The 55505-nt window shown below is 65.2% G+C and carries 56 protein-coding genes and 1 CRISPR repeat array (1 of these 57 running past the window's edge); of the genes, 47 read left to right on the top strand and 9 right to left on the bottom strand.

What is annotated here, in order from left to right:
* From H1S04_RS13140 to H1S04_RS13125, 4 genes are all read left to right on the top strand, one after another.
* Window positions 1-348, top strand: the end of a protein-coding gene (locus H1S04_RS13140) for a hypothetical protein (protein WP_255435612.1). 813 nt of this gene lie to the left of the window's left edge; only the last 348 of its 1161 coding nucleotides appear in the window; the start codon falls outside the window, past its left edge; it ends in the stop codon at window positions 346-348.
* A 247-nt stretch (window positions 349-595) separates the two neighbouring features.
* Window positions 596-811: a hypothetical protein gene (locus H1S04_RS13135; protein WP_181746003.1), complete on the top strand. Its 216-nt coding sequence runs from the start codon at window positions 596-598 to the stop codon at window positions 809-811.
* A gap of 453 nt (window positions 812-1264) precedes the next feature.
* The gene (locus H1S04_RS13130; RefSeq protein ID WP_181746002.1) at window positions 1265-1447 is read left to right on the top strand and encodes a hypothetical protein; all 183 of its coding nucleotides are present in this window, start codon (window positions 1265-1267) and stop codon (window positions 1445-1447) included.
* 100 nt (window positions 1448-1547) lie between these two features.
* Complete coding sequence (locus tag H1S04_RS13125) at window positions 1548-2021, top strand: sigma-70 family RNA polymerase sigma factor (protein WP_181746001.1); 474 nt, start codon at window positions 1548-1550, stop codon at window positions 2019-2021.
* 100 nt (window positions 2022-2121) lie between these two features.
* Here H1S04_RS13125 and H1S04_RS13120 read toward each other — a convergent pair whose 3' ends face one another.
* Window positions 2122-2625, bottom strand: a complete 504-nt coding sequence (locus H1S04_RS13120; RefSeq protein ID WP_181746000.1) for a ferritin-like domain-containing protein — start codon at window positions 2623-2625, stop codon at window positions 2122-2124.
* Here H1S04_RS13120 and H1S04_RS13115 point away from each other — a divergent pair.
* The 3 genes from H1S04_RS13115 to H1S04_RS13105 are packed head-to-tail and all read left to right on the top strand — an operon-like array spanning window position 2593 to window position 4592.
* The gene (locus tag H1S04_RS13115) at window positions 2593-3510 is read left to right on the top strand and encodes a hypothetical protein (protein ID WP_181745999.1); all 918 of its coding nucleotides are present in this window, start codon (window positions 2593-2595) and stop codon (window positions 3508-3510) included. The two genes, H1S04_RS13120 and H1S04_RS13115, sit on opposite strands and share 33 nt — an antisense overlap.
* Window positions 3507-4364, top strand: a complete 858-nt coding sequence (locus H1S04_RS13110; protein WP_181745998.1) for a glucose 1-dehydrogenase — start codon at window positions 3507-3509, stop codon at window positions 4362-4364. Before H1S04_RS13115 ends, H1S04_RS13110 begins: the two co-directional genes overlap by 4 nt.
* Before the next feature lie 12 nt (window positions 4365-4376).
* Window positions 4377-4592 (top strand): hypothetical protein, encoded by a 216-nt coding sequence (locus H1S04_RS13105; protein ID WP_181745997.1) that lies wholly within the window; start codon window positions 4377-4379, stop codon window positions 4590-4592.
* 60 nt (window positions 4593-4652) lie between these two features.
* Here H1S04_RS13105 and H1S04_RS13100 read toward each other — a convergent pair whose 3' ends face one another.
* Both H1S04_RS13100 and H1S04_RS13095 read right to left on the bottom strand, forming a co-directional pair.
* A complete protein-coding gene (locus H1S04_RS13100; protein WP_181745996.1) occupies window positions 4653-4835 on the bottom strand; it encodes a DUF3008 family protein in 183 nt (60 codons plus the stop codon).
* A 59-nt stretch (window positions 4836-4894) separates the two neighbouring features.
* On the bottom strand, window positions 4895-5191 hold the full coding sequence (locus tag H1S04_RS13095) for a PRC-barrel domain-containing protein (RefSeq protein ID WP_181745995.1): 297 nt from the start codon (window positions 5189-5191) through the stop codon (window positions 4895-4897).
* Window positions 5192-5338: 147 nt separating this feature from the next.
* Here H1S04_RS13095 and H1S04_RS13090 point away from each other — a divergent pair, with 147 nt between their 5' ends.
* The 6 genes from H1S04_RS13090 to H1S04_RS13065 all read left to right on the top strand — a co-directional run bounded on the left by H1S04_RS13090 (window position 5339) and on the right by H1S04_RS13065 (window position 11791).
* Entirely contained in the window at window positions 5339-5992 is a 654-nt protein-coding gene (locus H1S04_RS13090) for a hypothetical protein (RefSeq protein ID WP_181745994.1), read from the top strand.
* Between the two features lie 116 nt (window positions 5993-6108).
* Window positions 6109-7338 (top strand): FAD-binding oxidoreductase, encoded by a 1230-nt coding sequence (locus tag H1S04_RS13085; RefSeq protein ID WP_181745993.1) that lies wholly within the window; start codon window positions 6109-6111, stop codon window positions 7336-7338.
* Between the two features lie 181 nt (window positions 7339-7519).
* Window positions 7520-8032 (top strand): hypothetical protein, encoded by a 513-nt coding sequence (locus tag H1S04_RS13080; protein ID WP_181745992.1) that lies wholly within the window; start codon window positions 7520-7522, stop codon window positions 8030-8032.
* Window positions 7960-8673 carry a Crp/Fnr family transcriptional regulator gene (locus H1S04_RS13075; RefSeq protein ID WP_181745991.1) on the top strand — a complete coding sequence of 238 codons (714 nt, stop codon included), beginning with the start codon at window positions 7960-7962 and terminating at the stop codon, window positions 8671-8673. Before H1S04_RS13080 ends, H1S04_RS13075 begins: the two co-directional genes overlap by 73 nt.
* A gap of 336 nt (window positions 8674-9009) precedes the next feature.
* Complete coding sequence (locus tag H1S04_RS13070; protein WP_181745990.1) at window positions 9010-10281, top strand: NADH:flavin oxidoreductase/NADH oxidase family protein; 1272 nt, start codon at window positions 9010-9012, stop codon at window positions 10279-10281.
* A gap of 592 nt (window positions 10282-10873) precedes the next feature.
* A complete protein-coding gene (locus H1S04_RS13065) occupies window positions 10874-11791 on the top strand; it encodes an acetoacetate decarboxylase family protein (RefSeq protein ID WP_181745989.1) in 918 nt (305 codons plus the stop codon).
* A 134-nt stretch (window positions 11792-11925) separates the two neighbouring features.
* Here the strand turns inward: H1S04_RS13065 and H1S04_RS13060 are convergent, their stop codons facing one another.
* Entirely contained in the window at window positions 11926-13425 is a 1500-nt protein-coding gene (locus H1S04_RS13060) for a PLP-dependent aminotransferase family protein (RefSeq protein WP_181745988.1), read from the bottom strand.
* Between the two features lie 117 nt (window positions 13426-13542).
* Between H1S04_RS13060 and H1S04_RS13055 the strand changes: the two genes are divergently transcribed.
* The 8 genes from H1S04_RS13055 (at window position 13543) to pta (ending at window position 22419) form a co-directional block, all read left to right on the top strand.
* Window positions 13543-14544, top strand: a complete 1002-nt coding sequence (locus tag H1S04_RS13055) for a TRAP transporter substrate-binding protein (RefSeq protein ID WP_181745987.1) — start codon at window positions 13543-13545, stop codon at window positions 14542-14544.
* A 92-nt stretch (window positions 14545-14636) separates the two neighbouring features.
* A complete protein-coding gene (locus tag H1S04_RS13050; protein WP_181745986.1) occupies window positions 14637-15194 on the top strand; it encodes a TRAP transporter small permease in 558 nt (185 codons plus the stop codon).
* Window positions 15194-16534: a TRAP transporter large permease gene (locus H1S04_RS13045; protein WP_181745985.1), complete on the top strand. Its 1341-nt coding sequence runs from the start codon at window positions 15194-15196 to the stop codon at window positions 16532-16534. The genes H1S04_RS13050 and H1S04_RS13045 overlap by 1 nt, the downstream gene beginning before the upstream one ends.
* 16 nt (window positions 16535-16550) lie before the next feature.
* Window positions 16551-16946 carry a nuclear transport factor 2 family protein gene (locus H1S04_RS13040; protein WP_181745984.1) on the top strand — a complete coding sequence of 132 codons (396 nt, stop codon included), beginning with the start codon at window positions 16551-16553 and terminating at the stop codon, window positions 16944-16946.
* A gap of 8 nt (window positions 16947-16954) precedes the next feature.
* Entirely contained in the window at window positions 16955-18346 is a 1392-nt protein-coding gene (locus H1S04_RS13035) for an FAD-binding oxidoreductase (RefSeq protein WP_181745983.1), read from the top strand.
* A 12-nt stretch (window positions 18347-18358) separates the two neighbouring features.
* On the top strand, window positions 18359-20140 hold the full coding sequence (gene xsc, locus H1S04_RS13030) for a sulfoacetaldehyde acetyltransferase (protein WP_181745982.1): 1782 nt from the start codon (window positions 18359-18361) through the stop codon (window positions 20138-20140).
* A gap of 167 nt (window positions 20141-20307) precedes the next feature.
* Window positions 20308-21324, top strand: a complete 1017-nt coding sequence (locus H1S04_RS13025; RefSeq protein ID WP_181745981.1) for a YeiH family protein — start codon at window positions 20308-20310, stop codon at window positions 21322-21324.
* A 138-nt stretch (window positions 21325-21462) separates the two neighbouring features.
* Window positions 21463-22419 carry a phosphate acetyltransferase gene (gene pta / locus H1S04_RS13020; RefSeq protein ID WP_181745980.1) on the top strand — a complete coding sequence of 319 codons (957 nt, stop codon included), beginning with the start codon at window positions 21463-21465 and terminating at the stop codon, window positions 22417-22419.
* Window positions 22420-22511: 92 nt separating this feature from the next.
* Here pta and H1S04_RS13015 read toward each other — a convergent pair whose 3' ends face one another.
* Together H1S04_RS13015 and H1S04_RS13010 are read right to left on the bottom strand one after the other, a co-directional pair.
* On the bottom strand, window positions 22512-23438 hold the full coding sequence (locus H1S04_RS13015) for a GTP-binding protein (RefSeq protein WP_181745979.1): 927 nt from the start codon (window positions 23436-23438) through the stop codon (window positions 22512-22514).
* Entirely contained in the window at window positions 23439-25073 is a 1635-nt protein-coding gene (locus H1S04_RS13010) for an amidohydrolase (protein WP_181745978.1), read from the bottom strand. It abuts the gene before it with no gap.
* Window positions 25074-25176: 103 nt separating this feature from the next.
* Between H1S04_RS13010 and H1S04_RS13005 the strand changes: the two genes are divergently transcribed.
* From H1S04_RS13005 to H1S04_RS12980, 6 genes are all read left to right on the top strand, one after another.
* Window positions 25177-26121 carry a LysR family transcriptional regulator gene (locus tag H1S04_RS13005; RefSeq protein ID WP_181745977.1) on the top strand — a complete coding sequence of 315 codons (945 nt, stop codon included), beginning with the start codon at window positions 25177-25179 and terminating at the stop codon, window positions 26119-26121.
* Window positions 26122-26229: 108 nt separating this feature from the next.
* The gene (locus H1S04_RS13000; RefSeq protein ID WP_181745976.1) at window positions 26230-27825 is read left to right on the top strand and encodes an ABC transporter substrate-binding protein; all 1596 of its coding nucleotides are present in this window, start codon (window positions 26230-26232) and stop codon (window positions 27823-27825) included.
* A 13-nt stretch (window positions 27826-27838) separates the two neighbouring features.
* Entirely contained in the window at window positions 27839-28810 is a 972-nt protein-coding gene (locus tag H1S04_RS12995; protein WP_181745975.1) for an ABC transporter permease, read from the top strand.
* A 49-nt stretch (window positions 28811-28859) separates the two neighbouring features.
* Entirely contained in the window at window positions 28860-29693 is an 834-nt protein-coding gene (locus H1S04_RS12990; RefSeq protein WP_181746024.1) for an ABC transporter permease, read from the top strand.
* Window positions 29694-29696: 3 nt separating this feature from the next.
* The gene (locus H1S04_RS12985) at window positions 29697-30686 is read left to right on the top strand and encodes an ABC transporter ATP-binding protein (protein WP_181745974.1); all 990 of its coding nucleotides are present in this window, start codon (window positions 29697-29699) and stop codon (window positions 30684-30686) included.
* Window positions 30683-31633 (top strand): ABC transporter ATP-binding protein, encoded by a 951-nt coding sequence (locus tag H1S04_RS12980; protein ID WP_181745973.1) that lies wholly within the window; start codon window positions 30683-30685, stop codon window positions 31631-31633. Before H1S04_RS12985 ends, H1S04_RS12980 begins: the two co-directional genes overlap by 4 nt.
* An 18-nt stretch (window positions 31634-31651) precedes the next feature.
* Here H1S04_RS12980 and H1S04_RS12975 read toward each other — a convergent pair whose 3' ends face one another.
* The gene (locus tag H1S04_RS12975; protein WP_367275800.1) at window positions 31652-32419 is read right to left on the bottom strand and encodes an IclR family transcriptional regulator; all 768 of its coding nucleotides are present in this window, start codon (window positions 32417-32419) and stop codon (window positions 31652-31654) included.
* Window positions 32420-32635: 216 nt separating this feature from the next.
* On the opposite strand from H1S04_RS12975, the gene H1S04_RS12970 reads away from it, so the two are divergent.
* A complete protein-coding gene (locus tag H1S04_RS12970) occupies window positions 32636-33943 on the top strand; it encodes an MFS transporter (RefSeq protein ID WP_181745972.1) in 1308 nt (435 codons plus the stop codon).
* Window positions 33944-34025: 82 nt separating this feature from the next.
* Entirely contained in the window at window positions 34026-35657 is a 1632-nt protein-coding gene (locus tag H1S04_RS12965; protein ID WP_181745971.1) for a GMC family oxidoreductase, read from the top strand.
* Between the two features lie 51 nt (window positions 35658-35708).
* Here the strand turns inward: H1S04_RS12965 and H1S04_RS12960 are convergent, their stop codons facing one another.
* Window positions 35709-36407 (bottom strand): GntR family transcriptional regulator, encoded by a 699-nt coding sequence (locus H1S04_RS12960; protein WP_181745970.1) that lies wholly within the window; start codon window positions 36405-36407, stop codon window positions 35709-35711.
* 114 nt (window positions 36408-36521) lie between these two features.
* On the opposite strand from H1S04_RS12960, the gene H1S04_RS12955 reads away from it, so the two are divergent.
* From H1S04_RS12955 to H1S04_RS12915, 9 genes are read left to right on the top strand one after another with little or no spacing between them, the layout of a single operon-like run.
* The gene (locus H1S04_RS12955; protein WP_181745969.1) at window positions 36522-37136 is read left to right on the top strand and encodes a TRAP transporter small permease; all 615 of its coding nucleotides are present in this window, start codon (window positions 36522-36524) and stop codon (window positions 37134-37136) included.
* Window positions 37133-38401 (top strand): TRAP transporter large permease, encoded by a 1269-nt coding sequence (locus tag H1S04_RS12950; RefSeq protein ID WP_181745968.1) that lies wholly within the window; start codon window positions 37133-37135, stop codon window positions 38399-38401. Before H1S04_RS12955 ends, H1S04_RS12950 begins: the two co-directional genes overlap by 4 nt.
* Before the next feature lie 34 nt (window positions 38402-38435).
* Window positions 38436-39407 (top strand): TRAP transporter substrate-binding protein, encoded by a 972-nt coding sequence (locus H1S04_RS12945; RefSeq protein WP_220185233.1) that lies wholly within the window; start codon window positions 38436-38438, stop codon window positions 39405-39407.
* Between the two features lie 46 nt (window positions 39408-39453).
* Window positions 39454-40311: a VOC family protein gene (locus tag H1S04_RS12940; protein WP_181745966.1), complete on the top strand. Its 858-nt coding sequence runs from the start codon at window positions 39454-39456 to the stop codon at window positions 40309-40311.
* Window positions 40308-41168, top strand: coding sequence for a VOC family protein (locus tag H1S04_RS12935; RefSeq protein ID WP_181745965.1), 861 nt, complete (start codon window positions 40308-40310; stop codon window positions 41166-41168). The genes H1S04_RS12940 and H1S04_RS12935 overlap by 4 nt, the downstream gene beginning before the upstream one ends.
* A complete protein-coding gene (locus H1S04_RS12930) occupies window positions 41168-41842 on the top strand; it encodes a class II aldolase/adducin family protein (RefSeq protein ID WP_220185232.1) in 675 nt (224 codons plus the stop codon). The genes H1S04_RS12935 and H1S04_RS12930 overlap by 1 nt, the downstream gene beginning before the upstream one ends.
* Window positions 41843-41854: 12 nt before the next feature.
* The gene (locus H1S04_RS12925; protein WP_181745963.1) at window positions 41855-43309 is read left to right on the top strand and encodes a 2-hydroxymuconic semialdehyde dehydrogenase; all 1455 of its coding nucleotides are present in this window, start codon (window positions 41855-41857) and stop codon (window positions 43307-43309) included.
* Between the two features lie 11 nt (window positions 43310-43320).
* The gene (hpaH, locus tag H1S04_RS12920) at window positions 43321-44103 is read left to right on the top strand and encodes a 2-oxo-hept-4-ene-1,7-dioate hydratase (RefSeq protein WP_181745962.1); all 783 of its coding nucleotides are present in this window, start codon (window positions 43321-43323) and stop codon (window positions 44101-44103) included.
* Window positions 44104-44112: 9 nt separating this feature from the next.
* Complete coding sequence (locus H1S04_RS12915) at window positions 44113-44880, top strand: HpcH/HpaI aldolase/citrate lyase family protein (protein ID WP_181745961.1); 768 nt, start codon at window positions 44113-44115, stop codon at window positions 44878-44880.
* Between the two features lie 361 nt (window positions 44881-45241).
* Here H1S04_RS12915 and H1S04_RS12910 read toward each other — a convergent pair whose 3' ends face one another.
* Window positions 45242-46270: a LacI family DNA-binding transcriptional regulator gene (locus H1S04_RS12910; RefSeq protein WP_181745960.1), complete on the bottom strand. Its 1029-nt coding sequence runs from the start codon at window positions 46268-46270 to the stop codon at window positions 45242-45244.
* A gap of 246 nt (window positions 46271-46516) precedes the next feature.
* Here H1S04_RS12910 and H1S04_RS12905 point away from each other — a divergent pair, with 246 nt between their 5' ends.
* The 9 genes from H1S04_RS12905 (at window position 46517) to H1S04_RS12865 (ending at window position 55467) form a co-directional block, all read left to right on the top strand.
* Window positions 46517-47566: a sugar ABC transporter substrate-binding protein gene (locus tag H1S04_RS12905; RefSeq protein ID WP_181745959.1), complete on the top strand. Its 1050-nt coding sequence runs from the start codon at window positions 46517-46519 to the stop codon at window positions 47564-47566.
* 54 nt (window positions 47567-47620) lie between these two features.
* On the top strand, window positions 47621-48430 hold the full coding sequence (locus H1S04_RS12900; RefSeq protein ID WP_181745958.1) for an ATP-binding cassette domain-containing protein: 810 nt from the start codon (window positions 47621-47623) through the stop codon (window positions 48428-48430).
* Window positions 48427-49671: a sugar ABC transporter permease gene (locus H1S04_RS12895; protein ID WP_181745957.1), complete on the top strand. Its 1245-nt coding sequence runs from the start codon at window positions 48427-48429 to the stop codon at window positions 49669-49671. The genes H1S04_RS12900 and H1S04_RS12895 overlap by 4 nt, the downstream gene beginning before the upstream one ends.
* A gap of 18 nt (window positions 49672-49689) precedes the next feature.
* Window positions 49690-50421, top strand: coding sequence for an SDR family oxidoreductase (locus H1S04_RS12890; protein ID WP_181745956.1), 732 nt, complete (start codon window positions 49690-49692; stop codon window positions 50419-50421).
* A gap of 24 nt (window positions 50422-50445) precedes the next feature.
* Window positions 50446-52038 (top strand): FGGY-family carbohydrate kinase, encoded by a 1593-nt coding sequence (locus tag H1S04_RS12885; protein WP_181745955.1) that lies wholly within the window; start codon window positions 50446-50448, stop codon window positions 52036-52038.
* A 75-nt stretch (window positions 52039-52113) separates the two neighbouring features.
* Window positions 52114-52349: a CRISPR direct-repeat array (repeat unit 36 nt; unit sequence GTTGCCGCTGGACCGCGATTTCTGAATGGCTACACT).
* Between the two features lie 50 nt (window positions 52350-52399).
* Window positions 52400-52810: a transposase gene (locus H1S04_RS12880; protein WP_181745531.1), complete on the top strand. Its 411-nt coding sequence runs from the start codon at window positions 52400-52402 to the stop codon at window positions 52808-52810.
* The gene (tnpB, locus tag H1S04_RS12875; RefSeq protein ID WP_112312267.1) at window positions 52807-53157 is read left to right on the top strand and encodes an IS66 family insertion sequence element accessory protein TnpB; all 351 of its coding nucleotides are present in this window, start codon (window positions 52807-52809) and stop codon (window positions 53155-53157) included. Before H1S04_RS12880 ends, tnpB begins: the two co-directional genes overlap by 4 nt.
* 58 nt (window positions 53158-53215) lie before the next feature.
* Complete coding sequence (locus H1S04_RS12870) at window positions 53216-54868, top strand: IS66 family transposase (protein WP_181745530.1); 1653 nt, start codon at window positions 53216-53218, stop codon at window positions 54866-54868.
* Window positions 54865-55467, top strand: coding sequence for a plasmid pRiA4b ORF-3 family protein (locus H1S04_RS12865; RefSeq protein WP_181745529.1), 603 nt, complete (start codon window positions 54865-54867; stop codon window positions 55465-55467). The genes H1S04_RS12870 and H1S04_RS12865 overlap by 4 nt, the downstream gene beginning before the upstream one ends.
* Window positions 55468-55505: the final 38 nt, after the last annotated feature.

Here is a 55505-nt window from a genome sequence, read left to right as displayed (position 1 = left end):
GAACTGCCCGAGCAGGAGATCAATCAGCGCATCGATCAGGCGGTCGAAACCGTCACCACGCTCCGCAACGAGGCGCAGCAGCGGCTGGACGAGGCCCGCGCACAGGCCGAGGAACTGGCCACGCAGGCCAGAGCGGAAGCCGAGCGCCTGCAGACCGAGGCGCAGACGAGGCTGGAAGAGGCCAAGCAGGCCGCCATCGACGCCGCCGAGGCCGCCCGCAAGACGGCCGTCTGGACGGCGTTTCTGCTGGCCGCATCCTCGATTGTCGCAGCAGCCGTGGCCTTCGTCGCCGCGATCAAGGGCGGACAGGATCGCGACAGCGGCCGGTTCTGGCTGCATCGGCGGTAATCGGTAAAGGGGCACCGCAAAGGCGCAGCTTGCGCAGCCTTTGCGGTGCCGCGCGGGACGGCGGCCGGTCGGGTATCGACCGGCCGCCGTTTCGGTTGCCGTTCTTTGGAAGGGCGCCCACACGCGGGGGGCATGGCGCGCCATAATCGGATCTTCGGCGCGGTTCAAAAGATGCCGGGAACATCTTTCCGCTCAAACGGTTGCCTCTCCTCACCGACCGCATCGCGATCCCAAAGGAGGAAAGAGCATGTCCGCCCCTCAGACCGACCCGGAAAAGCAGGCCCGAAACCATATCGTTCCCATTCTGGGCATGATCATCGTTGTGGTGCTCGTGGTGCTGGGGTTCCTGTGGTGGGTCGGCGACGAAACCGACGATCCCGAGATGCCCGGCGAGGTGACCGGGCCGATCGAGGAAATCACGCCGTCGCAGCCCGAAACCACAACCGCACAGCCGCCCGATTGACCCAGTCGCGCCGCGCGTTCCGAGTCCATCTGTTCAGCACCCGGACCAAAGGGGGCAAAAGCCCCTTTGGGTCCATCAGCGTCAGGCGGAAACTTCCGCGCGAGGCGGCCTGCGGCCATCGCCGCAGGTGCTTGTATGTGGCGCCCCCGCGCGGCAGGAGCGGCGACCATTCGTTCGGGGAGCCGACGCCACGCCGGCGAATGATGCACTTCCTCCACTCCGCCCGTGACAACATCGTCTTCGTTGCCCGCCGTGTCGGTGGTGGGATTGCCGCGCCGGGTCTTTCTTCCCTGTCTCGTGCCCGTCGAAGGCCGACGGAACGCGCGTCACGCAACTGTGACGAAATTTCGAACCTCTCATGCAAGAAAGGGGCTGAAAAACGGCAAGAGGATACTCGTCGCGTGAGAAAATTCGGTTAATATAAGTGAACAGCATTGCGGCATGGAGGCGCATATGCCCAGTGACGAAAGTGACCCCGCTGCCGCATCAGAGCTGGACGCAGCATTGTCAGAATTGATGGCCCAGACCAGAAAAGAACCTGTTTCCAAAGAGTTGCGGGAATTGGCCGCGCGTTTGGAGGCGGCGCTGAACAAGGCCCGAATCGCCCATGACGGTTTGAGCGAAGAGTCCTGCTGATCCGCGACGCGTCCGGCCTGCTGCATGAAGGGACTGGATGCGGAACTCCTGACTGCCCACATGGTTTGCCAAGAGAACACTGGTCGGGAGGACTGAACCTATGTCGGATGACGTATTGGCCCATATCCCCGCACTTCGGGCTTATTCGCGTGCGTTATGTCGAACGGTCGCAGAGGCCGAGGATCTGGTTCAGGAAACCCTGCTGCGCGCCATCGAGAATGCGCACCGCTATGAACCCGGCACGAATATGCGCGCATGGCTGTTCACCATCATGCGCAACCGCTTCCTGACCAATTGCCGTAAAAGCGCTCGCGAGCGCACCGGAGCGGCGGATTGCGCCTCGACCGTGCCATGGGTGAAGGCCGATCAGGAATGGCATTTGCAGGCCCGCAACATGTGGGCCGCGTTGGAGCGGATTCCCCTGCATTACCGCGAGGCGATCATTCTGGTCGGCGTGTTGGGTGAAAGCTATCTGGACGCGGCGCGCATTCTGGATTGCGATATCGGCACGATCAAAAGCCGCGTGAACCGTGCGCGCGCGATGCTGCGCGTGGCGGTGGAGCCGATGCTGTGACGGTCATCGGCCCCGAACCCGCCCTCGACAGATGTCCATTCCGGCGGCCGGACCATGCACCCACGCCGTATAGCAGGCGCGCCCATGGTCCGGCCGGAAATTACCCATCCTTCGCGTTCATCGCTTCCTGATTGCCTTCGCTTTCGGCGATCTCGGTCAGGACCTCGTCCGCTGCCGCTTCTTCGTTCAAGGTCTCCTCCAGCAGCGCGGCGGCGTCGTCCAGACCAAGCTGCGTGGCCCATTGACGCAGGGTGCCGTAGCGCGCGATCTCGTAATGCTCGGCGGCCTGGGCGGCGGCGATCAGCCCGGCGTCCAATGCGGGCGTGCCCTTGAACTCCGACGCGACTTCGTCGCCTTCCTCGATGATCCCGTCGATCGCCTGGCAGGTCTTGCCGCGCGCCGGTTTGCCGATGATCTCGAACACCTTCTGCAGCCGTTCGACATGGGTTTCGGTTTCGGCCCGGTGATCTTCGAACGCCTGCTTCAGCCGATCCGACTGGGCGGCCCGCGCCATCTTCTTCAAGGCCTTCAGAAGCTGACGCTCGGCATAATAGATGTCCTTCAGGGTCTCGTGAAACAGATCGTCGAGCAGTTTGTCTGCCATTGGATATCTCCTTCCCGGTTGTCGAAGCGATGGTTTCGCAAGGCCCATGAACCGCCGACCGCGCCGAATGTTCCCGGGAACAAAGCCGGCATCCACAGGTTAGGGGCGCCAACGGATAACCCCGAGGATGCCATGTCTCCCCCGATTGCAATGGCCCGATATGATCGCGCCTGGCCCTTGGCCGGCGCAATGGCTGCCGGTCTTACCCTTCTGGCACTTGGCCTTCTGTCCTGGCTTCAGGGGACGGCCTTCTGGGCGCCGGTCAATGCCTCGACCCAGATCATCCATGGTCCGGATGCAGCGCGATTCGACGGCGTGGACTGGGCGCATACCGGCCTTGGCGTCATCATCAATGTCGCGGCGTGTTTCTTCTGGGCGGCGGTTGCCGTTTTCATGATGCGCAGCGCACGAAAGGGGCGCATCGCGATTGCATGGATCACCGGGCTGGGAACCGCAGCGGCGGCAGGAGCGGTGGATTACGCGCTGCTGCCGCGGATGCTGCGGCCGGGATGGGAACTGGTGCTGTCTCCGCTCGCCGTGATTGCGGCGCTCGCGGTGCTCGGGGTCGGTCTGTCGCTGGGTTTGATAGCCGCACATTCGATTGACGCAGACAGAAGGGTTGCACCGCGGACCATCCCCGCGGTGGCCGGGGCGTCGGACACTGCGCCAGAGCAGGCACCGCCCCGCAGCGTCCCCGCCACCGGCACCTTCGCCGCCGTTTCGGATCAGCCGCCTCTTTCGGAAGTGGAACGTCTTCGGCATCCCGCCCCTCATGTGATCGATCAGCGCCAGCAGCGCATCGATCCGGCCGGCAAGGTGACCGGAGGCGCGGCGCCCCCTGACGAAACCACCGCGATCAGCGAACTGGAAAGGCATGGGCGATGACCGACTATCCGAAACCTCCCTTCCCGGAACAGCAGCAGGATCTGCCCGGCAGTTTCCAGAAGATGGACCCGCGCCCCGATCACGGCGAGGAAAGCTGGCGCGGCGCCGATCGGCTGAAGGGCAAGGTGGCGCTCATCACCGGCGGAGACAGCGGCATCGGCCGCGCGGTGGCCATCGCCTATGCGCGCGAGGGGGCGGATATCGCCCTGTCCTGGCTGAGCGAGACCGAGGATGCCGCCAGCACTGCCGATCTGGTGCGCGCGGCCGGACGGGAGTGCCTGTCGATCGCGGGCGACATCGCCGATCCCGACCATTGCCGCAAGATCGTGGCCGATGTGGTGGACCGTTTCGGCCGTATCGACATCCTGGTCAACAATGCAGCCCATCAGGAAGTCTTCGACGATATCGAGGATATTTCGGACGCGGAATGGCGCCGGACCTTCGCGGTCAATCTCGACGCGATCTTCTATCTGACCAAGGCGGCGGTGCCGCATATGCCGCAGGGCGGCGCCATCATCAACACCGCCTCGATCAATGCCGACAAGCCCAATCCGCAGCTTCTGCCCTATGCCACGACCAAGGGTGCGATCCAGAATTTCAGCACCGGGCTGGCGCAGATGCTGGCGGAACGGGGGATCCGCGTGAATACGGTGGCGCCCGGTCCGGTCTGGACGCCGCTGATCCCGGCCAGCATGCCTGCGGACAAGGTGGCCGCGTTCGGCGCCGACTATCCGATGGGCCGGCCCGCCCAGCCGGTCGAACTGGCATCCGCCTATGTGATGCTGGCCGAGCCGATCTCCAGCTACGTCTCGGGCGCGACGATTGCCGTCACAGGCGGAAAACCGATGATCTGAAAGGAAGACGATATGAGCACCCGGCTACTCATTCTTTTCTGTGGCATGGCCGCAGGCTTTGTCCTGAAGGGGCTGCGCGATGCGGCGGCGCGTCGCGAGGCGTCGGCCGACCAGCATATCCGCGCCGCCGGACGGCGCGAGATGGCCGCACCTCCGCCGACATGGGACATTGTCGATGAGCAGGTCGATGAATCCTTCCCGGCCAGTGATCCACCCGCAACCTACTGACAAAAAAACGGACGAAGACCTCGCGTCTCCGTCCGGTTCAGTCGGCCCTCATCGGGCCCCTCAGCCCTTGTGCTCGGGCATGCCCTTCAACGGTGTGCTCGCCAGCTCCTCCAGTTCGTCCTCGGTCATCGAATCGTACATTTCCTTCGACGCACCGCGCAGTTCGTCTACGCTCGTCTCGCCGCGCTTCGCGGACAGGGCAGCGCCCGCTGCACGTTGCTGGGCCTTCGACTTGGCTGGCATCGGAGCCTCCTTCAACGATGATGGCAAAGACCGGCCCCGAAGGGCCGGTCAAATGGATTCTAACTGCGGTATTCCGGCATGTCCTTGAGCTGATCCTTGGTCCAACTCGTGACGGCATGGACTTCGCCGTCATCGTCGCGCATGAACTGCAGGTCGCGCGCCGAAACCATGACCGGTTTCGAGCCGATGCCCAGAAAACCGCCGACATCGATCACCACTTGGGCGCCTGCGCCCATGCCGCTGACCTGCGAGACGTTCCCGATTTTTTCGTCGTTGGGTCCATAGACGGCGGCACCGTTCAGTTCCGCATCGGTCATCTCGGTCTCGCTCAGTCGAACATGATTTGTGTGGTCCATTCCGATCACTCCTCTCTGGCTGATTGGGCCGCGTTAACCGGCATGGGGGGTGTCTGTTCCCTCACAGTCGCGTGAGCGGACGGTCGGGAACATTCACACGCCCGGCCGGTTCACCAACCCGTCAATACGGCATCAGAGGAGGAAGACATGCGAGACCAATTTACCGCTCGGATCACGTTTCCCGCCACGATCACGGCGGTCCTGCTTGGCCTCTCGGCCGCGCAGGCGCAAACCGCACCATCCCCGAATCAGGGCGGCGGCGCCGAAACCACGGCCAAGCCTGCGATCACTGTTCCGCCAGGCTTTACCGAAATTCCCGCCGCGCCGACGCCGGCGGATCTTCAGGGCGCGGCGGTCTTTGATGCCGGGGGAACCCAGATCGGTCGCGTGCAGGGCGCGGTCCTTGCCGATGGAACCAGCACGGTCCAAGACGAGGGTGCTGTTTCCGGTCTCGCGGCGAATGATGACGTCGCCGCCGACGAGCTCGGAAACTCGCGTGGCAGCGCCGACGAAAAGGCGCAGGACGAGGCGGACGAGACGATGCCTGGTGCGACAGATACGAAGATGGCGGACACAGCGCAAACCGCCGATCAGACCGCGCCAGCGGCACAGGACACCAGCGCGCAGGACATCCGCGAGGTCGTCATTTCTCTGGATCAGCGTCTCATCGCATTGCCGCTTGCCGAACTGACGGTTTACCGCAACGGACCGGATACGCGCGTCTATGTCGCCCAAAGCCGGGCGCAACTGGAAGCCCGGCCGGACTACGCGCCGGAGGGTGCCGCCCCCGCCGGGAACTGAGCGGCTGCGGATCTTTCGGCAGGCGGTGGTCTGGCGGGGCAGGGACGACATTGCCCGTCATTGGAACCCTTCTCATCCGACACCGTTCAAGCCACGGGCGATCGAGGAGGAGACGCATGGCTGATCTGGACGCGCGGACGCGCAAGGACGATCTGCGGATCGGTACGCCGTTCTGGCTGAAAACCCCGCATATCACCGTGAACGCCGACACGCAGCTGCCCGGCGGCCATGTGGATGTGGTCGTGGTGGGGGCGGGCATCAGCGGCGCACTGACGGCCGAGGCGCTGACACGGGCGAGAAAATCGGTGCTGATCCTCGACCGTCGCCCGCCGGTGCGCGGCTCGACCCCGGCCTCGACCGCGATGATCCAGCACGAGATCGACGTTCCGCTGACCAAGCTGCAACGCCAGATCGGCCCGAAAGCCGCCAATGCGGCATGGCGGCGCTCGGTCCGGGCGGTGAACGATCTGATCGGGCTGGTCGCGGAACTGGGAATCGACTGCGACATGCAGCCGAAACCAGCGCTTTATATTGCCGGCAACACCATGGGTTCGCGGGCGCTGAAAGCAGAGGCCGAGGCGCGAAACCGCATCGGCATCGGCGCGGAATATATCGCCGCCGCCGATCTGCGCGCGCGGTTCGGGATCGACCGGACGGCGGCGATCCTGTCGGCGGCTTCCGCTTCGGCCAATCCGGCGCAGTTGACGGCAGGGCTGCTGGCGGCGTCCATCGCGCGCGGCGCGCGGATCGTCACCGGGGTCGAGATCACTGATATGGCCGAAATGTCCTGCGGCGTCGCGCTTGCCACCCGCAAGGGCGAGGTCGTCACCGCCGATCATGCGGTCTTCTGCACCGGCTATGAATATCTGCCGCAGATGAAGACCCGCGCCCATCACGTCACCTCGACCTGGGCGCTGGCGTCGCGCCCGTTGACCGGGCTGCCGGAATGGATGCTGGGCACCATCGGCTGGGAGGCGGCGGACCCCTATCTTTATTTCCGCGCCACGCCGACGGGGCGCATCATCGCCGGCGGCGAGGACGAGGATGCCGCGACCACCAACAGCGACCCCGCGAAACTGGCGCGCAAGGCGAAGATCATCGCCGAGAAGCTGAAAACGTTGACGGGCGTCGATATCGGCAAACCGGCCTACAGCTGGGCCGCCCCCTTCAGCGTGACCACGGACGGGCTGCCGATCATCGACAATGTGCCGGGTTTCCAACGTATTCAGGCGGTGATGGGCTTCGGCGGCAACGGCATCACCTTTTCGATCATCGGCGCGCAGATCGTGGCCGCGCGGATCGCCGGCAAGACCGATCCCGACGCCTTCGCCTTTCGGTTTCGCTGAGGGCTGCGGCCGCGCAGGGTCAGCGGAACTCCGCCGTCGGCAGCGGCGGCCATCAAGATTTTGGTCAATACCTACAAAGGTTGTGTCGTTATGGCACAAGACGGACGAGAATTTCAGTATCGGAAGATTTAAACACAGGGAATAATCTTATGAAATTCGCCCTCATCACAGCTTCCGCGGGATGATCGTCACCCGCCATCTTCACAGTTTGCGCACCTATGCTCACCTCATCTGCATGGATCGCACGCGCGGCGATGCGTTACTGGAACATTGCCTAAGCGAGGCCATCCGCCTGTCCTGGCAGAAGCCGCCGGATGCCGATGTGCTGGTCTGGATGCTGGCCCTTATGCATCGCGCCTATCTGACGGAACCGGCTTTTCGGCGCCGGCGCGCACGCCGCACCGTCGTTCTGGCCGACGACGACCCGATCCATTTCGGGCTTTTCTGCCTTGGCGCCCGCGAGCGCGAGGCCATCGTGCTGATCGATATTCTCGGGCAATCCTACCGAAACTCGGCTATCATTCAGCGTTCCAGCCAGAGCGGCGTCTGGCACGCCCGGTCGCGCGGACGCGATACCCTGCGGCGGATCATCTGGAACATGCCAAGTGCGGAGCGCATGCGATGGAAACAAACCTGCTGGTGCGGAAACTCGCGAGTGGTGGCCCCCTCGGTCCCGAAGATATCAAGCGTCTGAACCAGATCGTCCGCGACCCGATTGCCCTTGGCGCGCGGCAGGATATCATCCGGCAGGGGGAAGATCCCGAAAACGTCCACCTGATCCTCGACGGGATCGCCTGTCGCTATAAGGTGCTGCCCGATGGCGGCCGTTCGATCATGGCGCTGCTGATCCCCGGCGATTTCTGCGACCTCGACATCGCCATCCTGCCCGTTATGGATCACAGTATCGGCACCCTGACCCCCTGCACCATGGTCGACATCCCGCGCAAGCAGATCATGGAGCTTCTGAACCACCACCCCCGGATCGCGCGCGCCCTGCGATGGGCGACGCTGGTGGATGAGGCCGTGCTGCGGGAATGGCTGGTCAACATGGGCCAGCGGCGCGCCGACCGGCAGATGGCGCATCTGTTCTGCGAGCTGTTCATGCGCTTCCGCGCGGTCGGACTGGCGGACCCGTTCCTGCTGCCGCTGACGCAGGAACAGCTTGCCGACACACTTGGCATCACGCCGGTGCACGCGCAACGCGTCTTGGCGTCGCTTCGCAGCCGGAACATGATTGCGCTGGAAAGCCGCGCTGTCACGATCATCGACTTCGACCGGCTGATGGCATTTGCCGAATTCAATCCCGACTATCTGCATCTCGTATCGCCGAAGTGACGGTTCTGAACATGTTTGCTCAACGGGCCGCGCGCCGGGATCGAAACAAGCGCCACCCGCCATGATCCGTGCAAGGATGCCTGCTCAGCCGCGCCATTTCTGGCGGCTGTCGACCGTCCGCGACCTTTCCTGCGTTTGCGCCGCGCCGATCATCACGGTTGCACGTGCGCACGACGGATCGTCCCGATGTCCAAGAGCGATGGTCGCCTGTGCAACGACTTGAACCCCACGGCAGGTCGCATTGCCGTTTTTTCGATTTTCTCGAATCCGGCTCTTGACCTTAAACCTAGGTTAAAAGTCTATATCTGCCGCGAACCGAAACCAAGGATCGCGAGAATGTTCGATCAGACACATGAAGCGCGGCTGTTTCAGCCGCTGACCCTGCCGAACGGGCAGATCATTCCCAACCGCATCGCCAAGGCCGCGATGGAGGAAAACATGGCGGACCGCGGGCAGTTGCCGGGGGCGGCGCTGCTGGGGCTTTACCGGCAATGGGGCGCAGGCGGGGCAGGGATGATCCTGACCGGAAATGTCATGGTCGCGGCCGATGCCGTCACCGGGCCGGGGGGAGTGGTTCTGGATGCGCGCCAACCACAGGATCCGTTCCGTGACTGGGCCGCGGCCGGAAATGCGCACGGCGCGCGGATGTGGATGCAGATCAACCATCCGGGCCGGCAGGTCTTTGCAGGAACCAACCCCGAGGCGATAGCGCCCTCGGCCGTACCGGTTGAGATGGGGAGGTTTTCCAAGCTGTTCACCCAGCCCCGCGCGATGACGGAGGACGACATCGACCGCGTCATCGGCCAATTCGCGACGACCGCCGAACTGGCGGAAAAAGCCGGCTTCGACGGGGTCGAGATCCACGCCGCGCATGGATATCTTCTCAGTCAGTTCCTGTCGCCGCTGACCAACCGGCGCACCGATCAATGGGGTGGCACGCTGGAGAACCGCGCCCGGATCGTGATCGAGATCGTGCGGGCGGTGCGGGCGCGGGTCAGCCAGGACTTCGGGGTGGGTGTCAAGCTGAACTCGGCAGATTTCCAGAAGGGTGGATTCGACGTCGCGGACGCGGCGGCGGTCGTGCGCCTGCTGAACCGTCAGGCGGTCGATCTGGTCGAGATTTCCGGCGGCAGCTATGAAAGCCCCGCCATGCACGGACGGCCGCAGCAGCAGGCAAAGCGGGCCAGCACCGCCAGACGCGAAGCCTATTTCCTCGATTTCGCCCGCGAGATTGTCGCCGTCGCCGAAATGCCCATCATGGTGACCGGCGGCATCCGCAGCCGCGCCACCGCCGAGCACGCGCTTGCCCCTGAAGACTGCCGGCCGGGCGTCGCCATGGTCGGGATCGCGCAGGCTTTGGCCTATGCGCCCGACCTGCCGAACCGCTGGAAACTGGCCGAGGATGCGGTCCAACTGCCCAGCATCCGCTGGAAAAGCAGCCTCGCCAGTCTGGCCACGATGGCGCTGACCAAGTTGCAATTGCGGCGGATGGGCCGTGGCAAGCCGCCGACCTTCCGGGCCTGGGCGCCTGGGGTTCTGGTCCGCGATCAGTTGCGGACGCGGCGGCTGAACCGGAACTATCGCCGCTGGCTGGCCCATCGCGGTTGAAGGGGGCCGCCATGACTATGCGCATCGTGATCTGGTCCACATCGTCGCGCATTTCGGCGATCCCGCGCGTCCGGCTGGCCGCTGGCGGTCGCGCGACCCGTGACGGGGATCAGTCGTGAAAGACAGGGAGTGGCGGTCGGCCAGTCGCAGGGGCGGCCGGGCGGACGGCAAGCCGCGCGCTGAAAAGCCGTTCCCCGATGCCGGTCAGCGCGCTTCCGGCCATTGTGACGCGTTCTGTTTCGCCGGAAGCCATGCGGGGGGTGGGATCTCTCGGACAGCGCAGGTGCCCCACCGGTCGCGAGCGACGGCGGGCAGGGCGGCCAGAAAATCGGTGGGGTTCGTCACCATCATTGCGGGCTGTTGAAGATGCAGCCACCCCATGGCGGGTTGCGGGCGGGGAAGCGCCGCCCGGCCGGCTGTTCCTCGCCCGACGATCTGCTGCTTGTGACGCGAGCGTCAGGGGAAGGCGGCGCGGGTTAGCGTGATGCGCGGCGTCCGCCGCAGGCCGCTTCGGCAGGCCGGTTTTGCCGAGGCCGGGGCGGAGGCGTTCACGAAGCTGATGGAAAGCTGAATTTTACGGAGAACAGGTGATATGGAAAACGACAGCAGGTTTACCGAAATCCAGTTCGGCGCGCAGAAGGTCAATGTCATCACGGGCGGGTTTTACGATCGCTTCCGCTCGAACCCCGATCTGGCCGAGGTCGCGAAGAATCCTTTGGCCGGAAATATCGACTTCTTCCGCCGATTTCCCAAGATCGAGATGGACAGCCGCATCGGGCCGACCTGGACGCCGAATTTCTATTATCGGGCCAGCACCGTCCAGCTGCTGTATCTGGCGCCGCTGGCGAGGATCCGGCGCATGTTGCCCCAACCTCTGCAACCGCTCAGCCCGCTGCCGGGGCATGGTCTGGTGGCGCTGACCTTCTTTCACTACGCGCTCTGCGACAATAACCCCTATGGCGAGGTTTCCGTTGCCGTCGTGATCCGCCGTCCCGGTGAGCGCGGCTCGCATTGGCGGGAACTGGCTGAAGCCATGCGCAGCGAGAGCTTTCATGCCCATGTGCTGGCGCTGCCGGTCGATACCGAAATCGCGCGGGTGCGCGGCGTCTATGGCTATCACCTGCCGAAATGGCTGGCGCCGATCGATCTGCAGATCGGCAAGGATGTGCGGGCATCGATTTCCGCTGGCGGCGGTTCCGCGGATCTGACGCTGCAGGCGCCCTTGCCGCGCATGGAACAGGTGCCCTCGCAATCTCGCATCGGGACATCGACGCTGATCAACCGCGTGGATGGGGTCTGGCGGCAAACCACGGCATTGTCGAACAAGTTGAATTTGGGCCATGAAACCATGCCGAAGTACGTCAGGCTCGAACGCCATGGCGGCCCGCTGACCCAGCTCCTCAACGGACTCGGTGCCAACTGGCTGCTGCGTTTTGATGTCATCAAGGACACCCAGATCGTGCTGCACATGCCGGTGCCTCTGGCCGCAACGCCCGCCGCAGAATGGTGACGACCGACAGCGCCGGCCAAGCCCCACTGGCGATGTGCGAGCACCATTCCGTACTTTCCGGGGGGCAGCCCCGGTGTCAGGCGGTCCAAAAACGACAGGCGGGGGGCGCCGCCACGCTACGCAGCAGGGGCGCGCTAATTGCGCCCGACATTCGCGGTGTTGATCCGGTTGGCGATCAGCTGGATGCCCGCCGGAATGTCCGCCTCGCTGATCGAGCCATAGCCCAGACGGAAGAACGGACAGGGCGCGGGTGGCGTTTCAAAAAAAACCGCGCCGGGTTCGATCAGCACGCTGTCTTCGCGCAGCGCCTCGGCCAGGGTCGACGCCTCGATGCCCGCGCCGCCGTCGATCCAGACGCTGGAGCCGCCCGAGACCGGCGCCCCCGCAATGCGCAGGCCGGTGTCGCGCAAGGCCGCCTCCAGCGCCTCGCGCCGGCCCCGCAACGCCTCGCGCAGCCGGGCGATGTGGGCATCGTAATGGCCAAGCGCCAGAAAATAGGCGGTGATGCGCTGCAGATGGCTGGGCGGGTGGCGCAGCATGATCGAGCGCAGCGCGCGCGCCTGCGCGATCAGCGGCGCGGGCGCGACCATATAGCCGATGCGCAGCCCCGGAAACAGCGACTTGGAGAAGCTACCCAGATAGATCACGCGGTCATCCTCATCCAGCGATTTCAGGGCTGGGGCGGGGGGTGCGAGATAGGACATCTCAAAGTCGTAGTCGTCCTCGATGATTAGAAAATCCTGTGCCGAGGCGCGCGCCATCAGGTCACGCCGGCGCTCCAGCGGCATGGTCACGCCGGTCGGGATGTGATGGCTTGGGGTGATGATGACCAGCCGGGTATTTTCCGGCAGATCGGCCGGGTTCAGCCCCTTCTCATCAACCGGCAGAAAGGTCGTGGGGCTTTGCGCCCGGCGCAGGGTCTCGGCGAAATCGGGATAGCCCGGCTCCTCCGACACCGCCAGCCGGTCCACGCGCGACAGCAACTCGACCGCCAGAAACAGCGCATTCTGCGCGCCGAGCGTCACCAGCACTTCATCGGGGCGGGCATGGATGCCGCGCCGGGGCAGCGTGTTGGAACAGATGTAGTCGACCAGCAGCGGGTCGTCCGCACCATAGCGGTCGGCGGCCAGATCGGCGAAGTCGCGGGTGCCGAGCGCGCGCCGCGCGCAGTCGCGCCAGGCGTTGTGATCGAACAGCGCCGGATCGGCCTGCCCATAGATGAAGGGATAGCGATAGCTGCTCCAGTCAACCGGCTTGCGGATCACCCGGCGCGGCATGTGGTGGCTGGACAGCCAGTCCTGCCAGTCGGGCTGCTGGGCGTGATTGCGCGCCTGAGACCCGTCGCGACGTGCGGGGCGCAGACGCGCATGCGGCACCGTCTCGGCCACGGCGACCCCGGAACGTGGCGCCGTGGTCAGATAGCCCTGACTGACCAGCTCCTGATAGACCAGCGTCACCGTCATCCGCGAAATGCCCAAAGCCTCGGCCAATCGCCGGCTGGAGGGCAGCCGCGTGCCCGGACGTGCCCGGCTTTCCAGAATGGCGCGAACGATCGCCGCCGCCAGACGACCTTGCAGCGTCGGCGCCTCGGCCTCGCGGAGGAAAATCGTTTCGACGGAGAGTCTGGGCGGCATCTGGACCTAAGTTTGCGCTGAACTGGACATATCAATGATTCCTCCCATCTGCAACATTTCCCTGCGTCAAGTAGCCGCAGCCGGGAGAGCCGCGGCCATACTCTGGGAGGAGAAACGATGACCATGATGAGCCGCTTCTGGGTAACCGCCGCAACCGCGCTGGTGCTGGCCATGCCCGCCGCCGCCAAGGAATACCGCATCGCCGTGGGCGACGGCGCCGGCAGCACCCAGGAAGCCCTTGGCAAGGCCTTCACCGCCGCGCTCGAGGAACAGTCCGGCGGCAACATGACCGCGAAGCTGTTCCTGAACGGCCAGCTTGGCAGCGAGGAGGACACCGTCACCGCCGCCGCGACCGGAACGCTCGACTTCTCGATCCTCGCGATCAACAACGTCACTCCCTATTCGCCGACCGTGGGCACACTGACGCTGCCCTATGTGATCCTGTCGCTGGAGGATGCGGAAAAGATCACCCAGGGCGAGATCGGTCAGCAGATGATCGCGCAGACCGTTGAGGACGCCGGTGTCCGCATCGTCGGCTGGACCTATTCGGGGTTCCGGGTGCTGACCAATTCGAAAAAGCCGGTCTCGACCGTGGCCGATCTGAAAGGGCTGGTCATCCGGGTGCCGAAGAATGAAATCATGATCGAGACCTATAAGAGCTGGGGGGTGAACCCCACGCCGATGTCGTGGAACGAAACCTTTGCAGCACTTCAGCAGAAGGTCGTGGACGGTCAGGACAACCCCTACATGACAATCGCCGCGATGAAGTTCGACGAGGTTCAGAAATACATCACCAACCTGCGTTACATCTTCTCGATCGAGCCGCTGATCATCTCCGAGGCGGTGTTCCAGGATCTGAGCGAGGAAGAACAGCAGCAGGTGCTGGCCGCGGGCGAGGCCGCGACCAAGGCCTCGGCCGAGTTCCTGCGCACCGAGGAAGCGAAGATCCGCGATGAACTGGTCTCGCGCGGGATGGAGATCACCGAACCCGCCGATGGCGAGAAGGAATTCATCGAACTGGCGACGACGGCGGTCTGGCCGAAATTCTATGACCAGATCGGCGGCAAGGAAGTTCTGGACAACGTCCTGACCTCGCTCGGCCGTCCGGCGGCGCCGTAAGGTTCCTCCCCGACTGGCGCGCGGGCCTGTCCCGCGCGCCGCTTTTCGCCCGCCATTCCGCCCTTCCCGCAAACCCTTTTCGGAGGTCCGCCATGTCTGCGTTCTGGTCCTTCATGGACAAGTTCGAAAGCCATCTGTGCCGGATCATGCTGGCCGTGTTCGTGACGCTGCTGTTCGTGCAGATCGTCGCCCGCCAGATCTTCGGCTTCTCGATCACCTGGATCGAGGAACTTTCCGTCATCCTGTTCGTCTGGTTCGCCTATTTCGGCGCGTCCTACGCCGCCCGGATGGCCGCGCACAACCGCGTGACGTTCCATCTGAACATGCTGCCCCGCAAGAAGGCCCGCATCATCGAGGCCATCGGCGATGCCTTCTGGATCGTCTTCAATATCGTTTTCATCTGGTATGCGATCGAGTTCATCAGCCGGCTGAAGCCCTTCGTGAAGGCCCAGACCCTCGGCTGGGAGATGCGCTATGTCTATCTGGCGCTGCCCATCGCCTTCACGCTGATGACCATCCGCATCATCCAGGTGAATTATCTGAAACTTGTCCGTGGCGTCGATCCCGCCGATCCCGACCGCGTCACCGTCGAGGCCGTCATGGAACTGGCCGAAGACGAACAGCGCGCCTATGAGCGGAGGAACCACTGATGGATAGCCTGCTGATCGAAATCCTGTTCGGCTCATTCTTCGGGCTGATGATCCTTGGCGCGCCGATCACCGTGGCGCTTGGCGTCTCGGCGCTGGCGGCGATGCTGTATCTGGGCGACAACCCGATCAAGATGGTGCAGATGGCGTGGTCTTCGGTCGGGTCCTTCCCGCTGATGGCGCTGCCCGCCTTCATCCTGGCCGGCGCGCTGATGGAGGCCGCGGGCCTCAGCCGCCGCCTGATCGCGGTCGCCGAAAGCCTTGCCGGTCCCTTCACCGGCGGTCTTTCCGCCGCCACCATCATCGCCTGCCTGTTCTTCGGCGCGATCTCGGGGTCGGGCCCCGCCACCACCGCCGCCGTGGGCATGCTGATGATCCCGGCCATGGTGCGCCAGAATTACGGCGCGGGCTATGCGGCTTCGGTCACCGCCGCCGCCGGGGGCCTGGGCATCATCATCCCGCCCTCGATCCCGATGGTCATCTACGGCATTTCGGCCATGGGCATCGCGCCCGATCCGGCCGCCGTCGAAACCTATGGCCCCTTCCAGTCGGTCTCGATCTCGAAGCTGTTCATCGCCGGGTTCCTGCCGGGGGTGGTCATGGCGGGCGGTCTGCTGATCATGAACTACATCCGCTGCCGGATGCGCGGCTTCCACGGCTCGGATGAACCGCTGTCGCTGCACAAGATCGCCTGCGCCTGCTACAAGGGTTTCTGGGCGCTTCTGGCCCCGGTGGTGATCCTCGGCGGCATCTATTCCGGCGCCTTCACGCCCACCGAGGCCGCCATCGTCGCGATCTTCTATACCCTGTTTGTCGGCATCTTCATCTATCGCGAACTGGATGTGACCGAGGTCGTCAAATCGCTTGACACCACCACCTGGCTGGCCGGGCGCGTGCTGCTGGTGCTGTTCGCCGCGACGATCTTCGGCCGGGTGCTGGTCGAGAACAACGTCCCCGGCGTGATCGCGGGCGGCATCCTTGGCCTGACAGACAACCTTTACATCATCTGGGCGCTGGTCATCGGTCTGCTGCTGATCGTCGGCATGTTCATGGAAACGCTGGCCGCGATCATGATCCTTGTCCCGGTGATGCTGCCCGTCGCCTATATGATGGGGATCGACCCGATCCACTTCGGCATCGTGATGATCTGCACGCTGTCCGTGGGCTTCCAGACCCCGCCCCTGGGCGAGAACCTGTTCATCGCCTCGGGCATCTCGGGCGTCTCGATCGAGCGCATCAGCCTGCGCGCCATTCCCTTCGCCATCGCCTCTGTCTGCGCGATCTTCATCATCGCCATCTTCCCGCAAATCGCCCTGTGGCTGCCGCGGATGATGGGTTACTAAGGAAAGGACCAATTCCATGTCGAAAACTCTGACCGCCGATAATCTGAAGGCCACTTTCGACGCCTTCAACCGCCACGACATCGACGCCGTGATGACCAATTTCGCCGATGACTGCGTGTTCTTCACCGTGGCAGGCGACAACGAATACGGCAACCGGATCGAGGGCAAGGACGCCATCGCCAAGGCCTTCGTGAATGTCTGGACCACGATGCCCGACGTGCAATGGGCCGACCACAGCCATTTCATGTCCGAGGACGGCAGCCGCGGCGTCAGCCAGTGGACCTTCCGCGCCACCAATCCCGACGGCACCCGGACCGAAGTGCAGGGCGTGGACCTGTTCCGCATCAGGGACGGCCAGATCGTCGAGAAACAGGCGATCCGCAAGCAACGCCCCGCCATCCCCGCCAAGTGAGGTCTGCCATGCAGGCAATCGACAAACGCCCCGGATCGGTGCCTTTCGATCCCTATTACGACCCGATGACGGCGCGCGCGCTGGGTCCGGGCAGCGATTATGCCCCGACCTACTGGATCGGCACCGCTGGCCCCGCGCCCGAGGACGACGGCCCGGTCACCGGCGATATGGATGCCGATGTGGTGGTGATCGGATCGGGCTATACCGGCCTTTCGACCGCGATCCATCTGGCCAGGATGCACGGCATCAAGGCCGTGGTGCTGGAAGCGAACGGCGTCGCCTATGGCTGCTCGACCCGCAATGGCGGTCAGGCGCAGATCAGTTCGGGGCGGCTGAAGCGCAGCCAGTGGATCGAACGCTGGGGCCTCGACGTGGCCAAGGGCATGCATGCCGAGGTGTCCGAGGCTTTCGCCCTGTTCCGCGACCTGATCCGCGATCCGCAGATCGACTGCGACCCGCAGGAAGGCGGCCATTACTATATCGCGCACAAGGCCTCGGTCATGCCGTCGCTGGAATCCGAGGCTAAGTTGCTGCGCGACACCTTCGGCTATGACGCCCGGATGCTGTCGCGCGACGAGCTGCACGCCACCGTCGCCCGCGACATGGAGGCCCATGGCGCCATGTGGGAGGCGGACGGGCTTGGCATCCATGCCGCGAAGCTGGCCTTCGGCTATCTGAAGCTGGCACGGTCGCTGGGAGCGAAGGTTCATACCGACAGCCCGGTGCAAAGCTGGGAATACAAGAACGGCACGCATCTGCTGCGCACCCCGCGCGGCACCGTCCGCGCCAAGCGCGTGGCGGTGGCGACGGCCGCCTATGCGCCGCGCGGGCTGAACCCGCGCGTGCGCGACCGGCTGATGCCGATCATGTCGAACAGCATCGTCACCCGGCCGCTGACCGACAGCGAACTGGCCGAGGTCGGCATCCAGAAGCTGTCGCCGCTGACCGATACGCGGACGCTGCGCCATTACTATCGCCTGCTGCCCGACAACCGGCTGCAGATCGGCTCGCGCGCCGCGATCACCGGCAAGGATGCCGCCAATCCGGCGCATCTGAACGCGTTGCGCGAAGGCATGGCCCGCAAGTTCCCGGCCCTGCGCGGCATTGATCTCGATTACTCCTGGTGGGGCTGGGTCGATGTCAGCCATGACATGATGCCTCGCATCACCGGCCTGCCCGACATGCCCGGCGCCTTCTACGCGCTTGGCTATGGCGGCAACGGGGTCATGTATTCCGCCATGGCCGGGCGCCGCATGGCTCAGCTTGTGGCCGGAGAGGCGGTGCCGGACCTGCCGATCTTCAACACCGAATTGCCGCATGAGGGCTGGAAAACACCCTTCCGGCGGCTGGGCCAATGGGGCCTCTACCACCTTTACCATTACCGCGACGAGCGCAAATAAGGAGCGACGCCGATGAAAATGACCACTGAAGAAGCCTTCATCAAGGTTCTGCAAATGCACGGGATCGAGCAGGCGTTCGGGATTATCGGCTCGGCGATGATGCCGGTGTCCGATCTGTTCCCCAAGGCCGGGATCACCTTCTGGGATACCGCGCATGAAACCAATGCCGGGCTGATGGCCGATGGCTTCACCCGCTCGACCGGCAAGATGTCGATGATGATCGCGCAGAACGGGCCGGGCGTCACCGGCTTCGTCACGCCCGTCAAGACCGCCTACTGGAACCACACGCCGCTGCTGCTGGTGACGCCGCAGGCCGCCAACAAGACCATCGGGCAGGGCGGTTTCCAGGAAATGGAGCAGATGCGCCTGTTCGCGGATTCGGTCTGCTATCAGGAGGAGGTCCGCGACCCCTCGCGCATCCCCGAGGTGCTGAACCGGGTCATCATGCAGGCCTGGCGCAACTCGGCGCCCGCGCAGATGAACATCCCGCGCGATATGTGGACGCAGGTGATCGATGTCGATCTGCCGCAGGTCGTGGCCTTCGAGCGTCCCTCGGGCGGCGAGGAAGCCGTGGCCGAGGCCGCCCGCCTGCTGTCCGAAGCCAAGTTCCCGGTCATCCTCGCCGGTGCGGGCGTGGTCCTGTCGGGAGCGATCCCGGATGTGGGGATGCTGGCCGAGCGGCTGGAGGCGCCGGTCGCCTCGAACTATCAGCACAATGACGCCTTCCCCGGCTCGCACGCGCTGTCCGTTGGCCCCCTGGGCTATAACGGCTCGAAAGCGGCGATGGAGCTGATCGCCAAGGCCGATGTGGTGCTGGCCCTCGGCACCCGTCTGAACCCGTTCTCGACCCTGCCGGGCTATGGCATCGACTATTGGCCGAAAGAGGCCAAGATCATTCAGGTCGATATCAATGCCGACCGGATCGGGCTGACCAAGAAGGTGACGGTCGGCATTCAGGGCGACGCCGCCAAGGTGGCGCGCGGCATTCTGGCCCGGCTTTCCCCCGATGCCGGCGATGCCGGACGCAAGGAACGCCGCGACCTGATCGCGCAGACCAAATCGCGCTGGGCGCAGGAGCTGTCCAGCCTCGATCACGAGCAGGACGATCCGGGCACCGTCTGGAACGAGGAAGCGCGCGAGCGTGACGGCGATCTGATGTCGCCCCGTCAGGCCTGGCGGGCGATCATGCAGGCGGTTCCGGCCGATGCCATCATCTCCTCGGACATCGGCAACAACTGCGCCATCGGCAACGCCTATCCGACGTTTGAGGCGGGGCGGAAATACCTGGCGCCGGGCCTGTTCGGTCCCTGCGGCTATGGCTTCCCGGCGATCCTCGGCGCCAAGATCGGCAATCCCGACACGCCAGTGATCGGCTTTGCGGGCGACGGTGCCTTCGGGATCTCGATGAACGAGATGGTCTCGGTCGGGCGCGAGGACTGGCCGGCGGTGACCATGGTGATCTTCCGCAACTATCAGTGGGGCGCCGAAAAACGCAACACCACGCTGTGGTATGCCAACAACTTCGTCGGCACCGAGCTGAACCGCGAGACCACCTATGCCGGCATCGCCGAGGCCTGCGGCGTGCGCGGGGTGCAGGTCAAAACCTCCGAGGATCTGACCCACGCCCTGCATGAGGCGGTCGAACGCCAGATGAAGAACAAGGAAACCACCTTCATCGAGGTTCTGCTGAATCAGGAACTGGGCGAGCCCTTCCGCCGCGACGCCATGAAGAAGCCGGTCCCGGTGGCCGGCATCGACAAGGCCGACATGCGCCCGCAGAAAGGCGCGGCCTGAGAAAAGACGGGCAGGGCGCGACGCGCCCCGCCCATGCTGCGCCGACCTGCGGGTCGCCTGCTTTTGGCGACAGCCGCAATTCCCTTGGGTCGCTGCGGTTCCATTACCTTCCTTCCGGCGCGGGCGCTCTCATCGCCGGAAGGTTCCGACCCTGACCGGAGACGACAATGCTGACCACCATGATCCCTTCGCGCGGCACGCTGGCCGATGCCTTTCCGGGCTTTGCTGTCTCGGTTCTGGTGGCCGCGACTGCGCAGTTCCTGTCCGACCATTACGGCGCGCCGGCGATGCTGCTGGCGCTGCTGCTGGGGCTGGCGCTGAACTTTCTGGCTGATGAGGGCACCCGCACCGCGCCGGGCATCGCCTTCACCGCCCGCACCGTGCTGCGGCTGGGGGTGGCGCTGCTGGGCGCACGGATCTCGGTCGATATGCTGGCCGCGCTTGGCGGGGCCTCGATCGCGCTGGTGGTGGCCGGGGTGATCCTGACCATCCTGTTCGCGCTGGGGGCTAGCCGCTTCGTCGGGCGGGGCTGGCGCTTTGCGCTGCTGACCGGCGGCTCGGTCGCGATCTGCGGCGCTTCGGCCGCCATGGCCATCGCTGCGGTGCTGCCCAAGCACGAGAAATCCGAGCGTGATCTGGTCTTCACGGTGCTGTCGGTGACCGTGCTCTCGACCATCGCCATGGTGCTTTATCCGATGCTTTCCAATGCCTTCGGCTTCACGCCGCGTGACAGCGGGGTGTTCCTGGGCGGCACCATCCACGACGTGGCGCAGGTGGTCGGCGCGGGCTTTTCCATCGGTCCGGAAACCGGCGAGACGGCGACGCTGGTAAAGCTGATCCGGGTGTCGATGCTGGCGCCGGTGGTGCTGTGCTTCTCGCTGGTGATCCGGGCCCGCGGGCTGGCCGATACCGATGGCGGCAAGGCGCCGCCGCTGCTGCCGGGCTTCGTCATCGGCTTTCTGGTGCTGGCGGCGCTGAACAGCTTCGGGCTGATCCCGCAGGTGGTATTGGACGCGGCGGGCGATCTGTCGCGCTGGGCGCTGCTGATCTCGATCGCGGCGGTCGGCATCAAGACCTCGTTGAAGAAGATGCTGGAAGTCGGCGGCGGCGCCATCGCGCTGATCGTGGCCGAGACCATCTTCCTTGGCGTCTTCGTCGTCGCCGGGTTGCACTTCCTGGGTTGAGGCGAGGCCACCGAAACGACCCGAAACCACCGCATACGGGCGGGGGCACAGAGAAGTCGTGCCCGGACGAAACACACCCTTCGTTGCGCGGTTGCGCGCAACCCTCAACAGCCGTTGCCTTCTGAAAGGGCCGCCGCCATGACACCGCTTGACCGTATCTTCGACGCCGCCCGCGCCACGCCGCGCCATATCATCCTGCCCGAGGGCGACGACCCGCGCGTCGCCGAAGCGGCCGCCCGGTTGACCGAGGAAGGGCTGGCCCGCGTCACTCTGATGAACGGTCCCGACCTGCCCGGCGTCACCTCGTTGATCCCGGCCGAGGCCCCCGATCTGGTGGAGCTGTCGACCCATTGGCAGGCCATGCGCGCCAGCAAGGGCATGACCGCCGAACAGGCGCTGATCGAGATGCGCGACCCGATCCGGCAGGCGGCGATGCGGGTCCGGCTGGGGCAGGCGGACGGCACCGTCGGGGGCGCGGTCGCGACCACCGCCGATACCGTGCGCGCGGCCCTGCAGATCATCGGACGCGCCCCCGATGCCGGGATCGTCAGCAGTTTCTTCCTGATGCTGGCCTGCGCCCCGGACGCGCGCGTCAAGGGCGGGATGATCTTCGCCGATTGCGGGCTGGTGATCGACCCCGACGCGGCGGGACTGGCCGCCATCGCCCGGTCGGCTGCCGCATCCTGCCGGCAGCTGTTGAACCAGACGCCGCGCGTCGCGCTGCTGAGTTTTTCCACCGCCGGATCGGCCGAGCATCATTCGCTGACCAAGATCCGCGAGGCGCTGACCATGATCCGCGAGGCCGAGCCCGATCTGGAGGTCGATGGCGAATTGCAGTTCGACGCGGCGCTTGATGACGCCATCCGAGCCAGAAAGGCGCCGGGCAGCCGCCTGACCGGCCAGCCGAATGTGTTCATCTTCCCCGATCTGAGTTCGGGCAATATCGGCTACAAGATCGCCCAACGGCTGGGCGGCCTGACCGCCATCGGGCCGATCCTGCAAGGGTTGGCGAAACCGGCGAACGACCTGTCGCGGGGCGCGTCGGTCGATGACATCATCGCCGCCGCCGCCGTCACCTCGGTTCAGGCGGTCTGACGGGCCGCCGAGGCAGCAGCGAAGCGGCTTTCATCTCCTGCGCCGTGCGGCGCAGGAGCGCAGGATTGGGCCTAAGCCAGACCGGCGACGGTTCAGGATCTGCGCTGAATGTCGTGAGACGCCGCCACCTCTGCCGCCAGTGTTGCCAGCGCCCCTGCATCGGGTGAAATCGCGACCAGCTGGTTGATGGCGATACCTTCCGGGGCGTCGACGGGTTCCAACGACAGCACCCCGCCGGCCAGTTGCAGCAGGTGAACTTGGGTCAGGCCGGGCAACTGGACATAGCCCTTCAGGCGATGGATCGCGCCCCCGTGCCCGGTCAGGAGCGCGGTCAGGTCATGCGCATTCGGGACTGCGTCAACCGCAATGGTGCGGCTGGCAAAAAGCTGCTGGTGGTTGCCGGGTGCCCCCATTGCGGACAGGCTGTTTGCGTCGTGCCGCGCGGCCAATGCGGTCAGAAAGCCGCCATCTAGGTGCTGGTGCTGGCTGGCCAGCGGGTTGATGCCGCCGACAAGCCGGGCAGCCTGCCGCATCGCGGCAGCGTCGGCGACATCGGCGCGGGACAGGAATACCGCGTCGGCGCCGGCGATCTGGCGCTCCACCACCTTGCCGATTTTCGGGTCGGCCAGACGGTCCGCGAGGCTTGGCGGATCGACCACGGCGATGACGGCGCGGCAATCGAGATCGGGTTCGGCGCGGGCGAAATTGGCCAGCCGGTCGGGTTCGGCCACGCCGCTGGCCTCGATCACCAGCCGGTCGACGTGCTCGCGCAGCGCCAGCGCGCGTTCGAACGCCTCGAACAGGCCGCCGCCCATCGAACAGCAGATGCAGCCATTGCTGAGCTGGATGGTTTCGGCCGAACGGCCCGCGATCATCGTGGCGTCGACGGCGATGTCGCCGAAATCATTGACCATGACCAGAATGCGTTGATCGTCCTGTTCCAGAAGCCGGTTCAGCAGCGTGGTCTTGCCCGCGCCCAGATAGCCGCAGAGCAGGTTGACCGGCAGTGCCGCGTCCATTCAGAACGATCCCGTCTGGACCGGCTGACCGCCGAAAATCGTGCCCCAGACCCGCACCTCGCGCAGCCGCTCAGCCCCGAGGGCATGGGGATCGTCTTCCAGCACCGCGAAATCGGCGCGCTTGCCGACCTCGACCGAGCCGATTTCGGCGTCGAGCTTCAGCGTATGGGCGGCGCCGAGCGTGATGGCATAAAGCGCCTGATCCAGCGAGATGCGCTCGGACGTGCCAAGCTGCCGTCCGCCGTCGGTCAGGCGGTTGATCGCGCACCATGCGGTGACCAGTGGCGCCAGCGGGGTGATCGGGGCATCGGAATGGATTGCCAGCGGAATGCCCAGTTCCAGCGCGCTGGCGCAGGGGTTCATCCGGCAGGCGCGTTCCGGGCCGATGGTGATTTCATAATGCTTGTCGCCGAAATAATAGAGGTGGTTGGCGAACAGGTTCACGCAGCATTGCAGCGCGGCGATGCGGCGCAGTTGCGCCCGGTCGGCCATCTGGCAATGTTGCAGCGTGTGGCGATGATCGGGGCGGAAATGGCCCGCCAGCGCGGCCTCCAGCGCCTCGATCGCGGCCAGGCTGGCGCCGTCGCCATTGACGTGAATATGCATCTGGATGCCCTGCCGGTTCAGGTCGTCGACCATGGCGTTCAGCGCCTCGGGGGCGATGTTCCAGATGCCGTTATCGGTGCCGCGATAATAGCCCGGCGCCAGCAGTTGGGCGGTAAAGCCCTGAATCGAGCCATCGGTGATGATCTTGACGCCGCCCATCCGCAGCCGGTCGGTCGAACGCGCGCGCAGTTCCAGCGCCCGCGGACCGACCTCGGTCGGGGGCATCGCCAGCGCCGACAGCATCGGCACCACGCGCAGCGGATAGCCGTCCTCGCCAGTCGTCGCCAGCAGATCGGCCAGCGTTTCCTCGGCCAGATCGTTCAAGAGGTCGGTCGAGGTCGTCACCCCGGCCCGGCAGGCCGAGCGGGCGAAATTCCAGATCGATTCGGGATCGCCGCCCAGATTGCGGAAACTGGCGCCGACGCGGCGCATGACCGGGAACATGGCGGCCATTTCGTGCAATTCGCCGTGCAATTGGCCGTCGGCGCTGTGCAGCACGCCCGGCACATCGGTGTTTTCGTCATAGCCCGCCAGTTCCAGCGCTGCGCTGTTGGCGGTCAGCAGGTGCATGTTGGAATGCAGCACCACCACCGGCTGGGTGGTCGAAACCCGGTCGAGATCCAGCCGCGACAGCCGCTCGCCGGGGACGAACAGCGGATCGAAACCCCAGCCGACCACCGGCCCGTCGCCCAGTTCCGCCGCCCGTTCGCGCAGCCGCGCGATCAGCGCATCGGTGCTGGTGATGCCGTCCCAGTGGCGGCCATCGGGGGCGATGCGGGCGTAATGGCCCAGATAGGTGAAGCGCCAGACCGAGCCTTCCATCATATGCGCGTGCCCCTCGACAAAGCCCGGCATCAGGATCTTGTCGGCGAATCGGTCGTCACGGGTCGCCTCGCCCGAGTCCCCCATCTCATCCGGGGTGCCCACGGCGAGAATCCGGCCGTCGCCGGAGACGAGGACATGCGTGGCCTCGGGGCGGGACGGGTCCATGGTGATGATGCGGCGGGCAGAAAAAAGGGTCGGGGTCATGCAACTCTCCGTCGGATGGGGCTGCGATGCAGAATAATCGTGACAAATATCCTGCGTGAAATGCATAATTGCGGGGTAATTCCTCTATTTCGCTGAGGATGAGATGCATTACACGCTGAAGCACCTGCGCTATCTGGAAGCGGCCGAGCGGCATCAGTCGATCACCGCGGCGGCCGAGGCGCTGGCGGTCTCGCCATCCTCGATCGCCGCCGCCATCGACCATATCGAGGCGCAGGCCGGGCAGCCGATCTTTGCCCGCGTGCCGTCGCGCGGGATCGCGGTCACCGTGTTCGGGCGGAAATTCCTGGATGAAATCCGCCTTCTGCTGTCGGCGCAGGCACGGTTCGACAGCAAGATCACCGATCTCGAGCAGATTGTGGACGGCACGGCCCGGATCGCCTGTTTCACGCCACTGGCGCCGATCCTGCTGCCGACGATCCTGTCCGAGGTCCGGCAGCGTTACCCGAATCTGAAGATTGATGTGATCGAGGGGAATTCCGAGGAGATCGTGCGGATTCTGGACAGCGGCGATGCCGATTTTGCGCTGTGCTACGGCCCGGTGCATGAACTGGCCTATCGTTTCCTGTCGCTGTTCGTGGGCTATCCCCATGCGGCGCTGCCGGCGTCGCACCCACTGGCCAGCGGCCGATTCGTGACGCTGGAACAGCTGGCGCCCGAGCCGCTGGTGGTGCTGGATCTGGAATTGTCGCGGCGCTATCTGATGGACCTGTTCGCGGCGCGCGGGTTGACGCCGAACGTGGTCTATTCGGCGCGCTCGACCGACATGATGCGGGCGCTGATCGCGGCGGGAATGTGTTATGGCGTGTTCAACATCCGCCCAATGAGCAAGCAGACCTATGCCAGCGGCGATCTGGTCCGGCTTCCCCTTGCGGGCGATCACGATGCGCCCCGCGCCGGCTTTCTGACGCGACGAGATGTCAAATTGTCTCCGGTTTCCGAAGCGATTATCGCTACTTGCGAGATGCAGGCGATGCGCGGCGAATTCGACCGCGCTTTCGTGCGGCCCTATATTCCACAGGATTTCTGAGGAATTCGGCAGCAAAAATGCATTTGCCGCAAGGTAAGCTGTGACGGATTCATGAACCTGTCCGCGACCGGCACAAAAATCCGGCGCATGTCCCGACAGGAGAGACCGATGAAACTTACCCCCATCTTCAGCCGTCGCACCCTGCTTGGCGGCGTGGCGGCCCTGATCGTGCTGGCCTGCTCGTCGCCGCTTTTCGCCCAGGAGGAGCCGCAGCGCGGCGGCACGCTGGTCATGGCCTCGACCCAGAAGCCCCGGCACCTGAACGCCGCCGTGCAGTCCGGCATCGCCACCGCCGTGCCCGCCGCCCAGATCTTCGCCACGCTGCTGCGCTATGGCGAGGATTTCACCCCGCAGCCCTATCTGGCCGAAAGCTGGGAATTCAGCCCCGACAACAAGGTGCTGACGCTGAAGCTGCGGCAGGGCGCGACCTTCCATGACGGCAAGCCGATCACGTCGGAGGACGTGATCTGGTCGCTGAACGTGGTCAAGGACAATCACCCGTTCTCGTCGATGCTGGAACCGGTCGAGGCCTTCGAGGCGCCCGATCCGCAGACCGTGGTCATCCGCATGAAGACGCCGCATCCGGCGATCCTGCTGGCGCTGTCCTCGGCGCTGACGCCGATCCTGCCCAAGCATGTCTTTGACGATGGTCAGGACATCAAGTCGAACCCCAAGAACAACCTGCCGGTCGGGTCCGGCCCGTTCAAGGTCACCAAGTTCGAGCCGGGCCAGTATATCGTTCTGGAACGCTATGACGGCTTCTTTCTGGAAGGAAAGCCCTATCTCGACAGCATCGTGATCCGGCAATATCAGGACGCGAACTCGGCCGTTCTGGCGATGGAATCGGGCGAGGCGCAGCTTTATCCGCTGCTCGATTCCACCCGGCTGATCCGGCGTCTGGAGAAGGCGCAGGGCATGGGTCTGACCGACAAGGGTTATGCCGGTATCGGCCCGATCAACTGGCTGGCCTTCAACACCAAGAACCCGGCGCTGTCGGATGTGCGCGTGCGTCAGGCGATCGGCTATGCTATCGACCGCAATTTCGTGACCAAGGCGCTGCATGCCGGGCTGTCGAAACCGGCGATCGAGCCGGTGGTGGAAAGCAGCCCCTTCTTCACCGAGGATGTGGCCCGCTATGACTTCGATCTGGACAAGGCCAAGGCGCTGTTGACCGAAGCCGGTTATGGTGATGGCGGCAAGAAGCTGGAACTTCAGATCGACTATATCCCCGATATCGAGGAACAGCAGCGCGCGGTCGCGGAATATGTCAAGGCGGCGCTGGCCAAGATCGGGATCACGGTCAGCGTCCGCGCCTCGCCGGATTTTCCGACCTGGGCGCAGCGTATCTCGAATTACGACTTCGACATGACCATGGATCAGGTCTTCAACTGGGGTGACCCGGTGATCGGGGTGAACCGGACCTATCTCTGCTCGAACATCCGCGAGGGCATTATCTGGTCGAACACCCAGCAATATTGCAACGAGAATGTCGACAAGCTGCTGAACGAAGCCGGGGTCGAGGCGGATCAGGCCCGCCGCAAGGACCTTTATGCGCAGGCCTTCAAGCAGATCACCGACGACATCCCGATCCACTATATCAACGAAGTGCCCTATCATACGGTCTATAATCAGGCCGTGCAGAACCCGCCGATCTCGATCTGGGGTCCGATGGGACCGATGGACGAGGTCTGGCTGAAGCAATAGGCGGAGATTTCCGATGGCTTATCGTATCCTGCGGCAGCTGCTTTACGCAGCCGCCCTGATCCTTGCCGTGCTGGTCCTGAACTTCCTGCTGATCCAGCTTGCCCCCGGCGACCCGGCCGAGGTGATCGCGGGCGAGATGGGCGGCGCCAATGCCGAGGTCATGGCCGCCATCCGCCAGCAATACGGGCTGGACAAGCCCATCCTGACGCAGTTGGGCCTGTATCTGGGCCGGGCGCTGCAGGGCGATCTGGGCACCTCGTATTTCTACAACCGCCCGGTGGTCGAACTGATCCTGTCGCGGCTGGGGCCGACGCTGCTGCTGGTGACCGCCGCGCTGGCCTTCGCGCTGATCGTCGGCACCCGGTTGGGGGTCATGGCGGCCAGAAAACCGCGCGGCATCGCCTCGACGCTGGTCACGGTCCTGTCGCTGGTCGGCTATTCGGCGCCGGTCTTCTGGACCGGGCTGATGCTGGTGATCCTGTTCGCGGCCAAAATCCCGCTGTTCCCGGTCGCCGGCATGATCAACATCGTGAAACAGGGCGGCCCGCTGGTGCGGGCGCTGGACATCGCGCACCACCTTGTGCTGCCTGCGCTGACGCTGGGGCTGGTCTATCTGGCGCAATACAGCCGGTTGACCCGCGCCTCGATGCTGGAAGTGCTGGGCGCCGATTATATCCGCACCGCCCGCGCCAAGGGCGTCAGCGAAAGGCGGGTGCTGAACCATCACGCCTTCCGCAACGCGCTGTTGCCGGTCGTCACCGTGGCCGGGATGCAGTTCGGCGCCATCATTTCCGGCGCGGTTCTGGTCGAGACGGTGTTCAGCTGGCCCGGTCTTGGCACGCTGGCCTTTCAGTCGATCCTTGCCCGCGACTATCCGACCGTGCTGGGCATCCTGTTCTTCTCCACCCTGCTTGTCATCATCGCGAACCTGCTGACCGATTTCGTCTCGCGTCTGCTGGATCCGCGCCTTGCCAAAGGACATTGAGCCCATGACCGCGCAAGCCAGAACCTCGGTTCCAGCCGCCCGTGGCCCGATGGCCGAAGCCTGGGACATCTTTCGCCGCAGCCCCGCCGCCATGCTGGGGCTGCTGCTGCTGACGCTGGTCGTGCTGATGACCTTTGCCGGGCCGTTTCTGTATCACGTCGACCCGTTCGAAATCGTCTGGGCGCCGCTGTCGCCGCCGGGTGACGACCCGACGATCCCGCTGGGCACCGACAACCTCGGTCGCGACATTCTTGCTGGGCTGATCGCGGGCGGCCGCGCCACGCTGGCGGTGGGCTTTGCCGCCGCGCTGATCACCATGGTGATCGGGGTGGTGATCGGCGCCTATGCCGGGTTCTATGGCGGCTGGGTCGACGATCTGCTGATGCGCGTCACCGAGTTCTTTCAGGTGCTGCCGCCCCTGCTGTTCGCAATGGTGGTGGTGACGCTGTTTCAGCCGACGCTGATGAACGTGGCGCTGGCCATCGGCATCGTCAGCTGGCCGCAGACCGCGCGCCTGACCCGGGCCGAGTTCCGCCGCATCCGCACGCTGGAATATGTCAGCGCCATGCGCGCCATCGGGGCAGGGGACGGCAATATCATCTGGCGGGTGATCCTGCCCAATGCGCTGCCGCCGCTGATCGTCTCGGCCACGCTGACCATCGGCATGGCGATCCTGTTCGAGGCGGGCTTGAGCTTTCTGGGCCTGTCCGATCCGAACGTCATGTCATGGGGCCTGATGATCGGTTCGGGCCGGGAATATCTGCTGGACGCATGGTGGGTGGTGACGCTGCCCGGCGTGATGATCTTTCTGACCGTGCTGGGCGTCAGCCTTGTCGGCGACGGCCTGAACGATGCCTTCAACCCCCGTCTGAGAGAGCGCTGAGCCATGGCCGATCCCGTTCTGGACATCCGTAACCTCAAGGTCGATTTCACCACCCGCCGGGGCGTGGCCCATGTGCTGGACGATGTGTCCTTTACCGTCGCGCCGGGTGAGTTGCTGGCCATCGTCGGCGAATCCGGCTGCGGCAAAAGCATGACCGCGCTGTCGATCCTGGGGCTGATCCCGTCACCGCCCGGCCGGATCGTCGGCGGCAGCATCGGCTTTCAGGGCCGCGACCTGACCAGGCTGCCGCAGTCGGACCTGCGCAGGATCCGTGGCGGCGATATCGCCATGATCTTTCAGGAGCCGATGACCTCGCTGAACCCGGTCTTTACCTGCGGCGAGCAGATCGCCGAGGCGGTGCGCCTTCATCAGAAGGCCAGCCCCGCCGCCGCCCGGACCCGCGCGGTCGAGATGCTGCGCGCCGTCGGCATTCCGGAACCGGAACTGCGCGCGGACGCCTATCCGCACCAGCTTTCCGGCGGCATGCGGCAGCGGGTGATGATCGCGATGGCGCTGTCCTGCGAGCCGAAGCTGCTGATCGCGGATGAACCCACGACCGCGCTGGATGTGACCGTGCAGGCGCAGATCTTCACCCTGCTGGACGATCTGCGCCAGCGGACCGGCACCGCGATCATCCTGATCACCCATGACATGGGCGCGGTGGCGGAAATGGCCGACAAGGTGGCGGTCATGTATGCCGGCCGGATCATCGAGCGTGGACCGGCCGATGCGGTGCTGGACAATCCCGGCCATCCCTATACGCGCGGCCTTCTGGCCAGCATTCCCCGCATCGACGCCGATCCCGACGCCGATCTGCCGGAAATTCCCGGCATCGTGCCTGCGCTGACCGATCTGGGCCGGGGCTGCGCCTTTGCGCCGCGCTGCCCGATGGCCATCGACGCCTGCCTTGCGGCCCAGCCGCGCCATGTCGCCATATCCGCCAATCACTCCGCCGCCTGCATCCGGCTTGAACCCCAGGAGGTTTCGGCATGAACCAGCTTCTTTCCGTCCGCGACCTCAAGGTGCATTTCCCGGTCCCGAACGGGCGCACCGTCCATGCCGTCGATGGCGTCAGCTTCGACATAAGGCGCGGCCAGACGCTGGGGATCGTCGGCGAATCCGGTTCGGGCAAGACCACGACGGCGCTGGCGGTCATGCGGCTCGCCCCGATCACCGGCGGCGAGGTCGATCTTGACGGCACGCCGATCAGTCGTATCGAGGGCGAGGAGTTGCGCCGCGCCCGCCCGCGCTTTCAGATGGTGTTTCAGGACCCGTTCTCGTCACTCAACCCGCGCGAAAGGGTCGGGCGGATCATCCGCCAGCCGATGGACCTGCTGGGACTGGGCGAGGCCTCGGGCCGCGACGCGCGGGTCGAGGAACTGCTGACGCAGGTGGGCCTTCGGGCCGAGCTGAAATCGCTTTATCCGCACCAGTTCTCCGGCGGCCAGCGGCAACGGATCGGCTTGGCGCGAGCGCTTGCGACCCGGCCCGACCTGATCGTCTTCGACGAGCCGGTCTCGGCCTTGGATGTGGCGGTGCAGGCGCAGGTGCTGAACCTGATACGGCGGCTGCAACGCGAGACCGGGCTGACCTATCTGTTCATCAGCCACGATCTGGGCGTCGTGCACCATATCTGCGACGAGATCGCGGTGATGTATCTGGGTCAGATCGTCGAAAAGGCACCGGCGGCAGAGATCTTCGCGCGGCCGCTGCACCCCTATACACAGGCGCTGATCGCCGCCGCGCCCTCGCTTGCGCCCGAACATCGCCGCCGTGGCGGCGGGGCGCGCTTGCAAGGTGACCCGCCCAGCCCGGTCAACCTGCCGAAGGGCTGCCGCTTCGCCTCGCGCTGCCCGATCGCCATCGACATCTGCCGGCAGGAGATGCCCCGCCTGCGCGAGCTTGGCCCCCGCCACGTCGTCGCCTGTCACCGCGCCTGAACCGGTGAGCGGCAAGCTCTAGGCCAGTTGCGACAGTTCCTCGGCCGCTGCACGCAGGTCGGGCAGGTATTTCATCGCCGCCTCCAGCGTCAGCCGCTGGATGGGGGCGTGAAACGAAACCGTCGCCATCAATTCGCCCGCGCGGTCCAGAACGGGAACCGCCAGCGCGATCATGCCCGGCACGAATTCCTCGGAATCGGTGGAATATCCCTGTTCGCGGATCTGGCGCAGCGCGTCACGCAGGCGCTGCGGATCGGTGATCGTCTGCGGGGTAAAGGCCTTCAATTCCGCCCGTTTCAGATAGCGCTGCAGCTTGCCATCATTGATCTGCGACAGGCACATCTTGCCCGCCGACGTGGCATGCAGCGGCACCCGAGAGCCGACATGCAGCTGAATGCGCAGCGGCCACTGGGTTTCGACCCGATCCACATACAGCATCGCATCGCCATCCGGGATCGACAGGTTGCAGGTCTCGCCGATGCGCTGATTGAGGCGAATCAGGATGTCGCGCTGCGGCAGATCCTGATGCCAGAAGCGGATCACGCCGCGCATCATCTGCTGCAGTCTCGGCCCCGGCTGATAGCTGCGCCCGTCGATATGTCGGATCAGATAGCCCTCGGCCTCCAGATTGCCGACCAGCCGATGGATGGTGGGGACCGGCAGTTTCAGGCTGGCATTGATCTCGGTCGCGGTCAGCGGTTGCCCATGCGCGGCAAGCACTTCAAGAATCTGCAGATTTCGAAAGCTTGGGGCAGAAGATTGTGGGTCCTGAAAGGTTTTCATCATCATCAATTCCGTCGTTTCGGAGAGGATCTTACATTGTTGCTCGCGCCGCTCCAATTGCTCATGGCTTCGCAAGAATATTAAAAATGAGAATTTAACTATCAAAAACACTTTGACACAAATCGATACCGCTGGGTAAGCTTCGAAACACCGGCGCAAGGAGGAGTCGCCGGGAAAGCCGAAAAAATTCGACAGCGTCGCAGCATCAGGGAGGATGTCATGGCGGTAACGATGGCCCATACCAACGCGGTTGGCGGCCCGCAGAACGATGTCAAAAAGGTGGTATTCGCCAGCCTCGTCGGCTCGACCATCGAATGGTACGATTTCTTTCTTTACGGCGTCGTCGCCGGGATCGTCTTCAACAAGCTTTACTTTCCGTCGGATGACCCGACCGTCTCGATCCTGCTGGCCTATGCCACCTTTGCGGTGGGCTTTGTCGCCCGGCCATTGGGCGGTCTTATCTTCGGCCATTTCGGCGACCGCATCGGGCGCAAGACCATGCTGGTGCTGACGCTTCTTCTGATGGGCGGTGCGACGGTGCTGATCGGCCTTTTGCCGACCTATAACAGCATCGGCATCCTGGCCCCGATCCTGCTGCTGGTGCTGCGCGTGCTGCAGGGCATCGGCATCGGCGGTGAATGGGGCGGGGCGGTGCTGATGGCCTATGAATTCGCGCCCGAGGGAAAACGCGGCTTCTACGCCTCGATCCCGCAGATCGGGCTGTCGCTGGGCCTGTTCATGGCATCGGGGGTGATGGCGCTTCTGACCATGCTGCCCGAGGAGGCCTTCATGGCCTGGGGCTGGCGCGCGGCCTTCATCGCCTCGATCATCCTGGTGGTGCTGGGCACCTGGATCCGCAGCAATATCGGCGAAAGCCCGGAATTCAAGAAAGCACGGGCGGAATCGCGCGGCCGCGATCAGGGGCTGCCATTCACGCAGATGCTCAAGCGCTATCCGGGCAATGTGGCCCTTGGCATGGGCGCGCGCTATATTGACGGGGTGTTCTTCAACGTCTTCGCGGTGTTCTCGATCGTCTATCTGACCCGCGATATCGGGATGGAGCGTTCCTTCGCGCTGTGGACCGTGGCCGCCGCCGCCATCGTGATGGTCTTCTGCATCCCCTTCTTCGGGCGGCTGTCGGACCGCATCGGGCGGCCCAAAACTTATGCCATCGGTTCACTGCTGCTGGCGCTCAGCGTGTTTCCGGCCTTTGCGCTGATGTCGACAGGCAACCCGGTGCTGGTGGTGCTGGGGATCGTGCTGCCCTTCGGGATCATCTATCCGATGTGCTACGGTCCCGAGGCGGCGCTGTTCGCCGATCTGTTCGATCCGACCGTGCGCTATACCGGGGTGTCCTTCGTCTATCAGTTTTCGGGCATCTTCGCCTCGGGGATCACGCCGATGATCGCGACGGCGCTGATGGCGGCCAATGGTAACGACCCGTTCTGGCTGTGCGTCTATGTCGCCTTCGCCGGGATCGTATCGATGATCAGCGCCATTCTGATCGGGCGCCGCGCGCGCCGTTGAACATATACGGGCGGCGGTCCACCGCCGCCCGGTTTTCCGAACCCCTGGGAACATACGGGCTTCGCCCGACAAGGATGCAGAGATGAGCCAAGCACCGGATGTGGCGGATTATGTGGTCGTCGGCGCGGGATCGGCCGGCTGCGTGGTCGCCAATCACCTGTCCGCCGATCCCTCGCAGCGCGTTGTCCTGCTGGAGGCCGGCAACCGCGATACCAGCCCGTGGATCCACGTCCCGGTCGGTTATTTCCAGACCATGCACAACCCGAATTTCGACTGGTGTTATGAAACCGCGCCCGATCCGGCGCTGAACGGCCGCTCGCTGCACTGGCCGCGCGGCAAGGTGCTGGGCGGGTCATCCTCGCTGAACGGGCTGCTTTACGTCCGGGGTCAGCGCGAGGATTACGATCATTGGGCACAGATGGGCAATGAGGGCTGGTCCTGGCGCGAGGTCGGTCCGATCTTCGAGGAGCTGGAGACCTTCCAGCGTCCGGGCGGCGGCGAGGGGCGTGGCACACATGGCCCGCTGCAGGTCTCGGATCCGCGCCTGCGCCGCCGCATCTGCGAATTGTGGATCGAGGCCGCCAAGGCCAACGGCTATCCCTATAATCCCGATTATAACGGCCCGGTGCAGGACGGCGTCGGCCATTTCCAACTGACCGTGAACAAGGGGCGGCGCTGTTCCTCGGCCGTGGCCTTCCTGAAGCCGATCCGCAACCGGCAGAACCTTCAGGTCGTGACCAAGTCACAGGTCCGCCGCGTCATCATCGAGGATGGCCGCGCCACCGGGGTCGAGCTGCAGCACCCCGATGGCAGCCGTCAGGTGATCCGGGCGGCGCGCGAGGTGATCCTGTGCGCCGGTGCCATCGGCAGCCCGCAGATCCTGATGCTGTCGGGCATCGGCGATCAGGCGCATCTGCGCGACCACGGCATCGCCGTCCAGCATGACGCGCCCGAGGTCGGGCGCAACCTGCAGGATCACCTGCAGGCCCGGCTGGTCTTCAAGACGCGCGAGGCGACGCTGAACGACGAAGTGCGCAGCATGTTCAACAAGGCGCGGATCGGGATGGAATATGCCCTGTTCCGCACCGGCCCGATGACGATGGCGGCAAGTCTGGTCTTCGGCTTCATGCGTACCCGGCCCGGCCTCGCCACGCCCGACATCCAGTTCCACATCCAGCCCTGGTCCGCCGACAGCCCCGGGGAGGGCGTGCATCCCTTCTCGGCCTTCACCCAGTCGGTCTGCCAGCTTCGCCCCGAAAGCCGGGGCACGATCACTCTGCAATCTGCCGATCCGCTGATGGCGCCGCGGATCGATCCGAACTATCTGGCCACCCAGACCGATCGCGATACGCTGGTCGCCGGGATCGAGATCGCCCGCAAGCTGGCCCGGACCGAGCCGCTGAAATCCGCCATTTCCGAGGAATTCCGCCCCAGCCCCGAGGTTCAGGGCTATGACGAGGTGCTGGCCTGGGCGCGGATGAACTCAACGACGATCTATCACCCGACCGGCACCTGCCGCATGGGGCCTGACGACCGCGCCGTGGTCGATCCGCGCCTGCGCGTGCGTGGCGTTCAGGGGCTGCGTGTCGCCGATTGCTCGATCATGCCCGAGATCGTTTCGGGCAATACCAACGCCCCGGCGATGATGATCGGTGCCAAGCTGGCCCGGATGGTGCAGGAGGATCGTCGCGCCGGAACCGGTGCCGCCGCCTGAGCGGCGGTTCCGGCTTCCCGCGCGATACAATCGCCCGGCAGCCGGGTGGGGTCACAACCGCCCGGCAAGCTGTTCGACCACCACGTCGGTGGTGCGTTGGACATGGGTGCGGATCACCTCGACCGCGGTGGCAACGTCGCGATCCAGCGCGGCATTCATCAGCGCGCGATGCTCCAGATGAATGTCGCGGGTCATCGCGGTCGCCTTGCGCGAAAACCGCCGGTAGCGCTCGTGATGCTTGAACATCTGGCTGCGCAGCCGCAGCAGCCAGACCGAAGGCGCGGCTGACACCAGCGCATCGTGGAAGGTCAGGTTCAGCACCTCCCAATCCGCCAGATGGGCGACCCCCTGATTTTCCGAGGTCTCCAGCCGCTCCAGCCGGTGATAGCTGGTGATGACCCGTTCTTCCCAGGCAACGTCGCCTGCGGGGATCGAACTGGCGATCGCTTCGGCTTCCAGCAGCTTGCGCAGATCGCCGATCTCGCGCGCCTCCTGAATCGACAAAGGCGGCACGACGAAGCCGCGCTGACCGAGCGCCTGCACCAGATTATCGCCCACAAGCCGCGCCAGCGCCTCGCGCAACGGACCCGCGCCGATGCCGAAGCGTTCGCGCAGCATGTCGATCTTCAGCTTCAGCCCCGCTTCCAGAGCGCCCGACAGGATTTCTTCGCGGATCAGGCGATAGGCCCGCTCGGCCTGGGTTTTCTCGGCCGCCGCGTCCGCGATCTCTCGGATAGCCAGTGTGTTCATGGCGTCGTCTCTCTTTCTCTCTCACCCCTGTATAGCGGTTTCTGCAAATAAATCAATTTTCCTATTTGACTGGCCTTAAATATCGATATTTAATGCCGAGAGGGAGGATTACCGATGAAGCTATCACAGGAGCTGCCAGAGGTTGCCGGGCCGCCCGACCTCGGCGCGCCGCCGCAAGCCGGCCTTCTGGGGCGGCTGCAACGGCTGAATGAGGGCGTGATGCGGGTCGAGATGGTGGCGGTCGGGGTGCTGACGGCCACCGTCTTCGGTCTTCTGGTGCTGAACGTGACTTCGCGCGCCATCGGCCGCCCGCTGATCTGGAGTGATGAGCTGGCAATCAATCTGATGATCCTCGGCGCCTTTCTGGGCACCTCGCTGGGGTTGGCGCAGCACCAGCATATCGCGGTGACGCTGCTGCCCGATGTCCTGCCACTGCGCGGCCGCGCGGTGCTGGCGGTGATGGTCGATCTGGTGCTTCTGGCCTTCTTCCTGACGCTGGCCGTACTGCTGTGGCGCTGGTTCGATCTACCCGGCCTGATCCGCGCCGGCTCGGCGGACGCCTATGCGCAGGCCAGCTTCAACTTCATCTGGCAGGAGCCGATGGTGACGCTGCCCCTTCGCAAGGTGTGGTTCTGGATGGTGCTGCCGGTCTTCTGCCTGACCGGCATCCTGCATGTCCTCGTCTCGCTGACCGCGCGGCTGGCCGGGGGCGAGGAGCAGCCCGCATGATCGTCGCCGCCTCGTTTCTGACGCTGCTGGCCATCGGGGTGCCCATCGCCTTCACGCTGGCGATTCTGGCGCTGATCTACATCTTCGTCTCGGGCAACACGATCATGCTGCAAAGCTTTCCGCAGCAGCTTTACGGCGGCCTTGAAAACTACGGGCTGATCGCGCTGCCGCTGTTCATCCTGCTGGGCGAGTTCATGAATGCCGGCGGCATCGGTCGGCGGCTGATGTCGCTGGCCATGGCCTTTCTGGGCCGGGTCCGGGGCGGGCTGGCCTATGTGAACCTCTGCGCCAACATGATGATGGCCTCGATCCTCGGCTCGACGGTGGCGCAGATCATCATCATGTCGCGCCTGGCCGTGCCCGAGATGGAAAAAGCCGGCTATCCCCGCGATGTCAGCATGGCGATCACGGCGGCCGGCGGGTTGCTGGCGCCGATCATCCCGCCCTCGATGCTGTTCATCATCTATGGGGTGATCGCGCAGATCCCCATCGGCGATCTGTTCATCGCCGGGATCATCCCCGGCCTGCTGATCTTCCTGGCCTTCATCGCGGTGATCGCCTGGCTGGGCCACCGCCATGCCTTCCCTCGGAACGAGGCGATGACGATGCGCCAGCGCCTGCACGCCATCCGTGATGCGCTGCCCGCCGCGGTGATCCCGGTCACCATCGTCGGCGCCATTCTGGGCGGCCTGACCACGCCCACGGAATCCGCCGCGCTGGCAAGTCTTGCCGCCATCCTGATCGGCCGCTTCGTCTATCGCGAGATGACATGGTCGGACATTCCCAAGGCTTTCGTGAATGCCGGGAAATCCTCGGCCACGGTGCTGTTCCTGATCGCGGCGGCGCAGGTCTTCAGCTGGGTCATCACCTTCGAGAATCTGCCGGCGCTGGTTGCCGCGACCATGCAGGCGATGACGCAATCGCCCATTGTGTTCCTGCTGATGCTGAATGTGCTGCTGCTGGTTCTGGGCATGATCACCGATCCCATCCCGGCCATCATCCTGATCGTGCCGGTCTTTCTGCCGGTGGCGACCGGGATCTACGGGATAGACCCGTTCCATTTCGGGGTCGTCGTCTGCCTGAACCTGACGCTCGGGCTGCTGACGCCGCCGGTCGGGACCGGGCTTTTCATCGCCTCGGTGATGGGAAAGGTCCGCGCCGAACGGCTGGCCGTGCTGCTTACGCCCTTTTTTCTGGCGGTGCTGGCGGTGCTGCTGCTGCTGGTGGTGTTTCCGGCGCTGTCGACCAGCCTGATCGGTCGCTGAGGGGGAAATCAAGAAAATGAAAGGGAGGAAAACCATGAAATTCATCAACATCGCCGGGGCCGCGCTGGCGCTGTGCCTTGGGGCGGTAACCGCGCAGGCCGAACAATACCGCATCGGCCTGATCACCCCGCCGCCGCATGAATGGACCAAGACCGCCACCGCCATCGCCGAACGGATCAAGGCCGAGACCGAGGGCCGTGTGGACATTCTCGTCTTCCCCTCTGGCCAGCTTGGCAACGAGGCGCAGATGCTGCAGCAGCTTCAGACCGGGGCGCTGGATTTCGCCTTCCTGACGCTGGGCGAGCTGGCCAATCGCGATGAAAGCTATGGCATCTTTCTGGCCCCCTATATTGTCGACGGACCCGAGGGCGCCCGCGAATTGCTGAAGGGCGAGGTCGCCGGCCAGCTTCTGTCCGGCGCAGGCAAATTCGGCCTGCAGGGGCTGGCCTGGGGCATGGCCGGCATGCGCGAGATCGTCATGCGCGGCAACGCGGCTTCGGTCGCCGACCTGAAGGGCAAGAAGGTGCGCACGGTGCCCTTCGCGCAGGAACTGGATTTCTGGACCCGGCTCGGCGCCGCGCCGACGCCGATGCCCCTGCCGGCGCTGTATGACGCTTTCGCCAATGGCCAGATCGACGGCATGCAGATCGATTTCGAAGGCACCTGGAATTCGAAATACTACGCTAATGCCGGAAGCATCATCCATTCCAACCACATGATGTTTCCGATGATCTCGGTCGCTTCGGGGCGGAAATGGCAGACCATGTCCGAGGAGGACCGCGCCATCGTCAGCAAGGCCATGACCGAGGAGGTCGACGCCATGGTCGGCCGCTATGCCGGGATCGACGCCACCTATCTGGCGGAACTGCAGGGGACCAATGTTCCGATCATCGAGGCGGATCGGGCCTTCTTCGGGGCTGCCGTCGATGACTGGTATGCAAGCTGGCGCGAGCGCACGCCGCTGCTGGTCGAATTGGAAGCCGAAGCCGCCGCGCTGGCGCAATGACAGGGCGCGGGCGGGCCTGCCCCCGCCCGAACCGGAGGAAAACCGTATGACCATCGCCTATCGCGACCTGCGCTATCTGCGCATCGCCGTTGACGATCTCGACAGTGCCACCCGTTTCGCAACTGAGGTGTTCGGCCTGCAACCCGGCGACCGGGACGAGACCGATGCCCGCTTCCGACCCGATGCGCGGAACTATGCGCTGTGCTGTTCGACCGAACCGGGGCAGGCGGTCGCGCTGACCGTGGCCCGACGCGAGGATCTGGACGTGGCCGAGGCACGGCTGGCGCGCTGGAGCCCGCGCCGTCTGGAAGGTGCCGACTGCGCGCGCCGTCAGGTCAAGTCGGGTCTGGTGGTGACGGCGCCGAACGGGGTCCAGGTGGAACTGGTCTGGCGCCCGCTGACTTCGGGTTGGCGCTATCACGGGCCGCGCGATGCGGGGATCACCGAGTTTCAGGCCGTTCAACTGGCCTGCACAGATATTGCCGCCAATGAAGCCTTCTGGACCGAAGGCATCGGCGCCGAAGTCTCGGACTGGGTGGGTGATGCGGTCTTTTTGCGCATCGACGATGCCCATCACCGGATCGCGCTTTATCCCTCGGATCGGGACGGGCTTCTGGGCGCGGTCTGGGCGGTCGAAAGCATCCATAACGTGATGCAGAACTGGTATCACTTCCAGAACCGGCAGGTGCCCGTGGTTCACGGGCCGGGGCGGCAACCCACCTCCGGCGCGGTTTTCGTGACCGCGCGCGGACCCTCGGCCATCCTTTTCAGCTATGCCGCCGAAACCGAACAGGGGCCGCAGATCGCGGCGCGCGGCCCGCGCCAGTTTCCCGGTACGCCGCAATCTCACGATGTCTGGGGATCGCAAAGCGAGGCCCCCGAATTTTCAGGGAGGGAGAGATGATCGAACTCAAGGACGTGGTCTATTGCCGTCTCGGCACCACCGATCTGGCCGGGGCCGAATGGTTCGCGGTGAACATCCTTGGCCTTCAGGTCAGCGAGCGGCGCAAGGGCGCCACCTATTTCAAATCGGATCAGCGCGAACACACCCTTTGCTATTTCGAGGGCAATCCCGACGATCAGGTGACTGCCTTTGAAATCGGCTCGGCCGACGATCTGGAACGCGCGGCGGCGACGCTGGAAAACCTCGGCCACCGGGTCCATGTCGGCACCCGCGCCGAATGCGAGGCGCGCCATGTCGGCGCCTTCATCCGCTTTAACGACCCGACCGGCAACGGCATCGAATTCGTCGTCCGCCCGACCACTTCGGGGATCCGCTATCACGGCACCCGCGATGCCGGCATCACCGGCTTTTCGCATGTCGGTCTTTGCACCACCGATGCCGAGCGTGACGAGGCCTTCTGGACCCAGGTCTGCAATGCCCGTGTCTCCGACCGGATCGGCGATGCGCCGCTGATGCGGCTGGGCACGATCCATCATTCGATCGCGCTGTTCCCCTATCACAAGGCGGGGATCCAGCACATCAACCATCAGGTCGAAAGCGCCGACGACATCCAGCGCAGCTTCAACTTCGTGCGCGAAAATCAGGTGAACATCACCTTCGGGCCGGGGCGGCATCCGACCTCATCGGCGCAGTTCCTGTATTTCAGCGGACCCGAGGGCATGACCTTCGAATATTCCACCGGCGTCTGCGAGATCCATGACGAGCCCTTGTGGCGCGACCGACAGTTCCATTTCGAACCCAAGGGCTTCTGCCACTGGGGCGCGAAACCGAATATCGCCGCCTTCAAGGACGAATGATGGAAGATCTTGCCCGCACCGTCCGCATCGCCGCCCGCGCGCTTGGCCGCGCCGGGCTGGTCCATGCCTACGGCCATTGCTCGGCCCGCATCAATCAGGACAGCTTTCTGGTCTGCCCGGCCCGGCCGATGGCGCAGGTCGCCAAGGGCGAGGCCTGCACCGTGGTCCCGGTTGACGGCCCGCTGCCCGAAGGCGTGCTGGGCGAAGTGCGGCTGCACCAGCAGATCTATGCGCGGCGCCCCGAGGCGGGCGGCGTGATCCGCTTCATGGGGCCTTCGGTGATGGCGCTGGCGGCGCTTGGCGTTGTGCCAAAGATGCGCCACGGCTTCGGCACCTATTTCGCGCCCGCGCCGGGCCTGTGGGACGATATCCAACTGCTGCGCGACGATGCCGGCGCGGCGGCGGCGATTGACGCCATGGGCGGCAGCGCCGGGCTGCTGATGCGCGGCAATGGCGCGGTGGTGGCCGGTGCGAGCCTGCAGGAGGCGACGGGCCTCGCCTTCTATCTGGAGGATATGTGCCGGATCGAACTGGCGGCGCTCGCCTCGGGTCTGGCCGAGACCGCGCCGGTCATTCCGCCCGATCAGGCCGCCAGACGCGCCACCCGCGCCGGGCGGATTTTCGAACGCATGTGGGATCACCTGACCGCGGGCGACCCCGAACTGGTTTCTTGAAAGGACTTCGCGTTGACCACCTATCTCAATTTCATCGACGGGCAGTTCGTCAAAGGCTCGGCCCAGCCCTTCGCCAACCATTTCCTGACCACGGGCGAGGTCATCGGCGAGGTCTCCGCCGCCGGCCGGGCCGAGGTCGATGCCGCCGTGGGTGCCGCCCGCGCGGCGCTGAAAGGTCCATGGGGCCGGATGCCGGTAGCCGAACGCGTGGCGCTGCTGCGCAAGCTGGCCGATGGCATCAACGCCCGTTTCGACGAGTTTCTGGCGGCCGAGATCCGCGATACCGGCAAGCCGCGTTCCATTGCCAGCCATATCGATATCCCGCGCGGCGCGGCGAATTTCAACGTGTTCGCCGACCAGATACTGACCGCCTCGACCGAAACCTTCGAGATGGCGACGCAGGACGGCACCGGCGCGCTGAATTATGCCCTGCGCAGCCCGCGCGGCGTGATCGGCGTCGTCTGCCCGTGGAACCTGCCGCTGCTGCTGATGACCTGGAAGGTCGCGCCCGCGCTCGCCTGCGGCAATACCGTGGTGGTGAAACCGTCCGAGGAAACCCCCGCAACCGCCACGCTGCTGGGCGAGGTGATGAATGCGGTCGGCATCCCGCCCGGCGTTTATAACGTGGTCCACGGGCTTGGCCCCGATGCGGCGGGCGAGTTCCTGACCAGCCATCCCGGCGTCGACGGCATCACCTTCACCGGCGAGACCCGCACGGGCGAGGCGATCATGCGCGCCGCCGCCAGGGGCGTGCGCCCGGTCTCGCTGGAACTCGGCGGCAAGAATGCGGGCATCGTCTTTGACGACGCCGATCTGGATGCGGCGCTGGAAGGCATCGGCCGCGCCTGTTTCGCTAATACCGGGCAGGTCTGTCTGGGGACCGAGCGGGTCTATGTCCAGCGTGGCATCTTCGACCGCTTCGCAGAAGGGCTGGCCCAGAAGGCGCGGGGCTATCGCTTCGGCGACCCCTTCGATCCGGCGACGACCATGGGCACCGTCATCAGCGCCGAGCATCGCGACAAGGTTCTGTCCTATTACGCCAAGGCCCGCGAGGCCGGCGCGACCATCCTTGCCGGCGGCGGCGTGCCGGACATGCAGGGCTATGAGAACGGCTATTGGGTCGAACCCACGGTCTGGACCGGTCTGCCCGAGGACAGCGCTGTGGTGCGCGAGGAAATCTTCGGCCCCTGCACGCACCTCACCCCCTTCGACAGCGAAGACGAGGTGACAGCGCTGGCCAATGACACGCCTTACGGCCTCGCCACCTCGATCTGGACCACCAATCTGGGCCGCGCCCATCGCACCGCCAAGGCCGTCGATGTGGGCATCAGCTGGATCAACAGCTGGTTCCTGCGCGACCTGCGCACCGCTTTCGGCGGCTCGAAAGCCAGCGGTATCGGGCGCGAGGGCGGGGTTCATTCGCTGGAATTCTATACCGAACTTCGCAACGTCTGCGTCAAACTCTGAAAGGCCCCGATATGCTGACCGAAGACCAACGCGCGCGCGCGGTTTCAAGCCTGCTGGAAAGTCACCGCACCAAGGTGCAGGGCATGCGCCCATCCGAGATGTTCCCGGCAATCGAGATCGCCGACAGCTATGCGATTTCCTCGGCGGTGGCCGATGCCAAGGTGAAGGCGGGGGCGAAGATCATCGGCCACAAGATCGGCCTGACCTCGAAAGCGATGCAGGCGGCCTCGAAGATCGACGAACCGGATTATGGCTATCTGTTTGACGATCTGGTGCTGTCGGACGGGGCCAAGGTGCCCTTCGACAGTTTCTGCGTGCCCCGCGTCGAACCGGAGCTGACCTTCATCTTGAAGGAGCCTTTGAAGGGCCCGAATGTCGGCTTGGTCGATGTGCTGCGCGCCACCGAATATGTGGTCCCCTCGATCGAGATCATCGATGCCCGCGTGACCGAGCCGCGCAAGATCTTCGACACCGTCGCCGATAATGGTGCGGCGGCGGGGATCGTGCTGGGCGGCCGCCCGGTCCGCCCCGACGAGGTCGATCTGCGCTGGATCGGCGCAGTCTTCTACCGCAATTCGGAGATCGAGGAGACGGGTCTGGCGGCGGGCGTGCTGGGCCATCCGGCGATGGCGATCGCCTGGCTGGCGAACAAGCTCGCGCCTTTCGATGTGACGCTGAAACCCGGCGATCTGATGCTGTCGGGCAGCTTCACCCGCCCGGTCTGGGCCAGGAAAGGCGACACGCTGCATGCCGATTTCGGCCCGCTCGGCAGCGTCGCCGTGCAGTTTGTGTGAGGGGGCGCCATGGAAGCTCCGCGTAACGAGTTCAAACGCCGGCTGCTGACGGGCGAGGCCCTGGACGGGCTGTGGCTGTCACTGGCGAGCCCGATCAGCAGCGAGGCGCTGTCGCTGATCGGCTTCGACTGGCTGCTGTTCGACACCGAACATGCGCCGGTCGATCTGGGGGCGCTGCAACCGCTGCTGCAGGCCGCCGCCGCTGGTCGTTCGGCGGCGGTGGTGCGGCCGGCGTGGAACGACAAGGTGCTGATCAAGCGCGCGCTCGACATGGGCGCGCAGACGCTGCTGATCCCCTTTGTCGAAACGCCTGAGGAAGCCGCTGCCGCCGTCGCCGCCACGCGCTATCCACCGCATGGCATCCGTGGCGTGGCGGGCGGCACGCGGGCCAGCCGCTTCGGGCTGACCAGCGATTATTTCGAGGTGGCGAACGACCAGATCGCGGTTCTGGTCCAGATCGAAACCAGCAGCGCGCTGGAACGGCTGGAGGAGATCGCGGCGGTGCCCGGCGTCGACGGGGTGTTCATCGGGCCTTCGGACCTCGCCGCCTCAATGGGCCATCTGGGCCGCACCGGCGCCGACGAGGTCCAGGCGATGCTGCGCGATACGGCAGCGCGGCTGGGCGCACTTGGCAAGGCGCCCGGCATCCTCGCCACCAATGCCACCGACGCCCGCCGCTATCGCGACTGGGGCTATCAGTTCGTCGCGGGCGCCGTCGATCTCGGGCTGCTGCTGAAAGGTGCGCAAGGGGTGCTGGCCGAGATGCGGGCCGGATGAACGGGCCGAGCCTCAATCGTGGCTGTACTTGCACGCGCCGTGTCTGATGGGGATGGCATAATTTGCTTGCGGGGATGCATTCGCAGCAATGCAAACACCATGCCCGCAACTGCCGAAACCTGAAGGCCACACAGAGAACGCCCGCAGCGTGCGTTCTGTCGCTTTAGCTGCGGCAGGGACAGCGCAGACGCCGTCCCCCCGCAGCGCCCCGGCATCGCGCCACACATGCGCGGGCTGACCCCGCGAAGCGGGGAAGGCATGAAAGAAGAAACGCGCAGGCCAAAGCGGCACCTCTGCCCTCGCTCAGGGGTGCGATCATTGCGGAAACTTTCAAGCTGGGTCGACATCAGCGCTGACGGGATTACGGCTGGCCGACGCGTGCGGGCAGGGGGCGCAGGATGCAGGGAACGTTGATGCGGGTGGGTTGGTCGCGGCCCTCGGCGATGGCGTCGAAGACCTGTTGCAGCATGCTGGAGACATCCTGTTCCACCATTCCGACATTCTGCGGCAGAAGTGCCGCGAAAGGGTCCCAGTCGAAACAGCCCAGCCGCACCCTGTCCATGTCGAGCGTCTCGCTGAGCCAGCGGACCACGCCCTCCATGGTGATGGTGGAATTGACGAAAATGCCGAAACGCGCCGGGAAGTCCCGCCCGATCAGCGCGGTGGCGGCCTTGTCGGGCGAATAGCCGGGCATGATGACCTGCGTGGGGGGCACCGTCAGCCCGGCCTCGTCATGGGCGGCGTGGAAGCCGCGCAGACGTTCCAGCGTGTTGTGGTCCTGCGGCCGGCCGCCGATGAACCACAGGGGCGAGGGCGCGCCGAAATCCTGTGACAGCCGCGACAGGATCAGCCGGGTCAGGTCGCGGGCGCCACCGAAATTGTCAGACACCACCGAGGGCGCCCTGCGGCCCGGCAGGTCGAGATTGATGACCCTGACCCCCGCTGCTGCGCAGAAATCGGCGATCCGGTCCGGGTCGGTGGCGCCGGTCACCACCAGCGCCTCGGCCTGATAGGAGATCATCTCGCGCGCCGCCTCGAATTCCAGGTCGGGATCGCGCTGGGTGCAGGTGATGACGGGGAACAGGCCGCGCGCGCGCGCCATGGTTTCGAACCGCTCGGCAATGGCGCCGAAATAGCGGTTGTCATATTTGGGCACGATCATCCCGATGATATGCGACCGCTCGCGTCGCAGCAGGCTGGCCTGCAGATTCACCGCATAGCCCTGTTCGGTCGCAATCCGGGTCACCCGCTCAGCCGTCGCCGCGCTGATTCGGCGCTTCTTCCAGGTGCCGTTCAGGATCGCGCTGACGGCGCTGGGACTGGAACCGGCGATCTGCGCCAGATCGTAGATCGTGGGCCGCCGTGAAGAATTGCTGCTGTTTTCGGCCATGTGATCCCATCCCCCGCGACGAGAAAACCGCGCCACATGCCGCCATCTTGACAGCCTCGCGGGGCTAAGGCAATCTTGCTGCATCGATTGAGCATCCATGCTGCATCGGTTGCGCTGCAGGGAGGGCGCGCGGAGGAAAGTCATCTGTTGCAGGCATCGCGACCGCTTTGGCGGGGTGGTCTGTCATGACTTTCAGCCGGGCGCACCAAGTCGCCTGCGCATGTCAAACAGGGAGGTTTCTTGAGGATGAAGACCAGATATTCCATTGCCGCCGCATCGGTCCTGATGGCCGGCGTGCTGGGCGGCGCCGCCTTGGCGCAGGAGGCCGCGACCGTGGCCTTCCTGATGCCGGATCAGGCCTCGACCCGCTACGAGGAGCATGACTTCCCCGGTTTTCAGGCCGCGATGAAGGAGCTTTGCGCCGATTGCACGGTGATCTATCAGAACGCCAATGCCGATGTGTCGCTGCAGCAGCAGCAGGTGAACTCGGTCATTGCGCAGGGCGCCAAGGTCATCGTGCTGGACCCGGTCGACAGCGCGGCGGCGGCCGGGCTGGTGCAGATGGCCCAAAGCCAGGGCATCAAGATCATTGCCTATGACCGTCCGATCCCCGACATGCCGGCGGATTACTATGTCTCCTTCGACAATGAGGGGATCGGCGCGGCGATTGCCCAGTCGCTGGTCGATCACCTGAAGGCCGAGGGCGTGGCCGATGGCGCGGGCGTGCTGCAGATCAATGGCTCGCCCACCGATGCGGCAGCGGGGCTGATCCGGGACGGGATCGACAAGTCGCTGGATGCATCGGCCTATAAAACGCTGGCCGAATACGACACGCCGGACTGGGCGCCGCCGAAGGCGCAGGAATGGACCGCAGGGCAGATCACCCGCTTCGGCAATGAAATCACCGGCATCGTCGCGGCCAATGACGGCACCGCGGGTGGCGCGATCGCCGCTTTGAAAGCGGCGGGCGTGGACCCGTTGCCCCCGGTCACCGGCAATGATGCGACCATTGCGGCGCTGCAGCTGATCATCGCGGGCGACCAGTACAACACCATCTCGAAACCGTCCGAGATCGTCGCCAAGGCCGCTGCCGAAGTGGCGGTGAAGTTCCTGAAAGGCGAAACGCCCGAGGCCAAGACGACGCTGTACAACACGCCGTCCGAGCTGTTCGTGCCCGCCGTCGTCACGCGCGAGAACATCAAGGCAGAGATCTTCGACAAGGGGATCCAGACCCCCGAACAGATCTGCACCGCCGATTATGCCGATGCCTGCAAGGAACTGGGCATCACCCAGTAACCGTCGGGCGCGCGGCTCCGCGCCGCGCGCCATCATCCGGGGAGGAGACAGCGAATGGCCACCAGCCAACCGACCACGCATGCCGCCAAGGGCGAGCCGATCCTGAAACTGCGCGGCGTGTCCAAACAGTTCGGGGCGGTTTCCGCGCTGACCGATATCGATCTGGACATCAACGCGGGCGAGGTCGTGGCCCTCGTGGGCGATAACGGCGCGGGCAAATCGACGCTGGTCAAGGTGCTGGCCGGTGTGCATCAGCCGACCGCCGGCAGCATCGAATTCATGGGTCAGCCGGTGACGCTGGACAGCCCCGGCAAGGCGCTGGAAATGGGCATCGCGACAGTGTTTCAGGACTTGGCCCTGTGCGAGAATCTCGACGTGGTCGCAAACCTGTTTCTGGGTCACGAACTGAAGCCCTGGGCGCTCGACGAGGTGCAGATGGAGGTCCGGGCCTGGACCCTGCTGCGCGAGCTGGCCGCGCGCATCCCCTCGGTCCGCGAGCCCATCGCGTCGCTCTCGGGCGGGCAGCGCCAGACCGTCGCCATCGCCCGCTCGCTGCTGCTCGACCCCAAGATCATCATGCTGGATGAACCGACCGCCGCGCTTGGCGTGGCCCAGACCGCCGAGGTGCTGAACCTGATTGAGCGGGTGCGCGATCGCGGGCACGGCGTCGTCCTGATTTCGCACAATATGGAAGACGTGCGCGCCGTCGCCGACCGCATCGTGGTGCTGCGTCTGGGTCGCAACAACGGCATCTTCACCGCCGAGACCTCGAATTCCGAACTGGTCGCCGCCATCACCGGGGCCACCGAAAACGCCGTTTCGCGCCGTCGCGCCCGCAAGGAAGAACTGGAGCAGCCCGCATGAGCGATCCGAACAAACCCGCCGCGCTCGACCGGTCCGACAGCCGCGTCCGCCATGACGAGGGCATTGGCGGCGCCATCCGTGCCTTTGTCGACCGCGTCCGTTCGGGCGATCTGGGCATGCTGCCCGTCGCTGTCGGGCTGGTGCTGATTTCCGCCGTCTTCGCCTCGCTGAACCCTGTCTTTCTGGCGCCGAACAACCTGGTGAACCTGTTGTTCGATGCTGCCGCCGTGGGCTGCATCTCGCTCGGCATCGTCTGCGTGCTGATCCTTGGCGAGATCGACCTGTCCGTCGGATCGATGAGCGGGCTTGCCTCGGCGCTGATCGGGGTTCTTTGGGCCAATATGGGCCTGCCGGTGGCGGTGGCGATCCTCGCCGCATTGGCGGCGGGCGCGGTCATGGGCATGATCTATGCCACGCTGCTGAACCGGTTCGGCATGCCCAGCTTCGTCTCCACCCTGTCGGGGCTGCTGGCGCTGCTGGGGATGCAGCTTTACATCCTCGGGCCGACCGGCTCGATCAACCTCAGCTACAATTCGGCGCTGGTGAAATTCGGCCAGATCCTGATCATGCCGCATTGGTTGAGCCTTCTGCTGGCGATCCTGCCGGGCGTCGTCATGGTGGTGAACGGGCTGTCCGTCATGCGCCGCCGGGCCGCCGCGAACCTGTCCAGCCCCGGCCTCAGCGTGCTATTGGCCAAGGCCGGTCTGCTGACCGCGGCGCTGCTGATTGCGGTGGTCTACCTGAATCAGGGGCGCGGCGTGCCCTATATGTTCGGGCTGTTCGTGCTGCTGGTGGTGGTGATGAACTATCTGCTGACGCGTACGAAATGGGGCCGCTCGATGTTCGCGGTCGGCGGCAACCGCGAGGCGGCCCGGCGTTCCGGCATCAACGTCAACCGCATCCGCATGAGCGCCTTCATGCTGTGCTCCTCGCTGGCGGCATTGGGCGGCGTTCTGGCCTCGGCGCGCCTCGCCACCGCCAGCCAGCAGGCGGGAACGGGTGACGTGAACCTGAACGCGATCGCTGCGGCGGTGATCGGCGGCACCTCGCTGTTCGGCGGGCGCGGCTCGGCCTGGTCGGCGCTTCTGGGGATCCTGGTCATTCAGGCGATTTCGAACGGGCTGACGCTGCTCAACCTCAGCTCGTCGCTGCGCTACATGATCACCGGCGCTGTTCTGGCCATCGCGGTCATTGTCGACAGCCTGGCCCGCCAGTCCCGTGCCAGCCACGGCCGTGGCTAAGAAGGAAGGAATTTCGATATGACGGATCTGATGAAGGGCAAGGTCGCGGCGATCACCGGCGCGGCCTCGGGGATCGGGCTTGCATGCGCAAAAACCCTGCTGGCCGAGGGCGCAACCGTCGTGCTGATCGACCGCGCCGCCGACCGGCTGGACACGCTCTGCGCCGAGCTGGGGCCGAAGGCGAAGCCGCTGGTCATCGACCTGATGGACGGCGCGCAGGTCGACGGCATCGCCGCGCAGATCGAGGCGCTGGCGGGCGCACCGCTGGACATTCTGCACGCCAATGCCGGCGCCTATATCGGCGGCCCGGCGGCCGAGGGCGACGCCGATGCCTGGGACCGGATGCTGCATCTGAACATCAACGCCGCCTTCCGTTCGGTCCGGGCCGTCCTGCCCGGCATGATCGAGCGGAAGACCGGCGATGTGATCTTCACCTCCTCGGTCGCTGGTGTCGTCCCGGTGGTGTGGGAGCCGGTCTATACCGCCTCGAAATTCGCCGTTCAGGCCTTTCTGCACGCCACCCGCCGGCAGGTCAGTCCGCACGGCATCCGCATGGGCGCGGTTCTGCCGGGCCCGGTGGTGACGGCGCTGCTGGACGACTGGCCCAAGGCCAAGATGGAGGAGGCGCTGGCGAACGGCTCGCTGATGCAGCCGCAAGAGGTCGCCGATGCGGTGCTGTTCATGCTGTCGCGGCCGCGCAACGTGGTCATCCGCGATCTGGTGATCCTGCCCAACAGCGTCGATCTGTGACGCCCCTCAGCGAAGGAGACCGCCATGAGTGACGCCGTTTTCCTGGGCGTGGATGTGGGCACCGGCAGCGCCCGTGCGGGCCTGTTCGATGCACATGGCGCCATGCTTGCCGCAGCCAAGCGCGACATCCGCATGTGGCGCGAGGCGGGCGATGTGGCGGAGCAGTCCAGCGACGATATCTGGGGCGCCATCTGCGCCGCGGTGCGCGAGGCCATGGCCGGAATCGATCCCGCCCGCGTCAAGGGGATCGGCTTCGACGCCACCTGCTCGCTGGTGGTGCTGGGGCCGGGTGGCGCGCCCCTGACCGTCAGCCAAGCGGGCGACGATGCCCGCAACATCATCGTCTGGATGGATCACCGCGCCGTCGATCAGGCCGAACGGATCAACGCCACCGGCCACCAGGTGCTGCGCTATGTCGGCGGCGTCATCTCGCCCGAGATGGAGACGCCCAAGCTGCTGTGGCTGAAGGAGAACCTGCCCGAGACCTATGACGGGGCATGGCAGTTCTTCGATCTCGCAGATTATCTGTCCTGGCGGGCGACCGGTGATCTGGCGCGGTCCACCTGCACGGTCACCTGCAAATGGACCTATCTCGCCCATGAAGGCCGCTGGGACCCGGATTATTTCCGCACCATCGGGCTGAATGATCTGGCCGATCAGGATTTCGCCCGGATCGGCCAGCGGGTCGTGGCGCCGGGCACCCCGCTCGGGGAAGGGCTGACCGATCAGGCCGCCGCCGATCTGGGGCTGAGCCCCGGCACCCCAGTTGCGGCCGGACTGATCGACGCGCATGCCGGCGGCATCGGCACGGTGGGCGCCGAGGGCAGCCCGCAATCCAACCTCGCCTATGTCTTCGGCACCTCCTCCTGCACGATGACCTCGACGGATCAGCCGGTCTTCGTGCCGGGCGTCTGGGGGCCTTATTATCAGGCGATGGTGCCCGGACTGTGGCTGAACGAGGGCGGCCAGTCCGCCGCCGGGGCCGCCATCGATCAATTGCTGTCCTTCCACCCCGCCGCCGCCGAGGCGCGCGAGGCCGCAGCGGCTGCGGGTCAGTCCCTGCCGGTCTGGCTGGCGGCGCGCGCCGAAACGCTGTCCGGATCAGGGGGCGTGGTCGGGCTGGCCCATGGTCTGCATGTGGTGCCCGAGTTTCTGGGCAACCGCGCGCCTTTCGCTGACCCCCATGCCCGCGCCATCATCGCCGGGCTTGGCATGGCGCGGGACGTGGACAGCCTCGTCGCGCTGTATATCGCCGGCCTCTGCGGTGTAGGCTACGGTCTGCGCCAGATCATCGAGACGCAGGACCAGGCGGGTGCTTCGGTCGATCGCATCGTGATCTCGGGCGGGGCGGGGCAATTGCCGCTGATCCGGCAGCTGCTGGCCGATGCCGCCGGCCGCCCGGTCGTCGCGGTCAGCGCCGACGAGCCGGTATTGCTCGGCTCGGCCATGCTCGGCGCGCTCGCGGCGGGGGCATTCGCCTCTATGCCCGAGGCGATGGCGCAGATGACGCATAAATCCTCGGTCTACCAGCCGGAACCGGGGGCCGAGACGGTGCATCAACGCCGCTATGACGCCTTCGTCCGCCTGCAACAGCTCGGCCGCAGCCTGCGCGACTGAATTATGCAGGATCCGGGTGCGTCGCCCCTCCGCATGAGGGCGACGCATCCGCACCTGAGCGCGGCGTGGAGCAGGCGTTGCCGCTGGACCGCGATTTCTGAATGGCTACACTTATGCCTCCGCCGTTCGCGCGGTTCAGGAAGTTGCCGCTGGACCGCGATTTCTGAATGGCTACACTGATCAACTGCCGCGCTGGAACAAGGCGGGCGTTGCCGCTGGACCGCGATTTCTGAATGGCTACACTGCGGTATCGGCACGGCCATCGGTGACAGTCGTTGCCGCTGGACCGCGATTTCTGAAGTAAGCTCCCGGTGAGGACCGTCTGACGCTGAAGGCGGGATGGATGTAGGAGGCTGAAGCTATGGACACCCATAGCTTCAGTTCCCAAGTCGAGGTTCTCTCGGTGACCGATAGTGGTCGGCAGCGTCGCTGGTCGGCTGCCGAGAAGATCCGTATCGTCGAGGAAAGCCTGTCGCGCCCGCGCAGCGTGGCGCTGACGGCGCGGCGTCACGATATCTCTCGCGCGTTGCTGACGCGCTGGCGGAAGGACTATCGCGAGGGCCTTCTCGGAAATGAGCCTGCCCTGACCTTTGCGCCGGTGATGATTGCTGCCGAACCTGTGCCTGTATCGGTATCACCTGCGGCAGAGCTGGAGATCTCCGATGCCGTCACAGTCGCGATCACACTGGTGAATGGCCGGCACCTCGTGGTTCCTGCGGGAATTGACCCGGTCATTCTGGCGCGGCTGCTTCCGGTGCTGGACAGCGCATGATCGCCTTTCCGGCGGGGGCGCGCGTGTGGATTGCAGGCGGGGTGACGGACATGCGGTGCGGGATGAACAGCCTGGCGCTGAAGGTCCAGCAGGGCCTGGGTCGCGATCCGCACGGTGGCGAGATCTTCTGCTTCCGGGGGCGCAAGGGTGACCTGATCAAGGTGTTGTGGCACGACGGGGTCGGCATGTCGCTGTATCTGAAGCGGCTGGAGGCGGGGAAGTTCATCTGGCCGGTGAGCCAGAATGGCTCAGCCGTTCCGGTTTCGGCGGCGCAGCTCGGCTATCTTCTGGAAGGAATCGACTGGCGCAATCCGCGCTGGACGCAGCGGCCTGCCTCGGCGGGTTGATAGTCAAAATACCCTTGTTTTATTGGACTATTCCGGGGTTTCGTGATAGGTCTTCGGCATGTCGGAGACCACCTCGGAGATCGCTGTTCTGCGCGCCGCACTCGCCGCGGCAGAGACTCGCGCATCTGCCGCAGAGGACGCCTTGGTCGCCGCCAAGGGGGAGTTGACCCAGGTTCAGGCGATCGTCTCGGCCTCTGAAGACATGATCCGGCACCTCCGACTGCAGATCGCCAAACTCCGCCGCGAGCAATATGGCCATGGTGCCGAACGCCATGCCCGGCTGATCGAGCAACTGGAGATGCAGCTCGAAGACATCGAGACCGACATTGCCGATGACCGGGCCAAAGCCGAGGCGACGGGCCCGAGGGCGATGGTCGCGGCCTTCGAACGCCGCCGCCCAGCCCGCAAGCCGTTCCCCGAGCATTTGCCCCGCGAGCGCGTCGTGGTTAAGGCGCCGACTTCCTGCACTTGCTGTGGTTCGGCGCGCATCGTGAAGATGGGCGAGGACATCACCGAGACGCTGGAGGTGATCCCGCGGCAGTGGAAGGTCGTGCAAACCGTCCGCGAGAAGTTCACCTGCCGCGACTGCGAGAAGATCAGCCAGCCGCCAGCGCCGTTCCACCCGACACCCCGGGGCTGGGCCGGCCCGAACCTGCTGGCCATGGTGCTGTTCGAGAAGTTTGGCCAGCATCAGCCCCTGAACAGGCAGGCCGAGCGCTATGCGAAGGAGGGCGTCGAGATCAGCCTCTCGACCCTGGCCGATCAGGTCGGGGCCTGTGCCGTGGCGCTGCAGCCGATCCACGATCTGATCCGCGCCCATGTCCTCGGCGCCGAGCGATTGCATGCTGACGACACGACCGTGCCGCTGCTGGCCAAAGGTGGCACGCAAACCGCCCGGCTCTGGACCTATCTGCGGGATGACCGGCCCTTTGCCGGTGGGGCGCCGCCGGCAGCGCTCTATTACTTCTCAACCGACCGCAGGAAAGAACACCCGACCCGGCATTTGACGGGCTGGACCGGCATCCTGCAAGCTGACGCCTATGGCGGTTACAACGATCTCTATCATGCCAGCCACAGGCCCGCGCCGGTGCTGAGCGCGCTGTGCTGGTCGCATGCCCGGCGCAAGTTCTTCGAACTGGCGGATATCAAAGCCACGGCCCGCAAGGGCAGATCGGTGGCCGAGGAGATCTCGCCCATCGCGCTGGAATCGGTCAAACGCTTCGACGCCATCTTCGATGCCGAGCGCGAGATCACCGGCCTGACCGCCGAGGCCCGCCATGACGCCCGTCAGCGGCTGGTGCGCCCGATGGTCCAGGATCTGCACAACTGGTTGCGGACCGAACGCGCCCGAATGTCGAAGCACAACCCCGTCGCCAAGGCGATCAACTACATGTTCGAGGAGGACGGCCGCTGGGACGCCTTCACCTGCTTCCTCGATGATGGCCGCATCTGCCTGACGAACAACGCAGCAGAACGCGCGCTGCGGGGCGTCGCCCTCGGGCGGAAAGCCTGGCTCTTCGCCGGATCTCCGCGCGGTGGCGACCGCGCCGCCTTCATGTATTCCCTGATCGTCACGGCCAAGATGAATGACGTCGACCCGCAGGCTTGGCTGGCCGATGTCCTTGCCCGGCTGCCGGACATACCCCTGTCGCGCCTGCCGGAACTTCTTCCCTGGAACTGGTCGCAAATACCGCAAAGGAGGGCCGCATGACCCTGATCGCCCGCCTCCGGATCCTTCTGAACGACGTCGATCCTCAGCCGATGCGCCATATCGAGGTGCCGCTGAAGATCAGGCTCGACCGGCTGCATGAGGTGGTCCAGGCGGCGATGGGCTGGACGGACACCCATCTCTACGAATTCAGGGCCGGGGGGGCGGGCTGGGGCGTGCCCGGTCCGGACGGATTCTACGACGGCCCGATGCCCGCGAAGAAGGCGACGCTGCAGAAGGTGCTCGAGGATACCGGCGTCAGGACGATCCAGTATGTCTACGACTTCGGCGATGACTGGGACCACAGCATCCGGATCGAGCGGGTCACCGAGGCCACCCCGGGCGTGACCTATCCAAGGCTTCTGAAGGCCAGCGGGGCCTGCCCGCCCGAGGATGTCGGCGGTGCTCCGGGCTACGAGGAATTCCTCGAAGCCCTCGCAGATCCGGACCACGAGCAGCACGACGACATGGTCGGCTGGTCAGGTGCAACCTTCGATCCCGAAGATGCCAGGATCGACAGGATCGTCGAACGCTTTGACCAACTCGCGAAGAAATGGTCCCCGCGGCCCGGCAAGCCCAAAGCACCCAAGCCCACTCCCTGAGCACGGACACCCGTCCGCGGCCTACGCCGGATGGTTAC

Source organism: Paracoccus sp. S1E-3, assembly GCF_013868135.1.
Lineage (GTDB): Bacteria > Pseudomonadota > Alphaproteobacteria > Rhodobacterales > Rhodobacteraceae > Paracoccus.
Note: the sequence above shows the minus strand (reverse complement) of the source record. Positions and strands in the feature narration are given on the sequence as shown.

What these genes read in the sequence shown, in the direction of transcription:
- H1S04_RS12950 (WP_181745968.1), top strand. Translation starts at nt 37,133, where the DNA reads ATGATCGTCGCCGCCTCGTTTCTGACGCTGCTGGCCATCGGGGTGCCC.
- H1S04_RS13105 (WP_181745997.1), top strand. Translation starts at nt 4,377, where the DNA reads ATGAGCACCCGGCTACTCATTCTTTTCTGTGGCATGGCCGCAGGCTTT.
- H1S04_RS13015 (WP_181745979.1), bottom strand. Translation starts at nt 23,438, where the DNA reads ATGGACGCGGCACTGCCGGTCAACCTGCTCTGCGGCTATCTGGGCGCG.
- H1S04_RS12880 (WP_181745531.1), top strand. Translation starts at nt 52,400, where the DNA reads ATGGACACCCATAGCTTCAGTTCCCAAGTCGAGGTTCTCTCGGTGACC.
- hpaH (WP_181745962.1), top strand. Translation starts at nt 43,321, where the DNA reads ATGCTGACCGAAGACCAACGCGCGCGCGCGGTTTCAAGCCTGCTGGAA.
- H1S04_RS12930 (WP_220185232.1), top strand. Translation starts at nt 41,168, where the DNA reads ATGGAAGATCTTGCCCGCACCGTCCGCATCGCCGCCCGCGCGCTTGGC.
- H1S04_RS12935 (WP_181745965.1), top strand. Translation starts at nt 40,308, where the DNA reads ATGATCGAACTCAAGGACGTGGTCTATTGCCGTCTCGGCACCACCGAT.
- H1S04_RS12895 (WP_181745957.1), top strand. Translation starts at nt 48,427, where the DNA reads ATGAGCGATCCGAACAAACCCGCCGCGCTCGACCGGTCCGACAGCCGC.
- H1S04_RS13090 (WP_181745994.1), top strand. Translation starts at nt 5,339, where the DNA reads ATGCGAGACCAATTTACCGCTCGGATCACGTTTCCCGCCACGATCACG.
- H1S04_RS12900 (WP_181745958.1), top strand. Translation starts at nt 47,621, where the DNA reads ATGGCCACCAGCCAACCGACCACGCATGCCGCCAAGGGCGAGCCGATC.
- H1S04_RS12940 (WP_181745966.1), top strand. Translation starts at nt 39,454, where the DNA reads ATGACCATCGCCTATCGCGACCTGCGCTATCTGCGCATCGCCGTTGAC.
- H1S04_RS12865 (WP_181745529.1), top strand. Translation starts at nt 54,865, where the DNA reads ATGACCCTGATCGCCCGCCTCCGGATCCTTCTGAACGACGTCGATCCT.
- H1S04_RS13045 (WP_181745985.1), top strand. Translation starts at nt 15,194, where the DNA reads ATGGATAGCCTGCTGATCGAAATCCTGTTCGGCTCATTCTTCGGGCTG.
- tnpB (WP_112312267.1), top strand. Translation starts at nt 52,807, where the DNA reads ATGATCGCCTTTCCGGCGGGGGCGCGCGTGTGGATTGCAGGCGGGGTG.
- H1S04_RS12885 (WP_181745955.1), top strand. Translation starts at nt 50,446, where the DNA reads ATGAGTGACGCCGTTTTCCTGGGCGTGGATGTGGGCACCGGCAGCGCC.
- H1S04_RS12995 (WP_181745975.1), top strand. Translation starts at nt 27,839, where the DNA reads ATGGCTTATCGTATCCTGCGGCAGCTGCTTTACGCAGCCGCCCTGATC.
- H1S04_RS12960 (WP_181745970.1), bottom strand. Translation starts at nt 36,407, where the DNA reads ATGAACACACTGGCTATCCGAGAGATCGCGGACGCGGCGGCCGAGAAA.
- H1S04_RS13035 (WP_181745983.1), top strand. Translation starts at nt 16,955, where the DNA reads ATGCAGGCAATCGACAAACGCCCCGGATCGGTGCCTTTCGATCCCTAT.
- H1S04_RS12980 (WP_181745973.1), top strand. Translation starts at nt 30,683, where the DNA reads ATGAACCAGCTTCTTTCCGTCCGCGACCTCAAGGTGCATTTCCCGGTC.
- H1S04_RS12905 (WP_181745959.1), top strand. Translation starts at nt 46,517, where the DNA reads ATGAAGACCAGATATTCCATTGCCGCCGCATCGGTCCTGATGGCCGGC.
- H1S04_RS13040 (WP_181745984.1), top strand. Translation starts at nt 16,551, where the DNA reads ATGTCGAAAACTCTGACCGCCGATAATCTGAAGGCCACTTTCGACGCC.
- H1S04_RS12890 (WP_181745956.1), top strand. Translation starts at nt 49,690, where the DNA reads ATGACGGATCTGATGAAGGGCAAGGTCGCGGCGATCACCGGCGCGGCC.
- H1S04_RS12910 (WP_181745960.1), bottom strand. Translation starts at nt 46,270, where the DNA reads ATGGCCGAAAACAGCAGCAATTCTTCACGGCGGCCCACGATCTACGAT.
- H1S04_RS13050 (WP_181745986.1), top strand. Translation starts at nt 14,637, where the DNA reads ATGTCTGCGTTCTGGTCCTTCATGGACAAGTTCGAAAGCCATCTGTGC.
- H1S04_RS13080 (WP_181745992.1), top strand. Translation starts at nt 7,520, where the DNA reads ATGATCGTCACCCGCCATCTTCACAGTTTGCGCACCTATGCTCACCTC.
- H1S04_RS13055 (WP_181745987.1), top strand. Translation starts at nt 13,543, where the DNA reads ATGACCATGATGAGCCGCTTCTGGGTAACCGCCGCAACCGCGCTGGTG.
- H1S04_RS13075 (WP_181745991.1), top strand. Translation starts at nt 7,960, where the DNA reads ATGGAAACAAACCTGCTGGTGCGGAAACTCGCGAGTGGTGGCCCCCTC.
- H1S04_RS13095 (WP_181745995.1), bottom strand. Translation starts at nt 5,191, where the DNA reads ATGGACCACACAAATCATGTTCGACTGAGCGAGACCGAGATGACCGAT.
- H1S04_RS12990 (WP_181746024.1), top strand. Translation starts at nt 28,860, where the DNA reads ATGGCCGAAGCCTGGGACATCTTTCGCCGCAGCCCCGCCGCCATGCTG.
- H1S04_RS12915 (WP_181745961.1), top strand. Translation starts at nt 44,113, where the DNA reads ATGGAAGCTCCGCGTAACGAGTTCAAACGCCGGCTGCTGACGGGCGAG.
- H1S04_RS12965 (WP_181745971.1), top strand. Translation starts at nt 34,026, where the DNA reads ATGAGCCAAGCACCGGATGTGGCGGATTATGTGGTCGTCGGCGCGGGA.
- pta (WP_181745980.1), top strand. Translation starts at nt 21,463, where the DNA reads ATGACACCGCTTGACCGTATCTTCGACGCCGCCCGCGCCACGCCGCGC.
- H1S04_RS13070 (WP_181745990.1), top strand. Translation starts at nt 9,010, where the DNA reads ATGTTCGATCAGACACATGAAGCGCGGCTGTTTCAGCCGCTGACCCTG.
- H1S04_RS13025 (WP_181745981.1), top strand. Translation starts at nt 20,308, where the DNA reads ATGCTGACCACCATGATCCCTTCGCGCGGCACGCTGGCCGATGCCTTT.
- H1S04_RS13135 (WP_181746003.1), top strand. Translation starts at nt 596, where the DNA reads ATGTCCGCCCCTCAGACCGACCCGGAAAAGCAGGCCCGAAACCATATC.
- H1S04_RS13125 (WP_181746001.1), top strand. Translation starts at nt 1,548, where the DNA reads ATGTCGGATGACGTATTGGCCCATATCCCCGCACTTCGGGCTTATTCG.
- H1S04_RS13010 (WP_181745978.1), bottom strand. Translation starts at nt 25,073, where the DNA reads ATGACCCCGACCCTTTTTTCTGCCCGCCGCATCATCACCATGGACCCG.
- H1S04_RS13085 (WP_181745993.1), top strand. Translation starts at nt 6,109, where the DNA reads ATGGCTGATCTGGACGCGCGGACGCGCAAGGACGATCTGCGGATCGGT.
- H1S04_RS13005 (WP_181745977.1), top strand. Translation starts at nt 25,177, where the DNA reads ATGCATTACACGCTGAAGCACCTGCGCTATCTGGAAGCGGCCGAGCGG.
- H1S04_RS13110 (WP_181745998.1), top strand. Translation starts at nt 3,507, where the DNA reads ATGACCGACTATCCGAAACCTCCCTTCCCGGAACAGCAGCAGGATCTG.
- H1S04_RS12955 (WP_181745969.1), top strand. Translation starts at nt 36,522, where the DNA reads ATGAAGCTATCACAGGAGCTGCCAGAGGTTGCCGGGCCGCCCGACCTC.
- H1S04_RS12870 (WP_181745530.1), top strand. Translation starts at nt 53,216, where the DNA reads ATGTCGGAGACCACCTCGGAGATCGCTGTTCTGCGCGCCGCACTCGCC.
- H1S04_RS12985 (WP_181745974.1), top strand. Translation starts at nt 29,697, where the DNA reads ATGGCCGATCCCGTTCTGGACATCCGTAACCTCAAGGTCGATTTCACC.
- H1S04_RS12945 (WP_220185233.1), top strand. Translation starts at nt 38,436, where the DNA reads ATGAAATTCATCAACATCGCCGGGGCCGCGCTGGCGCTGTGCCTTGGG.
- H1S04_RS13060 (WP_181745988.1), bottom strand. Translation starts at nt 13,425, where the DNA reads ATGCCGCCCAGACTCTCCGTCGAAACGATTTTCCTCCGCGAGGCCGAG.
- H1S04_RS13000 (WP_181745976.1), top strand. Translation starts at nt 26,230, where the DNA reads ATGAAACTTACCCCCATCTTCAGCCGTCGCACCCTGCTTGGCGGCGTG.
- xsc (WP_181745982.1), top strand. Translation starts at nt 18,359, where the DNA reads ATGAAAATGACCACTGAAGAAGCCTTCATCAAGGTTCTGCAAATGCAC.
- H1S04_RS13120 (WP_181746000.1), bottom strand. Translation starts at nt 2,625, where the DNA reads ATGGCAGACAAACTGCTCGACGATCTGTTTCACGAGACCCTGAAGGAC.
- H1S04_RS12970 (WP_181745972.1), top strand. Translation starts at nt 32,636, where the DNA reads ATGGCGGTAACGATGGCCCATACCAACGCGGTTGGCGGCCCGCAGAAC.
- H1S04_RS13100 (WP_181745996.1), bottom strand. Translation starts at nt 4,835, where the DNA reads ATGCCAGCCAAGTCGAAGGCCCAGCAACGTGCAGCGGGCGCTGCCCTG.
- H1S04_RS12975 (WP_367275800.1), bottom strand. Translation starts at nt 32,419, where the DNA reads ATGATGAAAACCTTTCAGGACCCACAATCTTCTGCCCCAAGCTTTCGA.
- H1S04_RS13065 (WP_181745989.1), top strand. Translation starts at nt 10,874, where the DNA reads ATGGAAAACGACAGCAGGTTTACCGAAATCCAGTTCGGCGCGCAGAAG.
- H1S04_RS13130 (WP_181746002.1), top strand. Translation starts at nt 1,265, where the DNA reads ATGCCCAGTGACGAAAGTGACCCCGCTGCCGCATCAGAGCTGGACGCA.